The 57,671-nt window shown below is 51.5% G+C and carries 39 protein-coding genes (2 of these 39 only partly in view); 11 read left to right on the top strand and 28 right to left on the bottom strand.

Annotation, left to right across the window (positions count from 1 at the left end):
* From qoxC to MKX50_RS03075, 4 genes are all read right to left on the bottom strand, one after another.
* Positions 1 to 292, bottom strand: partial view of a cytochrome aa3 quinol oxidase subunit III gene (gene qoxC, locus MKX50_RS03090; protein ID WP_213591001.1) — the 5' end (the start) only. Its footprint begins 305 nt before the window's first position; the window shows 292 of its 597 coding nt (coding positions 1-292); the start codon lies at positions 290 to 292; the stop codon falls past the left edge of the window.
* Positions 289 to 2,232, bottom strand: coding sequence for a cytochrome aa3 quinol oxidase subunit I (gene qoxB, locus MKX50_RS03085; protein WP_213591000.1), 1,944 nt, complete (start codon positions 2,230 to 2,232; stop codon positions 289 to 291). Before qoxB ends, qoxC begins: the two co-directional genes overlap by 4 nt.
* Positions 2,233 to 2,290: 58 nt before the next feature.
* Positions 2,291 to 3,238 carry a cytochrome aa3 quinol oxidase subunit II gene (gene qoxA, locus MKX50_RS03080; protein ID WP_339158387.1) on the bottom strand — a complete coding sequence of 316 codons (948 nt, stop codon included), beginning with the start codon at positions 3,236 to 3,238 and terminating at the stop codon, positions 2,291 to 2,293.
* Between the two features lie 1,537 nt (positions 3,239 to 4,775).
* On the bottom strand, positions 4,776 to 5,753 hold the full coding sequence (locus MKX50_RS03075) for a diaminopimelate dehydrogenase (protein WP_339158385.1): 978 nt from the start codon (positions 5,751 to 5,753) through the stop codon (positions 4,776 to 4,778).
* Between the two features lie 264 nt (positions 5,754 to 6,017).
* Between MKX50_RS03075 and MKX50_RS03070 the strand changes: the two genes are divergently transcribed.
* Complete coding sequence (locus MKX50_RS03070) at positions 6,018 to 7,766, top strand: copper resistance protein CopC (RefSeq protein WP_213590997.1); 1,749 nt, start codon at positions 6,018 to 6,020, stop codon at positions 7,764 to 7,766.
* Positions 7,767 to 7,815: 49 nt separating this feature from the next.
* On the top strand, positions 7,816 to 8,595 hold the full coding sequence (locus MKX50_RS03065; protein WP_213590996.1) for a YcnI family protein: 780 nt from the start codon (positions 7,816 to 7,818) through the stop codon (positions 8,593 to 8,595).
* Between the two features lie 81 nt (positions 8,596 to 8,676).
* Here MKX50_RS03065 and MKX50_RS03060 read toward each other — a convergent pair whose 3' ends face one another.
* The 3 genes from MKX50_RS03060 to MKX50_RS03050 all read right to left on the bottom strand — a co-directional run bounded on the left by MKX50_RS03060 (position 8,677) and on the right by MKX50_RS03050 (position 11,482).
* Positions 8,677 to 9,912, bottom strand: coding sequence for an SLC45 family MFS transporter (locus tag MKX50_RS03060; protein ID WP_213590995.1), 1,236 nt, complete (start codon positions 9,910 to 9,912; stop codon positions 8,677 to 8,679).
* Between the two features lie 4 nt (positions 9,913 to 9,916).
* Positions 9,917 to 10,654 carry a glycerophosphodiester phosphodiesterase gene (locus MKX50_RS03055; protein ID WP_213590994.1) on the bottom strand — a complete coding sequence of 246 codons (738 nt, stop codon included), beginning with the start codon at positions 10,652 to 10,654 and terminating at the stop codon, positions 9,917 to 9,919.
* A gap of 276 nt (positions 10,655 to 10,930) precedes the next feature.
* A complete protein-coding gene (locus tag MKX50_RS03050; protein ID WP_213590993.1) occupies positions 10,931 to 11,482 on the bottom strand; it encodes an NAD(P)H-dependent oxidoreductase in 552 nt (183 codons plus the stop codon).
* Positions 11,483 to 11,672: 190 nt separating this feature from the next.
* Between MKX50_RS03050 and MKX50_RS03045 the strand changes: the two genes are divergently transcribed.
* The 3 genes from MKX50_RS03045 (at position 11,673) to MKX50_RS03035 (ending at position 13,722) form a co-directional block, all read left to right on the top strand.
* On the top strand, positions 11,673 to 11,918 hold the full coding sequence (locus tag MKX50_RS03045) for a PspC domain-containing protein (RefSeq protein WP_306422049.1): 246 nt from the start codon (positions 11,673 to 11,675) through the stop codon (positions 11,916 to 11,918).
* A 63-nt stretch (positions 11,919 to 11,981) separates the two neighbouring features.
* On the top strand, positions 11,982 to 12,650 hold the full coding sequence (locus MKX50_RS03040) for a PspA/IM30 family protein (RefSeq protein ID WP_339158384.1): 669 nt from the start codon (positions 11,982 to 11,984) through the stop codon (positions 12,648 to 12,650).
* A gap of 250 nt (positions 12,651 to 12,900) precedes the next feature.
* Positions 12,901 to 13,722 (top strand): nucleotidyltransferase, encoded by an 822-nt coding sequence (locus MKX50_RS03035; RefSeq protein WP_339158383.1) that lies wholly within the window; start codon positions 12,901 to 12,903, stop codon positions 13,720 to 13,722.
* A gap of 473 nt (positions 13,723 to 14,195) precedes the next feature.
* Here the strand turns inward: MKX50_RS03035 and MKX50_RS03030 are convergent, their stop codons facing one another.
* The 7 genes from MKX50_RS03030 to MKX50_RS03000 all read right to left on the bottom strand — a co-directional run bounded on the left by MKX50_RS03030 (position 14,196) and on the right by MKX50_RS03000 (position 23,431).
* Complete coding sequence (locus tag MKX50_RS03030) at positions 14,196 to 15,131, bottom strand: SPFH domain-containing protein (protein ID WP_244996412.1); 936 nt, start codon at positions 15,129 to 15,131, stop codon at positions 14,196 to 14,198.
* Complete coding sequence (locus MKX50_RS03025; RefSeq protein WP_213590989.1) at positions 15,131 to 15,565, bottom strand: NfeD family protein; 435 nt, start codon at positions 15,563 to 15,565, stop codon at positions 15,131 to 15,133. Before MKX50_RS03025 ends, MKX50_RS03030 begins: the two co-directional genes overlap by 1 nt.
* Before the next feature lie 270 nt (positions 15,566 to 15,835).
* On the bottom strand, positions 15,836 to 17,227 hold the full coding sequence (locus MKX50_RS03020) for an L-cystine transporter (protein WP_213590988.1): 1,392 nt from the start codon (positions 17,225 to 17,227) through the stop codon (positions 15,836 to 15,838).
* 425 nt (positions 17,228 to 17,652) lie between these two features.
* The gene (locus tag MKX50_RS03015; protein WP_339158382.1) at positions 17,653 to 19,722 is read right to left on the bottom strand and encodes a methyl-accepting chemotaxis protein; all 2,070 of its coding nucleotides are present in this window, start codon (positions 19,720 to 19,722) and stop codon (positions 17,653 to 17,655) included.
* Between the two features lie 140 nt (positions 19,723 to 19,862).
* Complete coding sequence (locus MKX50_RS03010) at positions 19,863 to 20,708, bottom strand: sugar ABC transporter permease (RefSeq protein ID WP_339158381.1); 846 nt, start codon at positions 20,706 to 20,708, stop codon at positions 19,863 to 19,865.
* Positions 20,705 to 22,006: an ABC transporter permease subunit gene (locus MKX50_RS03005; RefSeq protein WP_339158380.1), complete on the bottom strand. Its 1,302-nt coding sequence runs from the start codon at positions 22,004 to 22,006 to the stop codon at positions 20,705 to 20,707. The genes MKX50_RS03010 and MKX50_RS03005 overlap by 4 nt, the downstream gene beginning before the upstream one ends.
* Before the next feature lie 90 nt (positions 22,007 to 22,096).
* Positions 22,097 to 23,431 carry a maltose ABC transporter substrate-binding protein gene (locus MKX50_RS03000; RefSeq protein WP_213590985.1) on the bottom strand — a complete coding sequence of 445 codons (1,335 nt, stop codon included), beginning with the start codon at positions 23,429 to 23,431 and terminating at the stop codon, positions 22,097 to 22,099.
* A 703-nt stretch (positions 23,432 to 24,134) separates the two neighbouring features.
* Between MKX50_RS03000 and MKX50_RS02995 the strand changes: the two genes are divergently transcribed.
* The gene (locus tag MKX50_RS02995; protein ID WP_339158379.1) at positions 24,135 to 25,877 is read left to right on the top strand and encodes an alpha-glycosidase; all 1,743 of its coding nucleotides are present in this window, start codon (positions 24,135 to 24,137) and stop codon (positions 25,875 to 25,877) included.
* A gap of 933 nt (positions 25,878 to 26,810) precedes the next feature.
* On the opposite strand, the gene pulA (MKX50_RS02990) is transcribed toward MKX50_RS02995, so the two are convergent.
* Positions 26,811 to 35,057, bottom strand: a complete 8,247-nt coding sequence (gene pulA / locus MKX50_RS02990; protein ID WP_339158378.1) for a type I pullulanase — start codon at positions 35,055 to 35,057, stop codon at positions 26,811 to 26,813.
* A 468-nt stretch (positions 35,058 to 35,525) separates the two neighbouring features.
* Between pulA (MKX50_RS02990) and MKX50_RS02985 the strand changes: the two genes are divergently transcribed.
* The 3 genes from MKX50_RS02985 (at position 35,526) to MKX50_RS02975 (ending at position 39,712) form a co-directional block, all read left to right on the top strand.
* Positions 35,526 to 36,557, top strand: a complete 1,032-nt coding sequence (locus MKX50_RS02985) for a LacI family DNA-binding transcriptional regulator (protein WP_155612993.1) — start codon at positions 35,526 to 35,528, stop codon at positions 36,555 to 36,557.
* A gap of 91 nt (positions 36,558 to 36,648) precedes the next feature.
* The gene (gene pgmB, locus MKX50_RS02980) at positions 36,649 to 37,311 is read left to right on the top strand and encodes a beta-phosphoglucomutase (protein WP_213590982.1); all 663 of its coding nucleotides are present in this window, start codon (positions 36,649 to 36,651) and stop codon (positions 37,309 to 37,311) included.
* Between the two features lie 82 nt (positions 37,312 to 37,393).
* Positions 37,394 to 39,712 carry a glycoside hydrolase family 65 protein gene (locus tag MKX50_RS02975; protein ID WP_339158377.1) on the top strand — a complete coding sequence of 773 codons (2,319 nt, stop codon included), beginning with the start codon at positions 37,394 to 37,396 and terminating at the stop codon, positions 39,710 to 39,712.
* A gap of 136 nt (positions 39,713 to 39,848) precedes the next feature.
* On the opposite strand, the gene MKX50_RS02970 is transcribed toward MKX50_RS02975, so the two are convergent.
* The 4 genes from MKX50_RS02970 to MKX50_RS02955 form a co-directional block, all read right to left on the bottom strand.
* Positions 39,849 to 40,427 (bottom strand): TIGR00730 family Rossman fold protein, encoded by a 579-nt coding sequence (locus MKX50_RS02970; RefSeq protein WP_213590980.1) that lies wholly within the window; start codon positions 40,425 to 40,427, stop codon positions 39,849 to 39,851.
* A 719-nt stretch (positions 40,428 to 41,146) separates the two neighbouring features.
* The gene (gene pulA / locus MKX50_RS02965) at positions 41,147 to 43,111 is read right to left on the bottom strand and encodes a type I pullulanase (RefSeq protein ID WP_339158376.1); all 1,965 of its coding nucleotides are present in this window, start codon (positions 43,109 to 43,111) and stop codon (positions 41,147 to 41,149) included.
* 112 nt (positions 43,112 to 43,223) lie between these two features.
* Positions 43,224 to 44,135: a LacI family DNA-binding transcriptional regulator gene (locus tag MKX50_RS02960; RefSeq protein WP_339158375.1), complete on the bottom strand. Its 912-nt coding sequence runs from the start codon at positions 44,133 to 44,135 to the stop codon at positions 43,224 to 43,226.
* Between the two features lie 198 nt (positions 44,136 to 44,333).
* The gene (locus MKX50_RS02955; protein WP_339158374.1) at positions 44,334 to 46,484 is read right to left on the bottom strand and encodes a DUF6359 domain-containing protein; all 2,151 of its coding nucleotides are present in this window, start codon (positions 46,482 to 46,484) and stop codon (positions 44,334 to 44,336) included.
* A 218-nt stretch (positions 46,485 to 46,702) separates the two neighbouring features.
* Between MKX50_RS02955 and MKX50_RS02950 the strand changes: the two genes are divergently transcribed.
* A complete protein-coding gene (locus MKX50_RS02950) occupies positions 46,703 to 48,028 on the top strand; it encodes a hemolysin family protein (RefSeq protein WP_213590976.1) in 1,326 nt (441 codons plus the stop codon).
* A 97-nt stretch (positions 48,029 to 48,125) separates the two neighbouring features.
* On the opposite strand, the gene MKX50_RS02945 is transcribed toward MKX50_RS02950, so the two are convergent.
* Positions 48,126 to 48,704: a nitroreductase gene (locus MKX50_RS02945; RefSeq protein ID WP_213590975.1), complete on the bottom strand. Its 579-nt coding sequence runs from the start codon at positions 48,702 to 48,704 to the stop codon at positions 48,126 to 48,128.
* 201 nt (positions 48,705 to 48,905) lie between these two features.
* Between MKX50_RS02945 and MKX50_RS02940 the strand changes: the two genes are divergently transcribed.
* Positions 48,906 to 49,787 carry a DMT family transporter gene (locus MKX50_RS02940; RefSeq protein ID WP_213590974.1) on the top strand — a complete coding sequence of 294 codons (882 nt, stop codon included), beginning with the start codon at positions 48,906 to 48,908 and terminating at the stop codon, positions 49,785 to 49,787.
* Between the two features lie 128 nt (positions 49,788 to 49,915).
* Here the strand turns inward: MKX50_RS02940 and MKX50_RS02935 are convergent, their stop codons facing one another.
* From MKX50_RS02935 to MKX50_RS02900, 8 genes are all read right to left on the bottom strand, one after another.
* Complete coding sequence (locus tag MKX50_RS02935) at positions 49,916 to 50,266, bottom strand: hypothetical protein (protein WP_339158373.1); 351 nt, start codon at positions 50,264 to 50,266, stop codon at positions 49,916 to 49,918.
* A gap of 13 nt (positions 50,267 to 50,279) precedes the next feature.
* Positions 50,280 to 50,834 carry a hypothetical protein gene (locus tag MKX50_RS02930; RefSeq protein ID WP_339158372.1) on the bottom strand — a complete coding sequence of 185 codons (555 nt, stop codon included), beginning with the start codon at positions 50,832 to 50,834 and terminating at the stop codon, positions 50,280 to 50,282.
* Positions 50,835 to 50,842: 8 nt separating this feature from the next.
* Positions 50,843 to 51,793: a YafY family protein gene (locus tag MKX50_RS02925; protein ID WP_155613005.1), complete on the bottom strand. Its 951-nt coding sequence runs from the start codon at positions 51,791 to 51,793 to the stop codon at positions 50,843 to 50,845.
* Positions 51,794 to 52,781: 988 nt separating this feature from the next.
* The gene (locus MKX50_RS02920) at positions 52,782 to 53,630 is read right to left on the bottom strand and encodes an MBL fold metallo-hydrolase (RefSeq protein ID WP_339158371.1); all 849 of its coding nucleotides are present in this window, start codon (positions 53,628 to 53,630) and stop codon (positions 52,782 to 52,784) included.
* 178 nt (positions 53,631 to 53,808) lie between these two features.
* Positions 53,809 to 54,891, bottom strand: a complete 1,083-nt coding sequence (locus MKX50_RS02915; RefSeq protein ID WP_339158370.1) for an efflux RND transporter periplasmic adaptor subunit — start codon at positions 54,889 to 54,891, stop codon at positions 53,809 to 53,811.
* Between the two features lie 139 nt (positions 54,892 to 55,030).
* Positions 55,031 to 56,392 carry an ABC transporter permease gene (locus MKX50_RS02910; protein WP_213590969.1) on the bottom strand — a complete coding sequence of 454 codons (1,362 nt, stop codon included), beginning with the start codon at positions 56,390 to 56,392 and terminating at the stop codon, positions 55,031 to 55,033.
* Positions 56,389 to 57,102, bottom strand: a complete 714-nt coding sequence (locus MKX50_RS02905; protein ID WP_213590968.1) for an ABC transporter ATP-binding protein — start codon at positions 57,100 to 57,102, stop codon at positions 56,389 to 56,391. Before MKX50_RS02905 ends, MKX50_RS02910 begins: the two co-directional genes overlap by 4 nt.
* A gap of 340 nt (positions 57,103 to 57,442) precedes the next feature.
* On the bottom strand, positions 57,443 to 57,671 hold the final stretch of the coding sequence (locus MKX50_RS02900) for a MerR family transcriptional regulator (RefSeq protein ID WP_213590967.1). The gene runs 512 nt beyond the window's last position; the window shows 229 of its 741 coding nt (coding positions 513-741); its start codon lies beyond the right edge, outside the window; the stop codon is at positions 57,443 to 57,445.

Raw genomic sequence — 57,671 nt, 5'->3', positions numbered from 1 at the left:
CTGCAAAAAATCCTAATGTCGCTTTCATCAAGCCTTGCCGCATACTGTTGATCGCCAGACCGATCGTGAAGCTGCTCGTCAGAAGCAGGAAGGTCTCGATAAGCACCGGTCCGATTTCAAAAATCTCTTTCGCCGTAGGACCGTTGCCGGTCCGGTTCCACAAGGTGAAATATACGGCGAAGAGCGTGGAGAACATGACGATCTCTGCTCCGAGAAATACCCAGAAGCCGAAGATGCGGTTTTTGTTCTCTTCCGTACTATATTCCAGCGGTACTGAATGATCTATTTTCATACCTGTTCACCCCGCAATCGTTGTTCGGTCGCCACAACTTCCTTCGCAGGAATATAATGTCCGTGATCGCGTTCAAAGGATCTGATGATCATCATAACGAAGATGCCTATGGCTCCAATCACAGCCCCTACCCACCAGTTAAAGACCATGAAGAATCCGAAGATCATAAAGATCACACCCAGAATAAACGGCTGGCCACTGTTGTTAGGCATATGAATGTCGCTGTATTCCTCAGTATACAGAGGTTTGCCGGACTTCTTCGCAAACCAGAATGCATCGCGGCCTTCAATGTCAGGCATGCGCGCAAAGTTGTAGTGAGGAATCGGGCTTGGCGTGCTCCACTCCAAGGTCCGTGCATTCCATGGATCGCCGCTCGTCTCTCTAGGCGCATAGCGGAAGCTCCAATAAATGTTGTAGACGAGTACCGCAAAGCCGATGGCCAGACCGATCGAGCCGATCGAAGCGATCAGGTTCAGCGGACCGAATCCGGTCTCTGCGGAGTAAGTGTACATCCGCCGCGTCATCCCATTCAATCCAAGGGCGAAGAGCGGCAGGAACGTTACGTTGAAGCTTATTACAATAATCCAGAAAGCCAGTTTGCCTTGCTTGTCGTTCAGGCGGAAGCCGAACAGTTTCGGGAACCAGTAGTACATTCCCGCCAGAACCCCAAAGACTGTTCCTGGAATCAATACGTAGTGGAAGTGGGCTACTAGGAACATCGTGTTGTGGTACTGGTAATCCGCACTTGCCATGGCCAGCATAACGCCGGTCACGCCGCCAATCGTAAAGATCGGAATAAAGCCAAGAGCATACAGCATTGGCGTCGTAAATTCGATGCGTCCTTTATGCATCGTAAAGAGCCAGTTAAAGATTTTGATCCCGGTCGGAATGGCAATCGCCATCGTGGTCACAGAGAAGACACCGTTAACCATCGCGCCGTGTCCCATCGTATAGAAGTGGTGAGCCCACACGACAAAAGACAGGAGCGAGATGATGACCATACTGAACACCATTGATTTGTAACCGTACAGATTTTTGCGTGAAAATGTTGATATAACTTCACTAAAGATACCGAATGCGGGCAGAATAACGATGTATACCTCTGGATGCCCCCATACCCAGAACAGGTTGGCCCAGAGCATATCCATCCCGCCATTGGCCATGGTGAAGAACTGCGAGCCGAACTGCCGGTCCAGCATCATCAGCAGCAGCGCGATCGTCAATACCGGGAACGCAAATACGATGATGACGGAAGTAACCAGAATCGACCATGTGAACATCGGCATACGCATCAGCGTCATGCCAGGCGCGCGCATTTTGAGAATGGTCACGATGAAGTTCACCCCGGTCATGAGCGTACCCAGTCCGGAAATCTGCAGTGCAATGGAGTAATAGTTATTGCCTACCGTCGGGCTGAACTCAATGCTCGACAGCGGGAAGTAAGCCGTCCATCCGGCATCCGGCGATCCGCCGATGACGAACGAAATGTTGAACAGCATCGCTCCGGCGAAGAACAGCCAGAAGCTGACAGCGTTCAGGCGCGGGAACGCTACGTCCCGTGCCCCGATTTGCAGAGGGACGACGACGTTCATCAAGCCGATAATAAACGGCATTGCCATGAAGAGGATCATGATGACCCCGTGCGTCGTAAATATTTCGTTATAGTGCTGGCTGTCCAATAATCCGTTCTCTGGGACAGCAAGCTGCGCACGCATCAAGAGGCCGTCTACGCCGCCCCGAAATAGCATGATGAGTGCAGAAATGATATACATAATACCGATTTTTTTATGATCAACGGTTGTTAACCATTCACGCCACAGGTAGCCCCATTTTTTAAAATAGGTAAGCCCGACAACAATCGCGATAGACACAATAACAATACTGACCATCGCGCCATAAATCATCGGTTCGCCTGTGACGAAAAATTCGTCCCATTTCATTTAGCTTACTCCTTTCCAGTTCTAGTTGCCTTGCGAGCGTCCTGCTCTTCCAGCCTGATTAATGATTGTGCCCGGAGTGTTCCGTCTCTCCGCCTCCGCTGTTCTCTGCACCGGGTTGATCGATTTGGAACTGATCAAGCTCGGATTTCGCGGCAGAGTCGCCGTGATTATGCCCAGCGTGCTCACCCTCAGGCGGCGGTAAGAACGTCAGGTGCGTGGAGGAGTAGGTTTTTCTGCCGACAAATTTCGTGTCCAGCAGGGTTTGGAATTCGTCCGGTGTCAATTCGGAAGCCGTGCTTTTCACTTCATCCACCCATTTGTCGTATTCCTTCTGGTTCATCGCCAGCACCTCGAATTCCATGTGAGCAAAGCCTTCGCCGGAGAAGTTCGCATTCTTGCCCATAAAAGAACCTTCATGCTCGGCAACGAGGTTCAGCTTCGTAACCATGTCGCTCATCGCATATTTCTGTCCGCCGAGCTGCGGCACCCAGAAGCTTGTAATCGGTCCGTACGCATATAGGCGGAACTCGACAGGACGATGGGTTGGGATATTTACGTAGTTTACCGTTTCGATTCCTTCTTCCGGATAGCTGAAGTGCCATTTCCAGTTGGAGGAAGCCGCGTAAATAATCATCGGTTTTTGATCTTGATAATCCTTAGGTACAGCCTCGACCGCATTCGTACTGCGAATCGTAACCACCGAAAGAATGATAACGATAATTAACGGGAATGCCGTCCAGGTAATTTCTAGCCAGGTCTTTCCTTCGTCATGCGGCGGCTCGTAGTCCGGAGCAGCTTTGGAAGCCCGATATTTGGTCAGCATGTAAACGTAAAGCACATAAACGACGAGCAGTATAAACGCCATCGTGATGATGGAGAAAATAATGACGTCGGATTGAGTCTTGGCCACAGGTCCTTTCGGGTCCAATACCTTCAAAGTATTGCAGCCGGACAGGAAGACAAGCAGCGCTGAAAATGCGATTAACAGCAGCCCTCTTCTTTTCATAGATTCCGTTACCCCTTTCTAAGCAGTAAGTTACACGATGTGAGACAGGTTGATAAATTGTCACGTGAACTTAAGTATTACAACTAAGAACAATGTTAGGATTCGTTAAAAACAAAAACAAACCATAGAGAAAGGCAATTATGTAATATATTTACATTTGGGTGCCTGTACACTGCTCACCTCCCCATCCCAAAAGTCGAAATTCAGCCGTATTCGCTCAAAAAACGCCAAATTCAGCGATTTTGATAATTGTTCACAATGAACGTCCGGAGCACCCGAGTTCGCAGAATTGTCATAATAGATCGTAGACTTTGTAACTAAAATCACATACATTTGAGCCTTCTTAGGCGCCTCCCACTGTGGTAATGCTTGCTAAATTGCTAAGTCTGCGGGGTATTCCGCTGGCAATTTAGGTCGCGCCAAAATGAGCCATCGGAGATTGTGCGAGTGGAAAATGAGGTGGGGATGGGGATGGGGAGGTTGGGAGTTGTGGATGTGTGGATGTGTGGATGTGTGAATGTGTGGATGTGTGAATGTAAGAGGTGGGTGACCAGGTTCGCCGTTTGTAGATGGAAGCTCTGGGTTAGCTCGCCTGGCAAAATGTGTCGCTATGAGGAGCCGTAGATTGTTTATTACAAAGAGTCGGTGTGAGGTTAAAGTTGCTGGAACGGCGCATATAGTCAGCTTCGACGGGGGGGGGTAGCCGGGGTGGCGCACAATGGCACTTCGAGAGGTAGGTAGCTGGAACGGCGAACAATGGCACTTCGAGAGGTAGGTAGCTGGGGCGGCGCGCACTGGTACTTCGAGAGGGAGGTAGTTGGAACGGCGCTCAATGGCACTTCGAGAGGTAGGTAGTTGGAACGGCGCTCAATGGCACTTCGTGGATAGGTAACTGGGGCGGCGCTCAATGGCACTTCGAGAGGTAGGTAGCTGGAACGGCGCACAATGGCACTTCGAGAGGTAGGTAGTTGGAACGGCGCTCAATGGCACTTCGAGAGGTAGGTAGTTGGAACGGCGCACAATGGCACTTCGTGGACAGGTAGCTGGGGCGGCGCGCACTGGTACTTCGAAGGGGAGGTTGCTTACGGACATCAGGTCCGCTATTTCGCGATTTACTCGATCATTCTTATTCTTACGGACACAGAAGGCGTTATTTGCCCCTAAACTCCTCTTTTCAGTCGCTTATTGGGGCAATAGCGGAACTACGGTCCGTTAGCACAACAATTTCGGTGTTTTTGGACAAATAGCGGAACTACGGTCCGTTAACCATTCCACTCTGCCCTACTCTACTCTACTCTACTCTACTCCAATCCACCTACTCCGCTCCACTCTACTCCGCTCTACCCTACTCCACTCCACCCTACTCATCCCTACTCCAATCCGCCCGCCCCCTCCGCTCCCCCTTCCAACCCGAAATCGCCCGCACCTTCACGTTCTACTTACAACCGTAGGGCTGCTGGCACCAATAGCCATAGCCCCAGCAAATAAAAAGCCGCCCGGGAGGTCCACTCTCCCAGGCGGCCACAAAGGCATAGCCTTACAGCAATTCTTTGCGAAGCTGTTCCGGCGATTTAGGCGACAGCAGGCCAAACGGAATGTCAAATACCGTTCTTGCCCCGGACTCGCCAGCTTGGGACAGCTTGTAAGCTGCGCGCGCGTAAGCTACAAGCACGCTTGCCGTAAATTCGGGATTGCTGTCGAGCTTCAACCCGAATTCGATAATTTGCGTGTTGTTCTCTCCCGTGCGGCCGCTTCTCAGCACGTTGCCGCCGTGCGGCATAGCGGAGTGGTTCGCCTTCAGCTCCTCTTCGCTGATGAAATGCACCGTCGTATTATAATCCGCAAAATAGTTCGGCATTTCCTTGATTTCACGTTCGATCCGTGCGAGATCGGCACTCTCTTCAGCAACTACATAGCATTCCCGCGCATGCTTCTCTCTCGTGGACAGCTCCGGGTTTTCCCCTTTGCGCACACGGTCTACAGCGGACTCCACCGGAATCGTATACTGCACGCCGCCCTTCACACCGTCAACGCGGCGAATCGCGTCGGAGTGGCCCTGGCTAACGCCTTTGCCCCAGAAGGTATACTCGTTGCCCTCAGGAAGAATAGCTTGTCCAAGCAAGCGGTTCAAAGAGAACAAGCCTGGATCCCAGCCGGTCGAGATCACGCTCACATTTCCCCCTTGAGAAGCCGATGCGTTAACTTTGTCGAAATACTCAGGAATTTTCGCATGTGTGTCAAAGCTGTCCACCGTATTGAACATAGCGGCCAGCTCAGGCCCTTGCTGTGGAAGATCCGTGGCCGAACCTCCACAAAGAATCAACACGTCGATATCGCCCTTATACTTCTCCAACTCGGAAATATGCACGACGCCGCTGGCTGCCGCTACCTCATCCGGGTTTCTTCTCGAAAAAATTGCGCGGAGCTCTAGATCCGGATTTTGCTTGATTGCCTTTTCCACGCCGCGTCCCAAATTCCCATAACCTACGATACCCACTTTGATGTTCGATGCCACTTTACGTATCCTCCTTCAAAATTAGATCGTAATTATTTTATCTTACTATGGGTCATTTTTAAATCTTTAGCCTCATAAGTTAGGCATTACTTCACCCGTTATAACGGCCCTCGTCCAAAAAATTTCACAAAAATGTCAATTTTTCCGTTTTTAGTCCTCTAATATAGCCCGATAAGGTCATATTCTCCCCAAAAAAATAGCTGTAAAATGAAGTGCATTGTGAAATATGTTATTGCAATTTAGTAAAAAGGAGTGATCCCTGCATTGAAAAAACGGCACGCAGCCAAGGCGCTAATTGCACTCACGCTCTACTGCCTTCTGTTCTCCCTTCCTGCATCCGTATCCGCCCATGCCTATGTTGTAGCATCCTCTCCCGGAGAGAACGAAGTGCTCGAGGAAGCTCCCGCCCAGGTCAGCATTACCTTTAACGAGCCGATCGAACAGGCGTTTCACTCGATTCAAGTCACCGATTCATCCGGCCAGCAAGCCACCGCAGGAGAATCCCGAATGGATGACGCCAATTCGGCCAGATTAATCGCGGATCTGAAGCCTGAGCTGCCGGACGGAATTTATACCGTAAATTACAAAGTGCTGTCCAGCGATGGCCATACGGTTACCGGAACATTCCCTTTTATCATCGGGGATGCCGCAGCAGCCGCCCACAATCCTGCGGATGCGAATCAACCCGGCAGTAGCCAAGGACAGGATTGGCCCAAGCTTAGCCTCCTTCTTCTTCGCTGGCTCCAATATAGCGGCTTAGCCATATATATAGGCGTGCTTCTCTTTCATTTGCTGCTCTTGCCGCAACGCAGCTCCAATGCTGAATCTGCTGCCCGACGACTCCAGAATCATCCTTATGCTTTGGCAAAGTCGCCGGTGTGGCAGCGAAGCAAACAGCTTCTCATTCTATCTCTCCTCCTGGCTGCAGCCGGAATCGGGCTGAGCCTGCCGCAGCAGGCGGCGAGCGATGCCGGAGTTCCGTGGAGCCAAGCTTGGAACCCGGCATGGATCAAGGACACGCTCAGCCTTACTTCATTCGGTAAGGCCTGGACTGCCGAAATGATACTGCTGCTCATGCTGGCCGGACTGACCGCCGCACTTATTATTTTTACGAAAAAACAAAGCCGCTTGGCAGCGGACCTGACCGCGGCGGCCGCACTCTTGACCACTCTTGGCATTCTGCTCGCCAAATCGTTTATCGGCCATGCCGCGGCCGCGAGCGGAAGAAGTATGGCCATTGCCATGAACTTCCTGCACCAGGCTTCCTCCTTCCTATGGCTGGGAGGGCTGCTCTCGCTCGCTTTACTGCTGCCTGCTGCCGCAGAAGCAACGCGAAGCTCATCCGGCTCCAGGAGTCAATTATATTGGGAGGCTATCCGCCGCTTCTCTATTCTCGCTGCAGGCTGCGTTGCTATGCTGCTCTGTTCAGGGGTCTACGCCGGTATGCTCCATATACCTACATGGTATGCGCTGCTGCACAGTAATTACGGGCTCATCCTCCTTGCTAAGAGCGGACTGACGCTGGTTATGCTGGCTCTTGGCCTTTCCGCGTTCATGCGCGGCCGCAGGCGGACCCGGCCCTTGGGCCGTGGGGTGTGGATCGAATTCGTGACCGGATTGATCGTGCTCGTTCTGGCTGCAATTTTATCGAATATGCCGACGGCTCTGTCCAGCCCGGGTCCGATTCAGTTGAAAGCCGTGACCGCGGACGGCTACCACATCTCTGTACAAGTATCGCCGAATACCGTCGGCGAGAACCGTATTGAGGTGACCGCCCTGGATCGCGAGCAGAAACCGCTAAACGGCATCGAGCAAATTACGCTAACACTAACCTCCCTCGACATGGACATGGGAACGATCGAACTTGCAATCCCAGGAAAGAACGGTTCTATCCCGCTAAGCGGAAATACGATCGTGACGATGGGCGGCAGTTGGAGGCTTCACGTTCATATTCTGTTGTCATCGCTGGATACGGTTGATTGCAGCTTCACCTTTCAAGTCGGCAGCAAGTGATTTCTAACTTCACTATAAATAAAAATTTGCAAAGGAGATTTTCAGCGTTATGAAACAAAAAATTCAATCCTTTTCCGCCATGCTTACAAAAGCAATAGCTCTGGCTCCGGCCTTGGCCGCATGCCTGCTGCTGTTTGCCAGCATCGCCAGCGCGCACGTCACCGTCAAACCGGGCACCACAGCTCCCGGAGCCTGGGAGACTTACACGATCAAGGTTCCCGTTGAGAAAGACATTCCTACGGTCAAAGTGTCCCTGAAAATTCCCGAAGGCCTGGATTTCAAGCAATACCGCGCCATTCCGGACTGGAAGGTAGAGCTAACGAAAGACAGCTCGGGTAAAGTTACTGTCGTCACCTGGACGTCAGAGGGCGAGGGCATTAAGCCTGGCGAGTTCCAACAGTTTGATTTCGTCGCCAAAAATCCAGACAGCGATGCCGAATTGGCATGGGATGCTTACCAGTACTATAGCGATGGCAGCATTGTCGAGTGGACAGGGGATGAAGGCAGCGAGAAGCCGCATTCCATCACCACAGTCTCTTCAAGCCCAGATGCCGGTTCCGCCGCAGACAGCGCGAGCCACTCGCACAGCCACGATCACGACCAGGATCAAGCCACCAGCGGCAACGCCGGGCAAGCAGAAAATGCCGCTGAAAATACAGCGGGACACAGCAGCACCGACGCTGCCGAGACTAGCGCTGCAGCTGTGTCGGAAGCTGCAGAAAGCGCAAGCTCTGCCAGCACATGGACTATCGTGCTGGCGTCGGCCGCCCTGTTGATCTCGTTAATTGCCTTAGGCCTTGCGATTAGCGGCAGGAAGAAATCCGCCTAAATCTCTAGGTGCAAGAAACTCAAAAAACTCGGACGCTTACGTCAAATGACGCTGGCGCCGAGTTTTTTCATGTCCTAAAAGCTATTGAATCGCCGGCGGAGCCTGGTCGATGGCTCCCGTACCTGCGGAGCGGTTGTCATTCCTTGCGCCAATCAAGCAGAGCGCGGCCAGCAGCATCCCGAGCGAAGCGCTGGCGAATAGCGCCGGATAACCGAACATATCGATGATCCAGCCGAGCACAGGCGGGGAACTGATGGCTGCCAGCGAGGAAACGAAGTAATAAATCCCGGTTCGCGTCCCGATGCTCTCCTCCCGCCCCGTCGCCACGATCCACGGGTACGAGTTAATGTTGATGCAGGCCCAGAACAACCCGCCGACGACCAGCAGCACTCGAAGGAGGAGCACAGACTTTACGAAGACGATCGAGCCGAAAATGACGAACAAGCCCAGCACGCCAAGCGCAATGATTCTCTTCTTGCCGTATTTGGCGCCAAGCCATCCGCTGGGCAGCGCAAATGCCAGAAATGCCAGGGAGAAGAACGTTAGTGAGAAGGCCGCGTCGTTGTCGCTCATGCCGATATATTTTGTCCCATAGAGCGTAAACAGCGCTTCCACCCCTTGATAAGCAACGAACCAGAAAAAGATCGCTCCTAAAATGAACAATGTCGTGCGGTCGAACTGATCTTTGATTCGTATCGGGCTGCGGGTCTCCCTCTCGGTCTGGAACGGATTACTGCTGCCGTCGCCATAACCTGTCAGAGCTATGGGCTCCTTAATGAAGCTCTTCAGGATGACTAGAGAAAACAGCATAACCAGCCCGGCACACAGAAACGGTAAATACGGAGCCTGCTTGTATAGCGGCGCGCCAAGGCCAAAAGCTAGAATCGAGCCGAGACCGCCCATGAAATTAATAATTCCATTCGCTTGGGTACGGCTGTTCTCCGGCGTAATGTCCGGCATGAGCGCCACCGTAGGTGAACGGAAGATGCTCATGGAAAGGTTCATCAGCACCATAAACAGCACTAAGGCAACAAAACCGGTATGTAGCGGGATCAACGTGGCAAACACGGCGCCAAGCGGCATGCCGATCAGCAAATAAGGCATCCGCCTCCCATATTTGCTGCGCGTCTTATCGCTGCGGTGACCGATCCACGGCTGCAGGAACATGGCAAAATAATTATCGATCGTCATCATGAAGCCGATCATGGCAGCGCTTTTTAAATAGTTGGCCAAGAAAAGCGGCACAAACGCATTATACAGCGCCCACGTCATGCTGATGCTGAGGAAGCCGAGACCGAGCAGCCACGTTTTTCTCATCCCATTAACCCCCTTCAGCCGTCAGAAGCTCGGCCAAACGGTCGGGATAATCCGTAATGATCCCGCCAACGCCTGCACGGATCAACGCTTGCATTTCGGCCCGCTCATTAACCGTGAACGGATGATACGGTATGCCCTGCTCCGAAGCCGCGGCGACAAACTCGGGAATGACGGCGTACTGGAAGGCGTGCAAGGCGTCCGCACCGATGCGCTTCGCATATTCCCATGGCTCGTACAGCCCTTCCATATACAAAATCCCGGTGCGAATTTCTGGAGCGATCCGCTTGCACTCCACAAGCGAATAGTGATTGAAGCTGGAAATAATCACGCGCTCGGACAATCCGAAACGGCGAACCATGTCTATTACTTTGCTCTCAAGTCCTGGATATTGGACAACCCCATTTTTCAGTTCCAAATTAATGATCGTGTCGCGCGGCTCAACAAGCTCGAGCAACTGCTCCAGTGTCGGGATTCTCTCTCCGCAGTAATCTTCGTGAAACCACGACCCCGCCTCCTTCGTTGACAGCTCCGCCAGCGTGACATCCTTGACCCACTCCGGAGAACCTGCCGTGCGATGCAGTGTCTCGTCGTGAATCAGCACCGGATGCCCGTCCTTCGTCATTTGTACATCCGTCTCGATCCCAGTCGCCCCTAGCTCCAAAGCACGTTTGAAAGCGATCATCGTATTTTCGGGACAATGGCCCGCCGCGCCCCGATGCGCAAAATTAATCACTTTGGTCATATTATACCCGTCCTCCCTGCGTTCTCTCTGTTATGCTTGCACTTGCCCCTTGTAAGCTTCTCTTCTGTGTACTTTCACAAAATATAATTAACCATACGCTTATCATAATCCTGCAATGTTAAGTCTGTATAATGCGAGAACGCCACTCGGCCGAATTTCGGAACGCCAAGCACCGCGCGCCGGGAGCCTCGCGCGGTGCTAATACCGCCGGCCCAAGCGCTTCTACCCCGCTGGAGCCCAATTTACAAGAGTTAAACCCTGATCACTTGTTTTCCTTTAACAACCGGCCTTTTTCTTCAACTCGCGGTTTAACCACTGCGCCTCCGCAATCGCCCGTGAATCGCCTTTAATATCGCCAGGCCTGCTGGCTTTGCCGATAACATAACCTTCCAGCGGCATGCCCACGAAATCGAAAGTGTATTTAAGCATCTGAATGAGCGGCAGCGCCTTGATCCGCGGATTGTCTCCCCCCACGACGATAACATAGGCCTCCTTCTTCGCCATGGCTTCTTTGAAATTATACCGGGTGTCGCGAAGGCTCTGCGACCAGCGGTCGATGAAGTTTTTTAATATCCCCGAGGGTCCGTACCAATACACCGGTGTAGTGAACACGAGAATATCGTGCGCCAGCACCTCTTGAACGATACCGTCATAATCGTCGTCGACAGGGTCGAATCCGCCCTCCTCATGCCTTTGGTCATGAATCGGCTTTATCCTTTTCCCCCGCAGATAAATATCCGTCCGCTCCAGCCCATCCAGCACAATCTCCGTCAGCGCCTCCGTATTGCCCTCTTCTCTCGTACTTCCATGCAGAACTGCGATCCGCATGCGGTCCACTCCTTCGCTTATATATTTGTTGCTGCTTGCCCCCCCACCTTCTGGCGAGGAACCAACCCGACTATGGTCGGGGTCAAAAACCGTCCCCAGCCGGTTATGCCCCTCCCGAAAAATCGATAAAATAAAGTCATAAACAACGGATTGCACCATCCCGATGACAATATATGAAAGTGAGTGAAGTATGATGAAGAAATTGTACCGTTCGAGAACAGATAAGCAAATTTCCGGTCTTTGCGGAGGTATTGCCCGCTATTTCAACATAGATTCGACTGTAGTTCGTCTAATTGCCCTGGTCGCAGCGATTTGCAGTTTCGGCACCGTCGTGGCCATCTACCTTATCGCCAGCCTGATCGTTCCTAAGGAACCTGCCGGCCTGCACTACGATTACAACGATTACGGTTATGATGAGCATTACTCGAAATTCTAACATTTTTTAACCCCATTCATGATTTAAGCTGTTAAAAATATACAATAAAAAGGAGTCCTGAACATGAGCATATTGAACAGACTATCCAACTTGACGAAAGCAACGATTCACGAGGTACTGAACAAACTGGAGGATCCGATCCTGATGACAGGACAGTACTTAAGAAACCTGGAAGAGGATATTGCCGCAAAAGAGAATTTGCTTCGCGAGCGCAAAACTGCCGCTAAAGTGAGTGAGCAGAAGAGCCTTGAAGCTGCACGTAATGCCCAGCTGCAAGAACAAAAGGCGCTGGATGCGTTAACTTCCGGTAATGAAGAAGCTGCCCGCCGCGCCGCCGTAGCCAAAATCCATTATCAAGACGAGGCTGAGCAATTCGCGGCTAACGCCAAGCAGGCCGAGAGCCAAGTGTTCGAATTGGAGCTGCGTTTGAAGGAAGCAAAGGAAGAGCTGGCCCGCTTAAAAGAAAAACGCAAAGAGCTGGCAGAACGCGCACGCAAGGTGGAGCAATCCAGCAGCACGGAAAGCCCGAATTTCAGCTACGGCACCTTTAGCGGAGCTGCAGCAAAAGGCTTCGAGCGCATGGAAGAGAAAATTTCCGAATGGGAGGCCACCATGGCAAAATCCGGCTATAGCCCCTTCTCCGCAGATACGGCGAACCCTGACAATGACCCGGCTGTAAACGAGGAGCTGCAGCGTTTGAAGGATCAGCTGTCCTCCGATAAAAACAAATAATCGCCCCATCGCATCTACAAGCAAAATAGTCCCTTTGAGTTAAATAGGCTAAGCTAACAAGAGGATATTATGTTCAATACATGAACATATATCCTCTTTTCTCGCCTAATTGTCGGCATATTCATAAGTTTGATATGATAAAATGGGATGTAAATGAAAGGAGCATTAGATATGTGCTGCTCATGTTGCCCCGTAGTAAATATGCAAAATTCCCTTTAATTATTTAAAAAATTGGGAGGTTATTTTGTATATGCTATTCCAGGAAAAATTAATTAATGTAGTTAAAAAAAAGTGTGAGACTGATCCACGTATTTCTGCATGCATGATGTATGGATCGTTTACAAAAGGTGAAGGGGACATATACTCGGATGTTGAGTTTTATGTCTATTTAAAAAATACGGAGATGGGGCAGTTTGAGTCTTCAGACTGGATGAAAGATATTGCCCCTTATGATTTGCTCTTTTTTAATGAATTTGGAACTGAGGTTGTCGTGTTTTCCAATTTAATTAGAGGGGAGTTTCATTTCCAGCCAGAATCTGAGATTGAAGTTATTAAGACATTTAAAGAGACAGGTGTGTTCCCTGACACAGAATCCATGTTTATTTATGATACAACAGGCAAATTAAAAGCATGTTTAGATGATCTAAAGGGTGACGGGCCAGAAAGAATGACAAATGAAAATGTCAATTTTGCTTTTAATAATTTTGTGAACGCATGGATCATGGGCATCAATGTTTTAAAAAGAGGGGAAATTGCACGTTCGCTGGAATGTCTGACATATGTTCAAAAGTACGTTTTACAATTAATCAGGATTCGTGAAAAGAACGTGGAACGCTGGCTTAACGCTACAAAAAACTTAGAAGCTGATCTTTCCGAAATGGCGTATGGTGAGTATGCTTCAATGACCTCGAGGTTAGATAAAGAAGATTTATATCATGCCTATGCGAATGCACTGCATGTAGTTGAAGGGTTAGTCCTTATCCTTGCTGATGATTATCAATTTGATATTAATCTAATGTTCTTAAAAAAGTTACGAGCTCATTTGCGGAACGACCGGTTGCCCTTAATGTGACCAACACTCTCTACCTATTTACGCCGAGCTGAATCGGCCGAGCATGAATCGCGGATTTTCTCGTTGTAAATGGATTTATGGTAGTTAGATTCTGCGGCAACGAAAGGAAAGTAAATTTAAATGGATATCATGTCGTTAGAAGAAGGGAACTGTCCATCGTAGGCCGGATTTTTGATTTTAAGTGCATAAAATCCATCTAATTCCCTGAAACATTCGTTTAGAGCATAATTAGATACATGAATTCCATTTAGTTTGCGGCAGCTTAGTCTTTGGCAGCTTAATGTTCGGAAGCTTAATGTTCGGAAGCTTAACGTTAGAGTCCGTAAGCTTATATAAGATAAGCTATAGAACGGAATACAGGCAAAGAAGAAATGGATTCCAGTGAAACGCACAGCTCTCTAAAAAAAAGGGGCGCCCCTCCGTCGTCTATGATGACTTCTGGGCAGCCCCTTCTCTTATAATTTAGGCAACGATTATTTCTTGCCTTCTTTGTTTTTGAACATTTCGCCAATCGCGCCAATGCTGCCCAGCGTTTCGATCGCATTCGAAGGAATGAACACTTTGTTCGCAGGTCCTTTGGACACTTCGGTTAATGCCTCGAAGGAACGGTATGCAAGCACCTGCTCATCCAGGCCAGCTTCACGCAGCATCTGGATTCTAGACTTCTCAGCTGCTGCAACCGCTTCAATCGCCTTGGCTTCCCCGAGCGCTTCCAGCTCTTGAGCTTGACGGAAACCTTCCGCTTCACGGATACGCGCTTCTTTGTCACCCTCGGCTTTGAGGATTTTACTCTGCTTATCCCCTTCAGCGCGAAGAATCATGTCTTGCTTCGCCGCTTCCGCCTCGAGAACGATCGCACGCTTGTTCCGCTCGGCCTTCATTTGCTTATCCATCGCATCCTGGATATCCAGCGGAGGCTTAATGTCAATAACCTCTACGCGTTCGATGCGCACGCCCCACTTCTCGGTTGCTTCGTCAAGGGCAATCCGGATATCCGAAGAGATCTTCTCCCGTCCAGACAGCGTCTCGTCGAGCTCCATCTTACCGATGATTTGACGCATCGTTGCCGTCGTGATGTTGCGAACGCCGTATACATAATCAGAAATGCCGTACGTCGCTTGCTCCGGTCCGACGACCTGATAGAAAATGATCGTATCGATTTGAACCTGTACGTTGTCCTTCGTAATCACGGTTTGCGGAGGCACGTTGGCCTGTTGGATCCGCAGGTCGTGATAGATCCGAACATGGTCGATGACAGGGATCAGAATGTTGAGACCCGGCGTCAGCAAGCGGTGGAATCTACCGAGCCGCTCCACGACTCCGACGCGCTGTTGAGGCACGATTTTGACAGTAAGTGAAATAAAGACAAATACGACGACGACAATAACGACAATAATCGCCCATTCCATTAAATGAATTCCTCCCATCGTTCTACTTCAATTATGCTGCTTCCACGTTTCATTACCCGTACCAGCTCATCCTTGCCAATCTGCTGTGTAGATGTGGCGCTCCAAGTATCTCCACCGATTTTTACGATGCCATACTGGCCCGGTTCAATCGCTTCCACCACGACTCCCTGTTTTCCCACAAGTTCCGTACCGGCATCCTCATAACCTTTGGACGCCCGCAGTCTCTTCGCCAGCGGTTTCGTAAATGCCGTCAGCACGAGAGCGATGACGCAGCCTGTGATGACCTGGAGCAGGAAAGCATCCGGGGCAATCCAGGCAACCAAAGCAGCCGCCCCCGCCCCGACACTTATCCAAAGGAGATAAAAGGTCAAGGTCATCATTTCAAGCACTAACAATATTCCGGCGGCAATCAGCCAAATAACCCATGTATGCATCTACCGATACACCACCTTTCCGCAATGATAATATTATATACGGCGTTCCAGGCAAAAAGTATCAAGAATTAAAACCCTATTGTGCAAATACTTAGCAAGCAATAAGATAACGTTCTCTCCATTTACCCTTATTTTCAAGAATACCAAAATCAAGCCGATTTCACAGTTAATTTCTTCCTGTTTCTCTCTGGCTTGTTCATAAAAAAACAGCCTGAGAAGATTATCCCCAGGCTGTCTTATCTAAATTCAATTGTTCTTATCCAGTAAGCCTTATGCCTGGGCAACATCAAGATCGACATTGCGTTTGAAGGCCTCCAGATCGTTCTCGCCAAGCACTTTACCGGTGATGACGCCGGCTGTAATGGAGTCATTCACGTTCAGCGCCGTGCGTCCCATGTCGATCAGCGGCTCGACGGAGATCAGAAGCCCAGCCAGAGCCACCGGCAGGTTCATCGTCGACAGGACGATCAAGGATGCAAAGGTCGCTCCACCGCCAACGCCAGCTACACCGAAGGAACTGATCATAACGACAAGGATCAGCGTCAGAATGAAATCCCAGCTCATAGGATTAATGCCAACCGTTGGTGCGATCATGACGGCCAGCATGGCCGGATAAATGCCGGCGCAGCCGTTCTGGCCAATCGTCGCCCCGAAGGAAGCCGACAGGTTGGCAATGCCGTCAGGCACGCCCAGCCGCTTCGTTTGCGTCTCGACGTTCAAAGGAATCGTCGCCGCGCTCGAACGCGAAGTGAAGGCGAACACGAGCGTTGGCAGTACTTTTCTAACATATTGCACCGGATTGTATCCGAAGATAGCGAGCAGGATAAGATGAATGATGAACATAACGATCAGAGCCACATAGGATGCTCCGACGAATTTGATCAGCTTCAGGATCTCCTGTGGATTCGTCGTAGCTACTGTATTCGTAATAAGTGCAAGGATCCCGTAAGGCGTCAGCCTGAGCACCAGCGTAACAATGCGCATGACGACGGCATACACTGCATCCACCATCTTGCGGAACATTTCCGCTTGCTCCGGTTTCTTCCGGTCCAGCCCCAACACCGCCACGCCGATAAACGCTGAGAAAATAACGACCGCAAGCGTAGAAGTACTGCGTGCTCCCGTCATGTCAGCAAAAGGATTCTTCGGAATGAAATCGAGAATCTGCTGTGGAATCGTCTTGTCCGCCACATCCCCAAGACGCTGCTCCAGCTTCGCGCCTTGTTCGATTTCACGGTCTCCCGCCGGAATCTCCAGCGCCTTCAAATCGAAGCTGAGTGTAGTAACGATACTGACCGATGCGGCGATCGCCGTCGTGATCAGCAATACGGCGATAATCAGTCCGCTGATTTTGCCGAGATTCTGCTTCCCTTTCAGCTTCATAATGGCGGAAATGATCGATACCATGATCAGCGGAATAACGACCATTTGCAGCAGACCAACATATCCGCGGCCAACAATATTGAACCAGTCTGCCGATTTGCCGATGACTGCGGAACCGGATGGAAAGAGCAGCTGCAGCGCAACACCGAACAGAATGCCCAGCCCCAGACCGGTGAACACCCGTTTTGTGAAAGAGATATGTTTCTTCTGCATCCAGAAAAGAAGACCAAGCAGTACGAGCATAACCGCTATATTAAGTATGATTTGCAAAGTTTCCATGGTTAAACTCCCCTTTTCACTTAATATTTGACCACTGGTTGTCAGTATTAAGTTTCATTTACAGACGTAATATTATCACAAACTCGACTAAATGGGTAGGATTAATTTATTATAAAATAACCGTCTATTTTCTCCCATATTCCCTTTGTGGAACAGCCATATAACCCACTTATTTCCTCTGCTGTAAAGCGAATATTTCAGAACCAATTCATGGTTAATATCTCATGGAGGGACTGGTCCGATTCAAGAAATAATTGGGAATGGTATCCATTTCATTGAAGCTATGCCTTTCCAACGTTTTAACCAGTCCGGAAGAGGCTGACACTATCATGATATGCGCAGCCTATTTAAAGCATCAGCCCCGTACTCGCTTATTCCAAGCAGCAAAAAGGCCAGGCAATGAATGGCCTGACCTGAATCGATAATTAGACCGCTCCATCAGAATCAATCTGAAAAGAACTCAGCGATTGCTTCAGCGTTTCCGATAGCCCTTCCAACCGATTGGCCAGCTCGACGAGTTCCTCGCTAATTTTGAACTGCTCCGAAGACATGGAGGCGACCTCCTCCGTAGATGCCGTCGTTTGCTGAACGACAGAGCTTACGCTGGCAATGAATTCGGACAGCACCTGCTGAGATGACCTTAGCTCATGCACGGAGGCTGAAGAGCTCTGGATATCGGTCACGAACCGCTCCATTTCCTGCACAACATTCTGAAAAATCGTCGAGGCTTCTTTCACCGACAGCAGCTGCTCCCCAAACATGGGAGTCACCTGCATCAAGACGTTGACCGTATTCTCAATTGCCGTCTGAATTTCCTCCGTCATAGCCGACACGGTCTGAATGGCTTCATTAGACTCCGCCGACAGCTTGCGGATTTCCTCGGCGATGACCACGAAGCCCTTGCCTGCCGTACCAGCTCTGGAAGCTTCAATGGATGCGTTCAGGGAGAGAATATTTGTCTGCTTCGTCATTTCCACCATCGGCGCAAGTATGCTCCGGATCGAATGGGTGCTCTGGCTCAGCTTCGCAGAATTCTCTTCGATCAGCCCGGTCATTCGGGTGACCGATTCCGTCTTCTCGACGAGATTGTCCATATATTCCCGACCCTTCCGGCTGACTTCACTGACTCTTCCGGCGGATGCATCCATGGACGCGTTCAGGCTCATGACGTAATCCATCTGCTGCCCGATTTCGCCAGCAATATCCACACCCTTCTCGGCCTCCACCGCCAAATTCGCCGCACCGGCAGCGATCTCTCCCGTAGCCGAAGCGATTTCTCCGGCAAATTGGGATGTATCCCTTGAAGCCTTTGCCAAGTGTTCCGCATTGATCAAAAGCTCTTCCGCAGACGTATTCGTCCGTACGACCAGCAGTGAAATTTGCTCCAGCATCCTATTGAAGCTCTGTCCCAGCTGACCGATTTCGTCCCGGCTCTTAAAGTTCGTCCGTACCCGCAGGTTGCCCCGCTCCCCTTCCTCCATTAAACGGCACAGCTTCATGAGCGGCTTGCCGACCATCCGGAACAAATAATACCCGATAGCCAAAGCGACCAGCACGGCGAAGCATAAAACAAACACCGTCACCCAGATCAGCTTGTCCGCTGCACTAAGAAAGTCGCTTTCTGGGGCGTACCCGACAATACGCCAATCCACGGATTGGAGCTGCCTGTACACAACCAGCTGCTTAACTCCGTTAGCATCCTCCATCGTAAAGGAGGCCTCCCCGATCTGCAGCTGCCGTTCATCCAGGCCGACATCGGATGTTGTCTCGATGAGCTCCGGATCTGCTGCATGAACGATAACGTTATCGGCGGTCAGAATGCGGACCTCGCCGGAACGGCCCATTTTTAAATTGGAAAGGGTATGCCTCAATGCCTCATCTTTAATTTCAATCAGCAGTATGTATTCCGCCTCCGGGTGCTTCAAGTTTTGCAGCACCCTCCCCATCGTCACCGACGGCTTCGCGAAAGTCTCGAAGAAGCCTCGTTTCTGTCCAGGAATCCATAGCGGCTTTCCTTGCGCATCCTGTATCGCCTTAATCTTTGTCTGCACCGCATCCTCGTTGCTCGGTGGACTAGCGCCTGAGCTGGCATATGTATTCGAGAAATCACCCGGCGAAATCAGCCTGATGCCTACCAGGCGTTCGTCCGATCCCCGCATGGCGTCCAGCTTATTGCGAATCCGCGTCTCCGCCTCGGTCTTCCTGACGATGTCAACATTCTGGTTGGTGACGGTCTCCAAATCCGTCCGCAGCACTTGGTCGACGGCAAGCTGCCGCGAGATCGCTTCATACTCCGCAAATAAAAAGTCCAGCTTGTCCGCTGCCTGCTCGACCGCTTGCGACGACGCGAGTCCTACTTGCCCCCGAATAATCTGTTTTGACATTAGATAAGAACTGATGCCAAGCACGGCGGATACAGTCACAACTGCAGCAAATACAACGATAAATATTTTCACGCCTACCGACTCAAGCTGAATCCGGCCCCCACGTTTCATGATGTTGTCACCCTTTCATAAAGAACACAATTCGAAATACTCATATCCATTGTCGGATTCTCAAAAAAGGTATAGTCTCCAAATAAACGAGTCTATACCTTCTGTCTGATATATATGCTATTCGAACCCTAACGGCAGCATCAGCCTTTGCTGGCCCCTGAAGTAAGTCCGTCCACAAGCAGCCGCTGCATGAACATGAACAGAATCGTAATCGGCACGGCAATGAGTACCGCTCCGGCAGCGAACATCGTAAAGTTCGAGTTCTGATTGGCCTGAACCATATCCCACATCCCGACGGCGACCGTCCATTTATCCTTGCTCCGCAATATCAGTCTGGCAAAAATAAAGTCCACCCATGGACCGACAAACTGCAGCAAGGCCATATAGGTCAAAATCGGCTTGGAAAGCGGCAGAATAATCGATGTAAATATCCGGAAGTTGCTTGCACCATCAATCCGGGCCGCCTCATCGAGCGAACGCGGAATGGTGTCGAAGAAGCCCTTGGCAATCAGCGTCATCCCTAGCGGAGCCCCTGCCGCATATACCAGGATCAGAGCCAGATGCGTATCGAGCAGCTGCATTTCCTTCAGCAGCAGAAAGATGGCAATCATGCTCATAAAGCCCGGGAACATCCCGAGTACCAAAATAACGGATAACGCATTTTGCCGCCCTTTAAAGCGAAAGCGCGACACGGCATAGCTCGTTAGCAGTGTCAGCGTTACGCCGAGCAGCATGGAGAATACGGACACTTTCAGCGTATTCATGTACCATTGCGGGAACAGAATCGTCCTGGAGTTGAATAACTCAACATAATGCTTAAGAGTAAGGGTCTCTGGCAGCAAGGTCTTGCTGTAGAGCGATGTCCCTGGACGCAGCGAGCCGAACACGATCCAGAGGGCGGGATAAATGGCGCAGATGGCCAGGATCGCCAGCGTGATATAACTAGCCGTCAATCGTATGTAATTACCTATTTTTCGCCTGCTCATTGGATCATGTCCTCCTCTTTAAACGATTTCGTTCTGCGATAGTTATAGATCGAAAATGAGGCGATGATCAGGAATATGATAATGCCGACTGCGGAAGCCATATTGTATCTGTTCTGGTTCAAAGTCAATTTATAGAGCCAGGTAACGAGCAAATCGGTAGCACCCGCATATTGGTAGTCCCCTTTGACCGGATCTCCTCCCGTTAGCAGGAAAATCATATTAAAGTTATTGATGTTTCCGGCAAACTGCGCAATCAGTGTGGGAGCCGTCGTAAACAGGATCATCGGCAAAGTGATGATGCGGAATTTCTGATAACCGCTCGCACCATCCACCTCGGCGGCTTCGTACATATCTCGAGGGATCGTTGTCAGCACGCCCATGATCAAGAGCATCGATACCGGAATACCGACCCACATATTGACAATGATCACCGTTACCTTAGCCCAGAACGGGTCCGTAAGCCACGGCAATCCGGATAGGCCGAAATAACCGAGATACTGATTAATCGGGCCGAACTCGCCATTAAACATGTTTCTCATTACCAACAGTGAAATCAACTGCGGAATCGCGTACGGCAGGATCAGAATCGTTCTCCAGAAGCCTTTGAAACGAATGCCCTTCTGATTAATCAGGAGTGCAACAAGCAGGCCGCCGAAATAAGTCGTCACCGTGGATAAAATCGCCCAGATGATCGTCCAGGTCAGCACGCCGTAAAAGGTATGACTCCAGGTTTTGAGAGCAAGCAGGTTTTTGAACGTTTCGAAGCCTACCCAATCGACCAGCTTCCCTGGCGGTATGTGGTTTGGCGCGGAATAGTTCGTAAAGGCGATCATGACCATGAAGATAATCGGCATGATCGTGAAGAACAGTATACCCATCGCGGGAATACTCAGGAACGCCTGCGCAAATTTATAGTCGAGAACATAACGGACCGATTGCCGGAAGTTATGAACCGGTCTGCCTTCATCGCGCTGCGCGCCTATCTTTCTCGCGTCCCGAATGTTGAAGTAATATACGACGAGGAATACGATGAGATACAGAAGCGTAATCAAGCTTTGAATCAGAATAAAGATGGAGTGATCATATTGCCCGGGCTGCATATTCGCAGCGGTTCGCGGCGTTTCGCCCAGAGTGATGATTCCCCAAAACGCATATCCCAGGTTAAGGATAAAATACATGACGGACGCAGCTTCGAACGCCATCATTAGCGCGCCCTTCATATATTGTTTGTTATAGATTTGGCCAAGGCCCATCAAGAGTGACGACAGTACTGTTGCCCGTGTGCGGTGTCGGCTCATTTCTCCTCCTTCTCCTCTCCCTTGATCATCAAAGGAATTACCCGCCGCAGACCGCGACGGGTGAATTCATTTCCGTTGTAGGCCCTATAATTACTCCGCAGCCAGTCCGTTGTTCAGATCTTTGATTTGCGTGATCGCTTTCTCCATGGCAGCCTTAGGGTCGGTTTTATTGTCCCAAATGTCGGCCATGGCGGCATTTACAGGCGCCCATACGTTGGCCATTTCCGGAATGGAAGGCATCGGCTCCGAGTTTTTAGCCTGCTCGGCGAAACCGGATACGATCGGATCGTTCTTGATTTGGTCGGTCTCCAGCGCTTCCAGATTCGTAGGCACCGAGCCGATCTTCTCATTCAGCAGCAGCTGAGCTTCTTTGGTCGTTGCAAACTGCGCGTACAATTTAGCCGCATTCGGATATTTCGCAAAGGAGCTTACGGTGTAGATTTTAATGCCCGAGAAGGTAATTGCCGGTTTACCATTCACTGTAGGTACCGGAGCAATCGCCAGGTTGTCGCCAAGAGCATCTTTGTAACCGGCAACCTCCCATGGTCCGTTGATATCCATGGCTACATCGCCTGCACCGAACAGGCCGCGTTTGATATCCGGGTTAATGTCTCCGCTCTTGATCGGCAATATTTCGGCCAGGCTTTGATACACCTTCATACTCTCGGCTACGCCTTCATGGGCAAGACCAATATCGTCCTTATTCGTGCCGTTGTCGCCATAGAGGTAACCGCCTCCGCTAGCGATAAACGGATAGTTGAAGTACATATTTCCAGCTTCCCACATCAGGGCATATTTCTTTTTGGATTTATCCGTGAACGTTTTGCCGAATTCAATCAATTCCTCAAAGGATTTTGGCGCTTCAGGAACGAGTGATTTGTTGTAGAAAAGAGCTGTCGTTTCAGCCGCTCTCGGATAACCGTAAAGCGTTCCCTCGAAGGTAGCGCCGATGATCGAAGCTTCGGTGTTGTTCTTCTTCGTCTCCTCTGCAAAGACGTCATTGGCCAGAATCAATCCCGATGCCGCAGCGTTCCCCAGATGGTCATGCGGAATGATGATCACGTCCGCGCCTAATCCCGAAGGTCCGTCCGTCGTTAATTTACCCACTTGATCCGTAGTGGCCACTTCTTCAATTTTCACCTTAACGCCGTACTTCTCCTCGAACTGTCTGGCGATTTCCTCAGTAAAGGGAACCTCTTCTCTGCTCTCCCAAACCAGAAGCTCCGCCCCTTCCTCCGGCACCAGTTCTCCGTCCTGTACCGCGGTATTATTTTCTTTGTTATTTACTGCATTTGACGGCGCCGGAGTATTCGCACCTTCACCCCCGCCAGTACTGCCCTTGGTGCCGCAGGCGGTCATGGAAGCTGTCAGAGTCAGTACAGCGACCAGCAGCAGCGCTTTTCTAAATGACTTTTTGAAATTCATAAAGCTAACCCCTCCTAAAATTTATTACGCTTACAAATGCGGAAGTTGCGCAAACGATTTCAAAAAATGCGACTATTCTGGTTGTTTAGTATGTATACATTTGAAATCCTGACCAAACCCCCACTTAGAAAGCGCTTTATCCTCGCCCACATCATACAACACATCAATTCTCATGTAAAAACGTTTGCACTTGTCATTTATGTCATGTAACCTTCTATTTAATCTAAATAACTTCCAATATCTCACGTTTTCACACTAAATCTTAAAATTATCCAACTTGCCCGGGGCTGCATCCTGGCCTGGTTAGTCTATAAATCTATGTATATTGCGGTTCTACGGGTTTATTACGCGTTATAATCATTAGAATTATCTTCTAATTTTAGGCGGTTTTTTTTCGACTTGTGCAATGGTTTGAACAATGCTATAATCCACCATGAATGCGGTTAACTCTTTGCTGGTGCTGCGTTTTACGCATAGAAACTGAAGGCGCTGTTATCGTTAAGGTACATCCTCGGCTGCTGCTTTTTGGCCTTGATGTGCCTTTTTTAGCTGCTCCGCCTTCCCGCCACTCATCCATAAACCAGCTTGATAGGAGAATCATCCGCCTGCGAGTATAGAATTGCCGTATTTCGATCCATACTTAAGCCAATCATTCCGTGCGATTTCTGTACTCATATCACTCATTGTTTAGGAGGAATCTTGCATGCTGCTCGAAGCTGTCTATCACCGTCCCAAACTGAACTGGTCCTATGCCTACGACCGGGAGACGATCCACCTTCGCCTCCGGGCCAAAAAAGATGACCTTACCCATGTCTATGCCTTTACCGGCGACAAATACATATGGGATCAAAGCAAAGAATTGATTCCGATGTCCAAAATGGCTTCCGACGAGTTGTTCGACTACTGGGCTTGCGTCGTAAAGCCGCCATACCGCCGATTGAAATACGGGTTCCTGCTGCAAAAGGGCGAGGAGCAAATCTGGATGACAGAAAGCGAGTTCTCGCAGGAGCGTCCGGCCGTTCCGGATCGGCTGTTCGATTACCCTTACATCAATCCGGCGGATATATTTACCGTACCGGAATGGGTGAAGGACGCGGTGTTCTATCAAATTTTTCCCGAGCGCTTCGCCAATGGCGATCCCAGCTTGGATCCGGCTAATGTCCTCCCTTGGGGCGGCAAGCCGGAGCGGCACAATTTTTTTGGCGGCGATCTGCAGGGGGTCATCGATCACCTCGATCATTTGAGCGAACTGGGGATTAACGCCATTTATTTCACGCCTATTTTTGAAGCGACCACCAACCATAAATACGATACGGCCGATTACATGAAGGTCGATCCCCATTTCGGGGATGCGGAGACGCTGAAGAAGCTTGTCAAAGCATGCCATGAGCGCGGGATTCGCGTCCTGCTTGACGCGGTCTTCAATCATTCGGGGAAGACGTTTGCCCCTTTCGTCGATGTTCTGGAGAAAGGCGAGCAATCCCGCTACAAGGATTGGTTCGTCGTCCGCGAATTCCCGCTGCAGGTTAAGGATGGGGTGCCGACCTACGATACGTTTTCCTTTGAGCCGCATATGCCGAAGCTGAATACGGAGAACCCTGAGGTGAAGGAATATTTGCTAGGCGTGGCAGAGTACTGGATCAAGGAGGTCGGGATTGACGGCTGGCGCCTGGATGTCGCTAATGAGGTCGATCACCAGTTCTGGCGGGATTTCAGAAAGGTTGTGAAAAAAGCCAATCCGGACGCGTACATTCTCGGCGAAATTTGGCATGAATCGTCCGGATGGCTGCAGGGCGACCAATTCGACGCCGTCATGAACTATCCGTTCACCGAGGCGGTGCTGGACTTCATCGTCCGCCGTTCCTTGGACTCGGCCGGATATGCGAATGCGATCGGCAAGCAGTTGTCCCGCTACCCGCAGCAGGCAAGCGAAGTTGCCTTCAACCTGCTGGACAGCCACGACACGCCGCGCCTTCTCACGCTCTGCGAGGGCAACAAGGATTTGATGAAACTGGCCGCGATTTTACTGTTCACTTACAGCGGTACGCCGTGCATCTACTATGGCGACGAGATCGGCCTCGACGGCGACCAGGATCCCGACTGCCGCAAATGCATGGAATGGGACCCTGCCAAGCAGGATCGCGATCTGTTCGCCTTTTACCAGAAGCTCATTGCCATTCGGAAGGATCTGCCAGCGCTTCGCACCGGCTCCATCCACTTCTGCGTTGCGGAAGCGAAGGGAAGCAAGCTGGCCTATGAGCGCCGCCTAAGCGAGCAATCGGTGCTCGTGCTGCTGAACAACGACAGCGTCGGCCAGACGATCCAGGTCGAAGCCGCTGGCGAGACATGGGTCGACGCCTTTGACGGCCGCGAGTGGCCGGTGCAGCACGGCACGCTCTCCGTCAAGCTGCCAGCCTACGGCTATGCGATCTTGACGAGAGCGTAGCAGGCGCGCATCGCCCTGCGGGGCGCGGCGGCGGAGCCCTGCGGGGCGCAGGGCGCACGGTGCTGGCGGCGGCGGGCGTGCCCGCGGGGGCGCTGGCCGCGGAGACGGCGCTGCTGGCGAGCGTGGCCGCAAGGCACGGCCTGTGGGGGCCGGCCGAGATGCACGCTAGGCGTGGCAGGGCAGGCGGCTCTGCCGCTGCTCGCAGCTGCGGAGCCGAGCGTAAGAACCGTGCGTAGTGCGCAGGCTTGTTAGCGCTCGGCTGGCCGGATGCGGCGCTGCCAGGGCAAATTTTTATGGCTAACGGAAAGAGGAGCCGCTATTCGCAATATATTCGAGTTTTTCTGATGCTAACGGAACCAAAAGCCCTTATTGGGCTTTTTTCCATGCCTTTGGCCGCCATTTCATCACAATAGCGGAACCAGGTTCCGTTAGACCTTCAACTAACCACATTCAGGCGAAATAGCGGCTTCTCGTTCCGTTAGAATCACAACCAAACTTTCCACGGCAACAAACCCACTCTCTGCGGAAATCTGGTGCGATATATCAAGACTCACCCGAGCAGGATGCCAAAGCGCCAACAAGCTTACGCAGCAAACGGGTGCTACCCTGCGTTGAGTAACATTAGATGCGGGAAGTAACTTTGCGTACAGTCGAGTAACACTAGATCCGGGGAAGTGACTTAACGTTCGGGGAGTAACACTAGCTGATAAAGAAGTAACTTTGCGTTCGGGGAGTAACTTTAGATGCGGGAAAGTGACTTACGTACGGGGAGTAACTTTAGATGCAGGGAAGTAACTTTGCGTACGGGGAGTAACACTAGCTGATAGAAAAGTAACTTTGCGTACGGGGAGTAACTTTAAATGCGAGGAAATTACCTCCACAAAATTAAAAAGACCTTTGGGCGGAACAATCCGCGCCCAAAGGTCTTTTGTGTTATTGCTGCAGCAGCTTCCATATCACTTGTGCGCTTTCGGCACGAGTTAATTGTTCCTTCGGTGCAAAAAGGCCATTCTCCTTGCCTTTCAGCAAACCTAGAGCTGCCGCTTCCGACACTGCCTGCTGCGCCCAAGGGGCAACGCTGTTGCCATCCTTGAATACGGCGAGTACTGACCGGGCAGTTTCCCCAGACGTACTGCGCCCCTCTCCAATGCTATTCACATGGTCAGCAGCGTTAAGTTCATCAGCACCGTCAGCGTTTTGACCGCCCATGACACCATTCAACACGCCGTATGCTCTCATGATCATAGCGGCCATTTCCTCGCGGGTAATAGTATCATTGCTGCCAAACGTGCCGTCCGCACGTCCCTTAACGATACCTGCTGCACTAGCCTTCGCAACCGCGTCAGCATACCATGCGGAAGCAGGAATGTCAGGATAGTTCATGTTAGTCGCAGTCCCCTGCCCCTGTTCCCGATCTGGCGGTTGCTTCGCCCAGAGCTGCTGTTCCGATGCCAACGCTCTGATGAGCATTGCGGTAAATTCCGCTCGCGTTACGCTCGTTGAAGGTGCAAACGCATCCTCTGACACACCCATGACAATTTGCCGTGCCGTCAGCTGTTTGATTACATTACTAGCCCAATGCTCCGATGGAACGTCGCTGAATGTTCTGTCATAGCTTACGAGCGCAAGCTTCCCAAGTGCATTAAGCTTAGCCGACAATCCTGACCCCGACCAGCGGGCTCCTGCATACTGGAGCAGACCGTTATCCCCAAAACGGTAAATGCCCAATACTCCGTGCAGTCCTAATATGGAGCCGGCTGACGCATCATCCGTATTAAAGTGGATATGCAGCGGGGCGGTGAACCTATCGAGCGCCAGCATTTTCCCGTCCCCTGTTACAACATATAGAGACAGTTCATACACTTTTCCTTGTACATTTAGTACAACGCTTTCTTGCCCCTGCTGGGCAATTGCCAGCAGTCTCCGCCCTTCCTCATCCGCTAAAGGCTGGAAGGAGAAAACGATTTGGGCACCACTCACAGCACTTACCAAAGAACCATCCGCTGCCCCATTCGCTGCATCATTCTGCGTGTCTGCCGAAATCAAGTCGATCAGCTGCTTCACGACAGAGGCCGGCACATCTAACGTGAACGGTTCAGTCTTAAATCTCAACGCATTGCTGCCATCCAACGCGGAAGCGTTTGCGGGCAGCCGGATTATGCGTTTGCCCGGTTCGGCAACAATCGTGACTACACCCTTCTCCGCAACCGGACCACTTACAAACTGCACGTCCGCAGGCTGGCCCTTACTATCTTGTCTACCCTTGTCGTTATCGGCACCATCTCCCGCTCCACTCCCGCTGCTGCCGCTGCCGCCCGGCGTCGAAGGAGATGGCCCAGAGCCAGGATCCCCGTTTCCAGGCTCTTGCGGCTTTCCTTTGTCTGGAGCGGACAGCACAATGGTTCCGCCCTGATCCTTGCCAGGAATGACCACGGACACTTTGCCGCCATTTGCCACCTTATACTTGGCCTGGCTGTATTCATCCGTGAGTGTCGTTCCTGCGGCAAAAGGAACCTTAAACTCGGCCGCAGCCTCCTCTGCTCTCGTATTCAACCCCACAATCACCGCCTCTTCTCCAAGCGTCCTGGAGAATACAACATACCCGCTTGCATCCGATCCGCCGAGCTTCGTCCGTGTTCCTTTGGAGAACACCTTCGAATGCTTCGCGCGAATTTGCAGCAGCTTCGTGTAGTGAGTGTGGATATCCATCGCCGCGGCATCAAGGCTGTCTATTTTTCCCCAAGGCATGTCATCCCGATTGTCGTTAAACTCGCCAAGATCCATGTCGCCCGCCGTTCCGCCCGATTGCCCCAATTCCTCACCGTAGTAGATTACCGGCTGGCCCTTGCTTGTCATCTGCAGCGCTGCCGCCACCTTCAGCTTGCCGATGTCGCCGTCCACATAATGCGACAGGAACCCGCTCTCATCGTGGCTGCTCAAAAATTGCCCAAACGTCTTGTCGCTCGCCAGCAATCCGTTCCGCAGCTGCAAGTAAGATTCCACGCTGTCGATCTGGCCGTTCACGAAATCTCTAGCCTTGTCTTTAAATTGAAAATCCAATAATGAATCCATCATGCCGTTCCCCAAAAATCCACCGGTATTGCCCGGGGATGCCCCGAAATATTCGCCGATCAGTTTGAAATCGGGCTTAGTCTTCGTCAGCTCATTCTTGAAAGCCATCCATGTCGTCTCATCGACATGCTTCACCGTATCCACGCGAAAATAGTCAATCGTGTCGCCGCGATCAGTGCGCGCCTTGCTGAGCCAACCGACCTGCCATTCGATCAGCTTATTCCTGACCTCGGCTTCCTCCGTCTTAAAGTCCGGCAGGCCGGCGAGTTCCCCGCGAACCGTGTCCGTTCCGCCGTCCCGCAGCATGCCCGCGAAGCGCTCCTGGTCCTCCGCCGCCGGATAACCTGGAACTCCTGCGCCCTGATCGCCTTGCTTCATGCCGTAACCGGCATGGTTCAGCACCACGTCGACCATGATTTTCATGCCGCGGTCATGAGCCTTGTCAATCAACTCCTTGAAATCGTCGATATCGCCAAGATGCTCATCCATCGTCTCGAAGTTTTTGGCCCAATAACCGTGATAGCCGAATTGCGGCCCATCTTTACCGTAGCGGACATCAAAATCGATGTTATCCACGATTGGCGTAATCCAGATCGTATTGATCCCCAGCTTCTCCAGGTAATCGAGCTTTTCAATAATACCCCGGATATCTCCGCCATGATAGGCTTCCGGTTGAGCTGGGTCATAGCTTCCCGGAATATGATTCGGGTTATCATTGCTTGGGTCGCCGTTATAGAAGCGGTCCGTCAGGAGAAAATAAATCCTCGCCTCATCCCAGTCGAAATCCAGCGGCGAGCTCCCCGTTCTCGCTTTCACTGTAATTTCTGCTTGATCCTGATGCTTGTTGCCATATTCATCAATGACCGTAATCCCGATTGTCTTAGTACCAGCTGCTATATGATCGGCCACGGAGATCGTCCGTTCAAGCAGCAGCGGGTCAATGGCTTCTTTCGCCCCGCCTCCAAGCTGCCGCAAATCCGCATAGGCTTCTCGCAGTTTGACGCCTTCATCCCCAGTTACTTTCAGCGTCAATACTGCATTTTCATGGTAAGCGATAGCTCCGTTCAAGCTGGCCGGGAATATCCCTGCCTGAATATCCAGCTCCGGCTTCCGAAACTCGATGACAGAACGGCCGCCTTCACGCTGCGGATTTTTGTCATCCAAAACGATGGTGTCCTGGCCATTGCGCGTGACCATGAAATCGTAATAATATTTGCCCTGCTCCACATTTTTCAGCGTATAGACAAAATATTCATTTTTCGGATCATAGACCATGTCATAGCTCTGGACATCATGCCCCGAAGACACATTCAGCTTCACGGCGGATATCGTATGCATGGCATCCTGCCGATACAGAGCGTCATCCCGGTAATAGAAAATAATGTTCCCTTCGTTCAACGCCGGCCCGCTCACCTCCGGCACAATTTCAATCTCCATGACCATACTCTGCACATTCACCTTCACGAAGGTCTGTCCGGTTCCGAGCGGGATGCTCCGGTCATCGGGAATATCCTGCTTCGCCGTGCTCCAGTCCGTGCCTTTGCGGACAACAAATCCGACAGAGCCGCTGTCTGGCGCGGTCTCGATATTCGCGACTGCAACGCCGTCCCGGACCGTGAAGTTCACCTGACCGTCGCTCACACCGCCGGTTCCCCAAATCCACAGGTTCCAGTCCTCATAATTCTGATCGGGGCGTGTATAACGGAGCTGTACCGTTTTCTTTTCAAAAGGCAGAACTTTGATTTGCTTCTCAGCCTGAAGTCCGCCGATCCGGGCAGTGATCGTAACCGTTCCCGGTTTCAGCCCCTTGACTTCCCCGGTCCCGCTTACGGTTGCGATGGACGTATCCGAGCTGCTCCAGGCTAACGTCTTGCCTTTCAAAATCTGGCCAAATTGATCCAACAGCGTCGCGTTTACAATCGTTGACTGGGTAGCATAAACCTCACCCGCCCCAGTCAATGTCAGCGCTGTAGGCTGTAATTTGCCAACCTGCACCGTAGCGGCAGCCTGAATCTGGCCGATAGCGGCGGTAATCGTTGCCGTCCCCTCCGCCTTGGCGCTGATCAGACCTCTTTCGCTCACGGTGGCTACCTTGTTATCCGAAGTGCTCCAGACGAGGCCTGCTCCGGCCATGGGGTTGCCCTTCTGGTCGCGGACGATGGCCTTCAGCGAGCGGTTCATGCCTGGTTCCAGCCCTAAGGCAGCAGGAGTCAGCTCAATTTTGCTCACCTCCGGCGAGTACAGCGTCTCTTCGTCGTACAGCACCATCATCGACAATCCGGCAACCTGCACACTGCCGCTTACAGGAGCCCCCAGTTTTGCCGTTCCTGCCGCCCGGTCATTGACAACGATATTCCAGGCTGATCCGCCGGGAAGCTGAACGGTCTGAGCCGTCTTGTTGGCATTGTAAATGACGACAATATTCTTCCAGGTGTCACCGTTTGCATAATCCTTCAATTGAAACGACACGATGCTGCCATCGCTTTTCGTCACCTGCAGATGCTTCGCAATGGCTTCCTTCGAATTCATCCGGAAGGCCGGATGGCTCTTGCGCAGCTCGATCAAGCCCTGATAGTAATCAAATACCCGGCTGAAATTATCCTTGTTGACCCAGCGGATCTGATTGACCGCATCCGGACTCCGATAGCTGTTATGGTCGCCGTACTTGGAGCGCAGCAGCTCATCGCCCGCATGCAGGAACGGCACACCCTGCGAGGTAAGTACAATTCCGTTTGCCAGCAGCGAGCGTCTTACCGTCTCGTTGTCGAACACGTCCTCTCCCGTGCCAACATACTTATGCGGCTGCGCCGCGGCTACCGCGTCCTCGACGCTGCCTCCGCCCTCCAGCACACCGTCTTGAATGTTCAGCATGCCCAGGTCGTTGTCCAGCCCCTGTGTTCTGACGATTTTGTCCCACAGATTCAAATTGTCATGGGCGGTAACGTAATTGATCGCTTCCGAAGGCTTAGCCGCAAAAGAATCCGTCGCCCCCTTAACTCCGGTGACAACGGCGGCCTCCTGGCCAGGCTCGCCCGTAGCGAAGCCTTTGCCCGTGCTGTCGCTATCCCCTTTGATCGCGCCGCGGACATCATCGTTAAACACCGCAAAGCCTTGATTTCTCTGCGAGCCCTTAATCGTCTTCAAGCTCTGCGGCAGTGGCGTGGGCCCCATATCCCATGGCTCTCCATACACGATCAGGCTGGGGTCTACCTCCTGATGCAGCTCGCTTGTCACGTCCTTCATCGTATCAATATCGATCAGACCCATAAGATCGAACCGGAAGCCGTCTACGGCGTACTCCTCGGCCCAATATTTCACGGACTCGCGAATATATTTGCTGACCATCGGGCGCTCCGAGGCCAATTCATTGCCGACTCCCGTGGCATTGGAATACGTCCCGGCGTCCGTCGTCCGATAATAATAGCCTGGGACGATTTTGTTGAAAGGACCGTCTTCAATGGAGAAGGTATGGTTGTATACAACGTCCATCACGACCCCGATGCCTTCGTCATGCAGACTCTGCACCATCTCCTTGAACTCTCGAATTCTCGCCGCAGGATCGCTGGGATCGCTAGAATAAGCTCCTTCGGGGACGTTATAGTTTTGCGGATCGTAGCCCCAATTGTATTTCGGAGCATCGGAGGACGGATCGTCCACCGCCAGCTCGTTCACTGTCTTGAAGTCATAAGCCGGCAGCAGATGTACATGCGTGACTCCAAGCGCTTTTAAGTGATCGGTCCCCGTGGGAAGCCCCTGGGAGGTCTTCGCTCCTCTCTCCGTAAAAGCTTTGTATTTCCCCTTATGCGTCATTCCCGAATCCGGACTGATCGAGAAATCGCGAATATGCAGCTCATACAGCACCGCATCGACAGGCTCCACCAGCTGCGGCTTCTTCTCTGGCGTCCATCCCGCAGGGTTCGTATCTTGAAGATCAATGATGGCGCTGCGCTGCCCGTTCGCCGACACGGCCACCGCATACGGATCTACCGCATAATTGACCGTTCCATCCGCAAACTCGATCTTGTACATATAAAATTGCCCTTTCAAATCGCCGGGCACCGAGCCCGACCAGACGCCGTTTGCCGAACGGTTTAGCAAGTGCTCCGACCCGCCCCCATGATCGGTGACAAGGCCGTTCCCGTCATAATCACCAGCGCCGCTGTACAGCGATACGCTGACTCTGGCTGCGGTAGGCGCCCATACCTTGAACGTGCTGCCTGATTGCGTGTAGGTTAACCCGAGATCGTCTCCGTCGTAGTAGAACGAGGGATCGTCCAGAATTTTGCGCATCGTCACCAAAGTTGGCGCCAAGTGTGCCGTCTCTAGTGTATATTGATGCGTCACGTCGAATTCCTGCGGATCGTTCAATGTAATTTTAAGCTTACGGCCGCTAAGCTTAGCGGCGCTTACGGACAGCTTACGGCTGCCACTCGTAATGTCCGTCAGCTGAACCGTACTCAGATCCGCCTCGGCGATTTCGCTGCTGGCTTCTGCTATCAATGTATCCACGGTGTCAGCCATAACTGCACTGAACTTCGGCGAAGTATCCGGCTTTGCAAAATATACCTTCGGATCGTTCTCCACCATGTACACATCAACAGCGGTCTGGCCAGCGGGCATTTCCACCTTGCGGTCCATCTCCTGTGCGCTCCAGTCATTGCCCGGTACGCTCAAACGCGTCAGAACGCCGATTTTAGGTGAGACGGAGGCATACGTTCCGACCGCAAATCCGTCCGCATCCATACCTGTGAACGAATAACCGCTGCCATCCTTCCCCTCCGGCCAAATCCACATATTCCAGTCGTTTTGCTTGCCGTCGTAACGGAAGTAATGCAAGTTGAAGGTGTACAGCCCAGAAGCTACAGTAACCTCCTTCTCGCTGCGGCTTCCCGCATGCTCGGCAACAATCGTAAAACTAGTCCCCGCCGCATCGTCCGCGATGACCAGCCTGCTCCCGGAAATCGAGATCCCGGCCAATCCGCTCTCCTTCAAGGACCATTGCGGGGACACGTGTTCCGTTGTCCCATCGGGCTGGACAAGCGCAGCCTTCAGCTCCAGGGAGCTTCCCTTGGCGACGGTATCCGGTACCCCGATTTGAATGCCGGGAACATGAACAACAGAATTGCCGTCAAGCTGGAGAGGATTTAGCGGATCGGCAAAATTATCCGCCCACTGCAGGCGGCTCGAATTGAATTTATAAGAATACGAGCCTGGCGCCAAGGCCATCGTGGCCGAGAATACCCCTGCCCCATCCAGCGTCATGGCCTCACTCTGCTCCGGGGACCAGCCGTTCATCGATCCGATGACATACAGCTCGTTTCCTGTATAGGTATTGTTATTAAAGGTCACGCTTCCGTCCCCGTTAATGACTGGGCTGGCCACAATCCGATCGACAACCTTCAGGTCAAGTTGAGTTATGATATCCTCATACACGGCCGATATGACCGTGCTCGCTCCAGCAGCCGCGTGATCGGCAACCTGCACTTTGCCGCCGGCAACCGAAATCTCACCCGGCTGGCTGGACGACCAGACAGCATAGTCCGTGAAATCCAGTGGTGTGCCATCCGCGAGAATTCTAACCGCCCGCAGGTCAAGGGATTGCCCTGTGACCACTTCTCTTCCTGGCGGATGCCCTGCATGATCCCGAACGCTTAAGCTATGAATGGCAGAATTTACGCTGATCCTGGAGACGTTGCGAGGATCGGCGTAGGAAGCACTCCAGTCTCCATCTGCAGTTGAAAATTTATATTCGACGACACCTTTATTCGTGATAAAATCCGTTTTCGGGATAGTGTATGAATACACATTCATTCGGGTTCCATTCTCGGTGTAAGAGCTTACTGCCGTCATTTCTATAAAATGAGCCCAACCCGATGCGGCAAAGTTCCCCACCACGTACAGCTTGCCCGCTTCCGTGATTCCGGTTATGGTTACAGCCCCGTCCGGATGGAACATCAGGCTCGGCTCCTGGTTCTGTACTTCTTGCTGTGAGGCCGTCCATAACTGCGAATTAGCTTGACCGGACGCTTGACTCATTCCAAGCAGGTTAACCAACATCAGCACGGCAAGGCTTAATGCAACGATACGAAATGACCTTTTATAATCCATAAGCAATAGACTCCTTTCCCTGACCATAGAAATTTGTGAACCAGATGATTGCCTTGAAGCTTCAGCTGGATGAACGCCCCCTTTCCACGCCATGTCTCACACCGCTATCCAAAATTTCAATGCGCAAACGTTACCATGAACGATCGGAAATTTCCTGTATGGCTCCCGAGTTTTATGTAAGCGCTATATCTGCAATAACAATATAACTTAAGCGTTTAACTTAATTAAAACGTTTGCATAAGTCGTTTTCTACAGCATTTATGTGCTTTTCTTGGTTTTTCTCCGATTTTCTTTAATTTCCCTTCATATTCAAATCCAGCACTTCTTTTATCCGGATTTCTGAAAAACAGAACTTTTTTAATAAATATGCCGCTGAACATGGTATTTTGTCGGGGATTATCTATTTACTTTCACTAGCCTTTAGATTAAGATTACAGTGTAAAGCAAACGGTTCCACAGGAGGTCATTATGGCTGTAACCATTAAAGACGTTGCAAGAAAGGCCGGAGTATCTCCCTCCACCGTGTCCCGGGTGCTGTCCAATCATCCAAGAATCAGCACGGAGACTTCCCAGAAAGTAAGAGCCATTATGGAGCAGCTTGGCTACCATCCCAACATTATGGCGAAGAGTCTGGTATCGAAGACAACGAACAGCATATGCATCATGCTTCCGAAATCGGCTGAAGAATTGTTCTCGAATTATTTCTTTATGGAATTGATCCGCGGCATCGTCACCCAGGCAAGCCGTTTGGGATATGATGTACTCATCAGCTCGGGAGCCAATGAGAAGGAGGAAGTCGAAGGCGTCTCCAGATTGCTTAACGGACGCAGAGTCGATGGGGTCATTCTGCTCTACTCCAGAACGGACGATCCGGTCATCGATTTCCTGGAAGAGCATGGCCATCCCTTCGTCCTCATCGGGCGGAGCGACAAATATCCCGACATTCTGTCCGTAGACACCGACAACGTTCAAGCATCCTATGATGCAACGAAGCACCTGATTTCGCTTGGACATGAACGGATCGGCTTTGTCAGCGGCCCGCCGGAGCTTGTCGTCTCGAAGGATCGGCTGAAAGGCTATATGAAAGCCCTTGCTGACGCTGGACTGGAATCCCGCCCTGAATGGATCGTTGAAGGAGAATTTCTGCAGGAAAGCGGCTACCGGGCCATGTCGTTCTTCATGAATCTTCCGAATCGGCCGACTGCCCTCGTCTTGATCGATGATGTCGTCGCCTTCGGTATTTTGCGCGGCCTGCATGAGCTTAACTATAAAGTGCCCGAAGATTTGTGCCTGGTGAGCTTTAACAATATACCTTTGTCCGAATTATCGACCCCGCCGCTGAGCAGTGTGGATATCGGCATCTACAACTTGGGATATACCGCTTCCCAGATACTGATCCAGTCGATCAAGAATAATCAGGACGCCTCCTACCAGAAGCGTCAGATCATTCCGCATCGATTGATGATCCGTGAATCATCCATCCATTCCGTCCGCCCGTAAGCGGGGAATGATGAAGAAATAATTGAAGCCCTGCTGCTTCATTTATTTTTTAATCTTTTGTTCAAACGTTTGCGCTAAAGGAGGAGAGGTTGTGACCTCAATCAAAGCATGTCTTTTCGACCTGGACGGCGTCCTCGTCGATACTGCCAAGTACCATTATCTGGCCTGGAAACGGCTCGCGGAAGAGCTCGGATTCACGTTCACCGAACAGGATAACGAGAAACTGAAGGGCGTCAGCCGTATGGCATCCCTGGACATTCTGCTCAGCGTTGGCGGCCTGCAGTTCGATAACGCCAAAAAATACGAGCTTGCCGAGCGGAAAAATAACTGGTACTTCGAATCCATTTCCAAAATGGATCATACGGAAATATTGCCAGGGGCGCTGAATTTTCTTAAAGCCTGCCGGGAGAACGGGCTGAAGACGGCGCTCGGGTCGGCCAGCAAGAATGCCATGACCATTCTTGACAATACCGGCCTTACCCCGTATTTCGATGCAATCATCGATGGAACACGCACGACGAATGCCAAACCCGATCCGGAGGTATTCCTGCTTGGAGCGGCAGCCCTCTCCGTCCCGCCGGAGCAATGCATTGTCTTTGAAGATGCCGAAGCCGGGGTGGAAGCAGCGCATCGGGCCGGGATGAGCTGCGTTGGCATCGGCTCGCCCGCAACGCTGGGCCAGGCCGAGCTGGTCGTATCTTCGCTTCAGGAAATGACGATAGAACGCCTTAAGGAGCTGAGCCTCGCCCGTTAGATCAGCCTGCTTCAGCCGCCTTACTCGTCCGTATGTAAGTGTAATTGTTACTTCATCATATGATTAAAGGAGTCTGGTTATCGTGAGACAATATCTTAAAATCAATGAATGGTCGATTATCGAGGAGTCCTTCGATCCATCAACGCATGAAATATCCGAAAGCATATTCAGCATCGGCAACGGATTTATGGGCCAACGCGCCAACTTCGAAGAGAAATACAGCGGCTCATCCCTGCAAGGCAGCTACATGGCCGGGGTCTATTACCCGGACAAGACGCGTGTCGGCTGGTGGAAAAACGGATATCCCGAATATTTCGCCAAAGTGCTGAACAGTACGAACTGGATTGGAATCAACGTATTCCTTGATGGCATCGAACTCGATCTTGCTAAATGCAAAGTCAGCGATTTCGTTCGCGAGTTGAACATGAAGGAAGGCACCTTATCCCGCCGCTTCAAAGCGGAGCTTGAGGATGGCAAGCAAGTTCAGGTAGAGGCGCTGCGTTTTGTCAGCATGGCCCGCCATGAGATCGGAGCGATTCGCTATGCGATTACACCGCTGAACTTTAGCGGTACGATCCGCCTAGTACCTTACCTCGATGGGGATGTGCAGAATAAGGACTCGAACTACGACGAGAAATTCTGGCTGGAAGTAGAAAAAGCGGCGGCAGCGGACATTTCCTACCTGACGCTAAAGACGAAGAAGCTCGATTTCCATGTCACCTCGGTGATGGCATTTGATGTTTTCAAAGACGGAAACAAGCTGGAATTCGCCCCGTCCCTGAAGGAACGCGAGAAATTCGTTTCCAGTGAAGTGGCCGTCGAGGCAGCCGCTGGTGAACAGATCACTTTGTACAAATATGTAGCTAACGTTACTTCCCGCAACCATGGTCTAGGGCAGCTGGTAGAGGCCGGTACGAAATCGCTGACCGCGGCCAAGGAAGCCGGGTTCGACACGCTGCTTCGCGAACAGGTCGATACCTGGGCCGCGAAATGGAGCGAAAGCGACATTATTATCGAAGGCGACGAGTCCGCGCAGCAGGCGATTCGCTTCAATATTTTCCAATTGAATCAGACCTATACCGGCGATGACGACCGTCTGAATATCGGGCCTAAGGGCTTTACAGGTGAAAAATACGGCGGCAGCACCTATTGGGATACGGAAGCCTACTGCCTGCCGTTCTACCTCAGCACGGCGGATTCCAGCATTGCCCGCAACCTGCTCATCTACCGCTACAAGCATCTGGAGAAGGCGAAGGAAAACGCCCGCAAGCTTGGCTTTGCCAAAGGCGCCCTCTATCCGATGGTAACGATGAACGGCGAGGAATGTCATAACGAGTGGGAAATTACGTTCGAGGAAATCCACCGCAACGGAGCAATCGCGTACGCGATTTACAACTATGTCAACTATACCGGGGATAAATCGTATCTCGGCCAATACGGTCTTGAGGTGCTCGTGGAAATTTCCCGCTTCTGGGAAGAGCGCGTCAATTTCTCCAAGGACAAGGGCAAGTATGTCATGCTCGGCGTCACGGGGCCAAACGAATACGAGAACAACGTCAACAACAACTGGTACACGAATCGGATTGCTGTCTGGACGCTGGAATATACCCAGGAAGTTATGAACTATCTGAAGGAGCATGAACAGGCCCGTTATGCAGAGCTTGTCAGCAAGCTGGAGCTGAAGGACGAGGAGATCGCCAAGTGGAACGAAATTATCGATAATATGTACTATCCATACGATGAGAAGCGCGGCGTCTTCCTGCAGCAGGACGGCTTCCTCGACAAGGAGATTATCCCGGTCAAAGACCTGAAGCCAGAGGACCTGCCGCTGAACCAGAACTGGTCCTGGGACCGGATTCTCCGCTCCTGCTTCATCAAACAGGCCGACGTGCTGCAGGGGATTTATTTCCTGGGCGACCAGTTCGACCTGGAAACCAAAAAACGCAATTTCGATTTCTATGAGCCGCTGACCGTGCACGAGTCTTCCCTGTCGCCATGTCTCCATGCGATCATCGCTTGTGAGCTGGGCTACCAGGAGAAGGCTTACGAAATGTACCTGCGCACCGCGCGCCTGGATCTCGATAATTACAATAACGACACCGAGGACGGCCTGCACATCACGAGCATGGCTGGCACATGGATGTCCGTCGTTCAAGGCTTCGGCGGCTTGAAGGTAAAAGACGGAGCGCTGCAGCTGCATCCATTCGTCCCTTCCCATTGGACCGCCTTCTCGTTCAAGGTCATGTTCCGGGGAGCCCGCCTGAACGTCAGCGTAACCGAAGACAGCATCACGGTCACCAACGAAACCGAGACGCCGGCAGCGATCGTCATTTACGACCGGAGCTACACGATCGGCGGCCTGGGCGAAGTCCAGTATGCAAGATCGTCCGTGAGAGTTTAAGCTATCATGAAGCCAAAAAGCGTCCCCTCAGCCATAGCGGCTAGGGACGCTTTTTTCGTGTTTGTGCGCGTGTAGATGCGCAGGATTCAAGACTAGCTATTCCCCGCCGCAGCTCTTTCATTGCCTCCAAAGCGGCTTAAACGAGTTCCTTCCACTTTTTCTCCAGCACCTGCGGCTGGTAGGATTCCATCAACTGCAATAATTCGGCAGGATCCGGGGAGATATTAATCAAACTCAGGTGAGAAGAATTGGAGAAGCCCTCTTGAATGCTGTGCTCGACCATTTGAAGCAGCGGGTCGTAGAAGCCGCGAACATTCAGGAGGCCAACCGGCTTCTTATGGATGCCGATTTGGGACCAGCACAGCACCTCGAACAATTCCTCATAGGTTCCAAAGCCGCCGGGCAGCGCAATGAAGCCGTCGGCCAGCTCCCCCATTTTTGCTTTTCGGGCATGCATGCCGTCCACTTCAATTAGCTCAGTCAGTTCCCGATGCACCATCTCGCCTGCAAACAATCCCGATGGCATGACACCGATCACCTCTCCGCCGGCAGCCATTGCCGCATTGGCCGCTTCTCCCATCAGCCCGATCCTCGATCCGCCATACACCAGACGGTACTGCTGCTCGGCCAAATGGCGCCCCAGTTGTCCAGCAGCCTGCTTATAGTCTTCATGCGCACCTAAATTCGAGCCTGCAAAGACACAGATCGTTTTCATCCCATCATCTCCTAATTTCTGAATGTGCAATTTATATGAATTGCAGTCATCTTTATTACTATATTTTGCACAACAATTATTTTCAATATGATGCCGGGTTGATAACGGACTGTTAATGTTTGTTTCATTCATTTAGCACTTTGATTGCTGGGCCGGTGGTTTGTTAGAAATTGTTTGAGATTGCTATAACATTTATGGATGGCGGCCATCCAGCTCCTGGTTTAGTTTTACTAGGCCATTTAGAAACTAAATGTATTGTATACAGCTAGTTAAGCTTTTTTATCAAAAAATCATGCGCTAAATGTAATACATGCAGTTAGTTGGCCTAAATGGAGCTAATTCGCCGAAATAGCCTAAAACTAAATGTAGGTTTTGCAGTTAGTTCCCTCCAACACGGTTAAAACCGATGAACTAACTGCATGAATTACATCTAGATACCAGCTGATCCTTGCCATCTAGGAACCGCCATAATTCAGCCGTCTAATCTACTTGGAAGGAAAAATTCCAGTTCAACTAAGATGCCGCAAGGAAAGTGCAGTATTTCCTCGTACTTCACCAAAAATAACTGGATACCGGGAATTTCCCCTGCACTTTCGCATTCAATGGACATCAGCATCTATAAAGAGAAGGTATTCCTGCATTATTGCAATCTTTCTTAGCCAAAGAAGCTTTCGACGACGCTTTATTTGCTTTACCTGCTTTACCTGCTTTACCCATCATTACTCCGCAACCGTAAGGACAACCATGCCGAGGCCATGCACCTCTAATCGTTGGCCCTCCAGCGCGGCGATATGCTCGCCTCCGAAGCGGATCGTCCATTTCCCGAGCTCAGGCAAATTCAAAAGAAGGGATTCCTCCATGCCCTTGTACAGCACATAAATATGCTTGGCAGCATCTCCGCCCGCATGATTGCGCAGCGTATAGGCTACGCAATGCTCCGGCGCCGGCTCAAAACGCAGATGCTCGCGAATTTGATCCGCACTACGCAGACGGAACGCCGGATGGCTCTTGCGCAGGGCAATCAGCTCCCTCATATAGGCTACGTCATTTTGCCGTGCGGCGCAGCGTTCCCAATCCAGCCAGTTCACCTCGATCGGGGATTTGTAGCTGTTCTCTTCCCCGTCCTTCGTTCTCATGAATTCCTGTCCTGCATGCAGGAATGGAATGCCTTGGCTCGTCAGGATCATTGCCGAAGCCAGCCGATGCATGCCACGGTGGAGCTCTTCGGGCTCGCCTGCGGCCGAGAGGACGATTTTATCCCATAAGGTATGGTTATCATGACATTCGACGTAATTTACGGATTGGCCCGGCTCATTCGCAAAATTGCGGATATCCCTGTCATAGTCAACGGCACCGACGATTCCCTCCCGAATGAGTCCTTCGTAGCCGGCACCGCCGCTGACAAAACCTTTCTGGTCAGCATAGAAAATGCTTCCCTTGATTGCATCGCGGTAATCATCGTTGAAGTGCCCGATTCCCGGGAGCTTGGCGGCATTGTTCTGATGAGCCCTGTGCTCATCCGGCAGCACCGTGTCCATCACCCAGCCCTCCCCGATCGTGATGATCGCAGGATCGAGCTCATCCAGCCGCCTCCGAATCTCGTTCATCGTCTCGATGTCCATCAAACCCATAAGATCGAACCGGAAGCCGTCCATATGATACTCCTTCGCCCAGTGCAGTACCGAATCAACGATGAACCTCCGCATCATCGGCCGTTCTGAAGCGCATTCGTTGCCGCAGAACGAGCCGTCCGACAGCGTGCCATCCTCCTTGTAGCGCAAATAGTATCCCGGCACAAGCTTGGTGAAATTGATCAAGTACCAATCGTAGACATGATTGTAGACGACATCCATAATGACCCGGAGCCCGCGCTCATGCAGGGCTTGAATGGTCCGCTTCAGCTCAGTGATGCGCAAGCCCGGCACATAGGGATCGGTAGCATAAGATCCCTCGGGCACGTTGTAGTTCTTGGGGTCATATCCCCAATTGTACTGCGGCTGGTCGAGCCTCGTCTCGTCCACACTTTCGGTGGCATAATCATAGACAGGCAGGAGCTGAACATGTGTGACGCCAAGCGCAGCAATATGATCCAAGCCTGTCAAAATGCCATTCGGCCCCCGAGTCCCGCTTTCCGCAAGTCCAAGGAATTTTCCTTTATGTGCAATCCCGCTGTGAGGATGACTGGACAGATCCTTGACATGCAGCTCGTAAATCACCGCATCGACCGCAGCCTCGAAAGGCGGTTTACGGTCATCTTCCCACCGTTCCGGGTCTGTGCGCTGCAAATCCATGACCACCGCCCGGTCCCCGTTTACACCAACGGCCTTGGCATATGGATCAGCCGCTTCGTTCCAATCCTGCCCGACCTTGACGCGGTACGTATAGTAACGCCCCAGATAATCCCCCTGCGCGGCCAGCAGCCAGGTGCCCTGAATATCGCGATTCATAGGGAGGATCTGAGCGGGCTTCTCCTCATTCCATGATTCATAGAAAACGACCTCCGCCTCCGAAGCCGTCGGCGCCCATAACCGGAACCTGGTCTCCCTGGACGTGTACACGGCACCCAGGTCATCCCCGCCGTAATAGAACTTTTCATCAAACCGTTTATCAAAGACGGATATTCCTTCAGTTACCGCAAGATCGCCATAATCGACGACTACGTCATGCTCCCGTTGTACCGCCAATTGATTCACTCCAATCGCGAAATATCGTGTGTAAACTTAAGCGCTTAAGTGACTATTTGAGCGGGATTATATCACCGATCATTCACGAGTGTCAATCCGCTGGTGAAGTCGCTCATTCAGGAGGTACATAACTATAATCTTCAATTTCATCATATTCCTTGCGCAGCAGCTTCTCCATAACAGCAATAGACATTTGGGCTTTAACCCCGTTATCGAACACGATGCGCCGGACTCCGCTTGGCAGCAAATACTCCGCCCCCGCATTGGCAAGCACGATCATATCCTCAGCCCGCATATAGGGCGCTGCCATGACCGCCAATAACTCATTTGCAAAAATCCCCGGCAACCCTGGACGGGCAAGAACGTACTGCTCCAATCCTTCCCGCGTATCCATCTGATATACATGATCCGGGCGAAACGTTTCCGTTAAGGCCTGTTCCATTCCGGCATTATTAAACTTCCCTGTCACGAGGAAAGGCTCCAGGCTTTTGCCTAGCATTTCCCTGGCCAGCCGGATCGCGGATCGATAATCAGGGACTACCTTCCGGAACATCGTATCCTCGATATAGCTGTCGATAACTATGATTGGCACGGTAAATTTGCGTGAAATGTTGAAAAAACGCTCCTCCGGCACATCGATCAGGAATAACGCATCGAGTGTTCTTTTTAGAATGATATCCAGCTCTACCTGAGAGCTATCCGTACCAGCCACGATCACGTCATAGCCCCGCTCATTGAGCAGTTCCTGCAGCCGCATCGTCAAATCGTGATACCTGCTCTTGCGCCACGGCTGATCATCGTTATCTTTAAGCGTGACGATGGCGACGAGCTTGGAAGAAGTATTCCCGACCAGGCTGCGAGCGGCCATGTTGGGAACATATTGAAGCTGCTGAGCAATGCCGAGAATCCGCTGCCGGGTTTCCTCGCTTATTTTTTGCTTCGTATTATTGTTGAGCACATAGGAAACCGTGGCCAAGGAGACCTGGGCTGCCTCGGCGATATCCTTCATCGTTACCTTGTTCATTTCTCGTTCCCCCACCAGATTACTGTTGGCTGTTGTTCATAATTCCATCATATCCGAATGGCGCACCAGGCACAAAGCGGGAGAAACCGCCTCCCGGCAGCAATGGAAAATAAGAGCAGCCCTTAGCAGGGCTGCCCATTGCTTGCCATATTCAGCTTCAAATTCACGTATACTCACGGAAATGTTCACTTATGAACGTTACGCCGCATGCAGTGCAATATGGCCAAGCAAACGATCAAACCATACCGACCGATGCGCGGCAACCACCGGTTCGTTGAGCGGAAGGATGCTCACCTGAGGGAGCGGCTGCGCACTTACGTTAGCGATCGTTACCGTCTTCGTGAGTACGTTGGCGCTATCCTGCTTCAAGCGCAGGTTCGCAGCACCCGCCTGGTTCGGTTTAAGCTGGACGATCAGGTCCTTCGAAGCCTTGCCCTGCGCATTGGCCGTCAGGGAAAAGCTCGGGCTGTACCCGTAAGCGGACCACGAGCCGTCGCTATTTTTGAACCGGGCAATCTGCTCGCCGCCGCTAAGATATATTCCCACCGCAAGACCGGTTACCGTCTGCCCCGGGTTCAAGCCATCGGCGGTCAAGCGGATTGTAAATTCCTGCGCGCTCGGCAGCTGGGATTGGTGGACGAAGGCATACACCGGCTCGGCCGCTGGCGGCTGCGAAGAGCCGTAAGATCCCGGCTTGAAGGTGGATGGATCATACCATTTGTAGCCCGCGGCCGGCGCAGACCAAGGCTCGGGCATCGGTTCCGTCGAAGCCGCTGGCATCTCGTCCGCACGCAGCACTGTCGGCGTATCAAGGACAAGTCCGGATACCTCGCTTAGGGAAGTGTAGTTTTCCTTATGGGCGAGCCATTTCACGGTCTGGATGAGAAACAGCCCGTCATCCACTTCCTTGAAGCCGTCATACGTCGTCTTCTTCGCTCCATTCTCCTCGCGGACGTATTTTGGCGTAGCATCCTCAACGGGCGAGGAATCGCCGATGAACGCCGCTTTGCCAAGTCCGATTTTGGCGATGGCCGCATACGGTCCTTCGGCCCGGCCGCCGCCGTTATAGACGCCGCTGTCCACGGCGCTTCCCCACTTCGGCACACCGGACGGAACATATACGATTCCCTTGGCCTTCGCGGGATCGATAATCGCCAGCGTTGAACCGGCATGCATGGCGACTGCGCTTACGCCCGATGTAATCCCGAATGACTGGGACGGAACGACAATATCAGTTGCATTCACGTCGCCAAGCGCATTATAGCGGAAGCGCACGCCAAAATGATTGGCAAGCCAGTCCGAGCTTGTCACGTTCTGCATCGCCGGGGAGGACGCTTCTTCCGTGCTCATGCCCTTGGCCGGCAGCCCGTAGGCGCCCCGGCGGTAGCCGTTGAATACCTCGGAGGAATCCCAGCGGTTCTTGTTGCGGTCAGCATTGTAGTGGTCTGCGATGAAGAACACGGCGCCTCCATCTTGAACGTACTGAACGATCGCATCCTGCTCCGCGGTCTTGAAAGGGATATTCGCTTCAGGAATGACGAAGACGTCATAATCTTTAAGACGGTTGTACGTAATGGCCGGAGTATCGAATCGGTGAGGAGCCGTGCGCTCCAGCGACTCTACTGCAAACCCTGCCGCACGCAGCCCATCGGCAAAATCGGAAAACGCCCCGTCGATAATCCAATCGGCAGCCCCTGCCGTCTGGGCATGAGCGTTGTCGAAGAGCACTCTTTTGCCCGTGCCGTCCGGCAGCGCCGGATTCGCTCCGCCCCCAGGCTGGCCTGGCTGTGTTTCGCCTGGATTTGGCTGCCCTTCAGCATCTGCCAGCTGAATTGCGGACACGCTCTTAAGTCCAGCAAAGCTGTTATAAGCCGCAAGAGTACCCGTTACATTTACGCGCTGCCCGATCAGTCCCGGATTGCTCTGCAGCCCGAACTGGTCTCTGAGGCCGGCGGGGATTTGCACATCAATCAGCTTGGCGGAACTGCGCTCAGCCGGACTATCGGAAATCAAAAAATTGTAGTCATTCGCGAAAGGACTCTGGAACTTAGCTGTCAGCGAGCCGGTAGCATGTCCAACAATATAGCCGGAGACCTGCACGGATTCCCCGTTATTTCCTTTAGCAATCGCGTCAGCTACAGCAAGAGGCACAGCTGCTGCTTGAATATCAGCGCTAGCAGTGTCTGCCGCATTCCAAGGGCTTGTCTCCTGGCTGGCCTGAAGCAGAATTTCCTGTGCGTTTTCTTGTGCGCTTGCTCCTGCAAACGGAGCTAAGCCCGCCAGCATGGTTGCCGCAATCGCACCTGTAACTATCCGATTCAGCCACTTTCTTGCCCATTTTTTCCTCATCCGTAATCGATTCCTCCTTCGCCTTCATTTCTTGGATTACATTTCCATCTTACATACGAAGGAACTCCTCACAATGGGTTTATTGTAAAGTTTTTGTAAAATATCACCGTTCGCCAACTTGTGGCTAAAATGTGTCATATATTAGCTTTCCAGTTGAGCATGCTATATAATTAATAGTATTTCATATATTTTATTTCATGAAGGAGTAGATGAATCGAATGGATAGTGACAGGCTTTTGGTACTAAACTTGGTGCTGGTCGCCATACTAATCGGGTTTACAGCGTTTTTCGTAGCCGTGGAGTTTGCCATCGTGCGGGTACGGGCAAGTCGGGTGGATCAAATGATATCCGAAGGAAGCAAGAATGCTCTCTCGGTCAAACAAGTGACTAGCAATCTGGATGGTTACTTGTCGGCTTGCCAATTGGGAATTACGATTACAGCGCTCGGACTTGGCTGGTTAGGGGAACCGACAGTGGAGAAAATACTTCACCCGCTGTTCCATAGTTTAAATGTACCTGAAGCAGTAAGCAGCGTTATTTCATTTATCATCGCTTTTGCCGTAATTACTTATCTTCACGTTGTTGTGGGGGAATTGGCTCCAAAGACGATTGCCATCCGCAGAGCAGAGCAGGTTGCTTTGCTTACAGCAAAACCACTGATTATTTTCACCAAGATTATGCACCCTTTCATTTGGGCGCTCAACGGATCTGCGCTTCAGCTCGTACGCCTGTTCGGAATCAAGCCTGCCAGCGAGCATGAAGAAGCTCACTCCGAGGAAGAGCTGCAGATTATCATTAATGAAAGCTTCGAGAGCGGTAAAATCAATCAAAGCGAATACGGGTACGTGAACCGGATTTTTGCTTTTGATAATATGTTAGCCAAAGAAATTATGGTTCCGCGCACCGATATGGTGTGCTTATATACAGACAAGACCCGGGAAGAGAACCTGGGGATCATCAAAGAACAGCAGTATACCCGCTTTCCTGTTGTCGAGGGGCATAAGGATAATATCGTGGGGATCATCAATACGAAGCAATTCTTCCTCGCGTACGAGGATAACCCGAACCTGGAGATTTCCTCGATTCTGCAGCCGGTCATGGCCGTGTCTGAGGTTACCCCGGTCAATGAGCTGTTAAAAAGAATGCAGCATGAAGGTACCCATATCGCGATACTAATCGATGAATACGGAGGCACGGCCGGGCTGATCACCATCGAGGACATTCTCGAGGAAATCGTCGGAGAAATCCGCGATGAGTTCGATAAGGAAGAAGAACAGCCGATCGTTCATCTGGATGAGTATCATGTCGTGGTGGACGGCAAAGTCACGATTAATCAGATTAACGACATTATGCTGACCGAGCTGAATACCGAGGATGTCGATACGATCGGCGGCTGGTTATACGGGATGAATCCAGAAATGAATGAAGACGACACGTTCGAGCACCAGGGGCTGATCTTCAAGCTGCTGGAGAAGGAGCCGCACCGCTTCAGAAAGCTGGAAATCATCAAGCAGGTCCCTGAGCCTCAGGAAATCGAAGAGTAAGAAAAAAAAGAACCTCAATCCCGAGAGAAGCCTTTCGTAGATTGAGGTTCTTTCTGTTTGTAAATGAGCAGAAGGGAGGGCGCCTCTCCTCCCTCACCTACTCTTCATCGCCGATCCAGACGGTTTTGCTGCGGAAGTCCTCTCTTTTCCCTTTCAGCTCGCCCATATCGGAAACGCCGAGATAAATGAAACCCAGCATTTTATCCTGCTCTCGGAGACCAAAGGCTTCGTTCACGATGCGGTGGTAACAAGGTTCGCCGGTTCTCCATACCGCTCCCAGCCCTAAACTGTGCGCCGCGAGCAGCATGTTCTGTATTGCGGCAAATACGGCTCCGTATTCCTCCAGCTCGATCACGCCCGGCTTATCGGTGGGAGTTACAGCTGCGGCAATGATGACAGGGGCGCGAAAGGCCTTGGCCAGAGCTTTATCCAACGCCTCCTGCGACTCAGGCGAATCGGGATTCTCCATGCCCTCCCGCATGATGTCGGCCAGCGCCTGGCCCAGCTGCTCCCGGCCCTTGCCTCTGAGCACGAAAAATTTCCACGGCTCGGTGTGTCTATGATTCGGCGCCCAGACTCCAGCCTCTAAAATTTGCTCGATCGTCTCTACAGGAATTTTATCCTGCTTGACCTTTCCAATACTTCTTCGCGTATGAATAGCCTCTATTACGTCCATTGCTCGTTTCCCTCCTCCTTTTAATTTCCATTCTAACATCCTAGACCGCCAGGGAACATCTTTACGCCTCGCTCCTATATAAAAAATCTATCCATTCTCGCAAATGATCGTATAATAGATTGTTGTGGAACTACGCTCAACGAAGCTAGCGACTCCATCCATACCTGCCACCATGACGCATCTTAGAAGGGAGTTAAATACATGTCTGGCCGTCAACGTACCGGGGGCGCCTATGAAATCTTCTTTATCCTCGGCATCATTGCTATCTCTTTCTCGGCCATCTTTATTCGCTGGTCGAATGCGGAGGCATCCGTTGTTGCGATGTACCGCTTGCTTATTACCAATTTAATCCTGATGCCATTCGCCTGGCGACACAGGCATGAAATGCTGCGGCTGAAGCCGAAACAATGGGGACTGCTTGCCGCTTCGGGCCTACTGCTAGGGCTTCATTTTCTGCTGTGGATGAATTCGCTGCGGTATACCAGCGTGGCAAGCTCTACGGTCATCCTTACGCTGCAGCCCGTGCTCGTCATGCTCGGCTCCATCTGGCTATTCAAGGAGAGAATCAACCGAATGATGCTGCTCGGCATGGGCATAGCAGTGGTCGGCTCCATCCTCATTGGCTCGGGCGACTTTCGTCTGTCGGGATCAGCCCTGTACGGGGATATTCTCTCGCTGCTGGGCACGCTGGCGATCTCCGTTAATATGCTGGTCGGCCAGCACTTGCGCAAGGATCTGGCTGCCCTGCCGTATAATTTCTGGATGTTCTTCATGGCCGCTTGTTCCCTGGGCTGCTACAACCTTGCAATGGGTTATCCATTTACCGGTTATCCTATGAAAGAGTGGGGAATTTTCTTCCTATTATCCGTTGTGTCCACCCTGTTTGGCCACTACCTGTTTAACTGGCTGCTGAAGTATATGAATGCTACCACGGTTTCCATGGCCATTCTGGGCGAACCAATCTGCGCCTCCCTGCTCGCTCTGGTGCTCCTGGGTGAAATGCTGACTGGATTGCAGCTATTTTCCGGATTGATTATCATAGCCGGCGTCTGGGTCTTCATGCGCCATCGGCAAGCGAGGTGACATAACCTCGCTAGCGAGGTGCCGCCAAATTGAACATTCACATCTCATCCGTATCTAAAAACGTCCCGGTTCTAGAACACTCGCTTCTTAGACCGGGACGCATGTTTTGATGTAAAAGACTCTGCTATTCATTTCTTGCGCTTCCTTAATCCAATCAGCCTCGTTCGCAGCATGTAGTAGGCCATCGCTATGAGCAACAAACCGCCCATCTCTAAAACCAGGGTTAATCCGTCCGTGCGAGCTATGGTTCCAAATGCCACCTGCTGCTGTAAATGCTCTACTGATGCATAGTTATTAATAACATCTGGGACGTAATTTCTGGTCAACAGCGCCCCTTGCACGACCTGAAAGCCGACCACACCTGCCAAGATGAGGACGACAAAAATTATAGATTCAATGAGCGCCCGCTTGTTTAGCTTATTTAGGTTGTTTCGCTTGTTTAAGTCCATTTTCTGCTCCTTGTTCCATCCCTTTCTCATAAGATAATACAACTTATTCCGCCTGGATTTTTACTACTTTAGTCCAGCCCAAATCCTGTCCAAATATTCCTTTCTCTTTATGAACATATACCAGGTACATATCTTCAAGAGAATTAAAATTATCATTTGCTTCAAAATACATTTTTAATTTGTGTTTCCCTTGTTCTGGAGGACTCCAAAACCCGATAAAATCCAAGTAACCATTATCATAATTCATCTGAGAAATATTGTGCTTATGCAGCGCATCTGCAACCTTTACCTCGTCGTCCCCTGCACTTCCTATACTGCTCGGTCTAAAAAAGCCCTCATCCTCTTTAGCATCGAAAGACATAGAATGCAATCCTGAAATATATGGGTATATCATATGCTGACTGTACTTTCTTTTGTCGATATAAACCTCAAGCAAATAATCTTTGTAGTCCATGTTCGGGTTAGAATTGGGCTTTAATACAGCCTCGATAAAGATATCTTCCGGAACTGTTTCATTTTTATCCCATTTATTGTAGACGTAGTAAGCTGCAAACAATAGAACGGCACTACTAATGATAATAAAATACCATCTTCTCAACACTTCACCTACCCTCTGTACAGCTCAACCATTGCCTCTGCTTCTAATAATACTCGATCACGCAGCTCCAGTGGCTCCATTACCCTGGCAAGCGATCCATAGCCAAGCAGAATTTCACATGCCGACTCCAGCGTATTGAACTCAGCAGCCGCTTCGATCCATCCTTGTTCTGCGGGCATCATATGGATTAGCTTGAGATATCGCTGCTGGGCTAGGCGCGGTAAAGCTGCTTCCTGAAATCTGAGCCGGGCGGGATAACGCGGAAGATTCGCTTTGAACTCTTCTGTTGAGCGCTCCCAATATAGTGCCAGGTCAAAAGAATCGGGACGCTGAAAAGATTTCTCCAGCACTTGGGCATTCCTGATCCGGGAGATACGGTAAGTGCGCATTTCCCCTTCCACTCTGGCTACAAGATACCAGATACTGCTCTTGGCGACCAGCCCCAGCGGCTCGGCGATGCGCTCCACGGCCGAATCTTCCCGCCGGTAATCGAAGCGGAGCATGCGGTCCTGCCAGACCGCTTCCTGAATCGTCGGCAAATCGGGCAGCCGATCGGCGGACTGATGCCAGCCGGCACCGTCGATATGAATGCGCTGACGCACTCTTTCGGCTTCGCCTCGAAGCCGTTCGGGAAATGCAGCCAGCATTTTCTGAAAAGCATGCTCAAACACGCCTCCAAGTCCCAGGTCTCCTAAGAGTGAAGATGAATGAGCCAGGAGCAGCGCCTGCATCTCTTCGGGCTTCATTCCCGTCAGATCAGTGCGGTAGCCCTCCGACAATACCCAGCCCCCGCTTGTTCCCCGTTCCGCATACACCGGAATTCCCGAGGCGCTTAGGGCCTCCATATCGCGGTGTATTGTCCGCTCGGATACCTCCAGCCTAGCCGCCAGTTCCCGCGTCGTGAGCCGTCCGTGATTTTGCAATAACAGCAATATCGAAATGAGCCGATCCGCCCGCAAGCTGATTCCCTCCTTTGTACGTTTCCCTAGCTGCACTAGGTTCATGGTAGCATGGATATATGACAGGGATTGTCATATATCGCACCGCGCGAAGCTCACAGCGCACGGTAGTCGGCGTCACGTAACGGTGGTCAACCACATGACGCAAGAAGCAACCCCAGATACAGGTATCCGTGTGCTAATTGTCGAGCATGCCAGCGAAAATGGGATTCTAACGGACACACAGGGCGCTATTCCGTTTTTTTGACTAAATTTGATATGCGAACGGACCCTGGTTCCGCTATTCACTCTAAATGAGCATAGCTTGCCCCACTTTTTGCCCAATAGCGGAACTACGGTCCGTTGGCTTAGATATTTACGCGTATTTGGAGAAATAGCGGATCTAGGGTCCGCTAGATTGCCGGAGATATCTCACATCACAAGAAGTAATTCACCGTGCGCTTGAAATCAACAGTTTGCTTAAATCAACAGACGCTTAAATCAACAGGCACTTAAATCAACAGGCGCTTGGATCAACAATGTGCTTGGGTAACAGGTACTTAAATCAATATTTTGCTTGGATCAACATTGTGCTTGAATCAACATTGTGTTTAAATCAACAGTCTGCTTAAATCAACAGTGCGCTTGGATGAATGGGCGAGGACGAATGTGCTTGGACGCGGTGGACTTGCTGGACAATGTACGCTTCACCTGCAGTGTCATGGCCAGACATCACGCTTGACCGACGTCGTACTTAGCCAACAGCGTGCCCCGACCCAACAATATACTTGGCCTAACAATATACTTGACCTGACGGCCTGCTTGAACCTACAGTGCATTTGCTCGACAATGAGCCTGGATTGAACGTCCATGAGTCAACATACCAAATGGATCGGCGATTCACTTGATCAATGTTCTGCTCAATCCCCGCACAAACCTTACTGCCGAAGAAAAGGGCCCCCTTCACGTACACAAAGCTGAGGAAGGCCACTGCCCTACACGTACAACGCTACCGAAGGAAGGCGCTGCCCTTCACATACACATACCGCTCACCGCGAGCCATGACATGGCATTTCTGCTCAGGGAAGTGCTCATAGAGATAGTCCACGAAGTAGCCGGGCTTCTCCGCATTCCCCGCAAACACGTCATAATGCAGCGGAATAACCGTCTCTGCGCCGATTCTTACCGCGAACTCGGCCGCTTCCCTATAGTTCATGTTGCCGACAATTCCCCGTTCCCGGCGGAAAAAATCAGCTCCATTGATCGGAAGCAGGGCGACATCTGGCTGAATTGCGCTCAACCGCTCGACCAATTCAGGGAACAGCACCGTGTCGCCGGCATGATACAGCGTAACTCCATTCAACTCGATGACATATCCCACGTAGCGCGGCTTCCCTTCTGCATCCTTGTCCAGCTCTTCGTGGGCCGCGGGAATAGTCGTTATTTTGATTTTAGAGAATAGCTCGGCTGATCGGCTATCATCTGCCTCTAAAATCTGTGATGCCCCTACGCCCATTTCGATCAAGTCCGGTTTACAGCAAGCTGGAGCCATGACGAGCGCCTCTTTGTTTTGCCGATGAAAAATAGGCAGCGTGCCTGCATCCATATGATCTACATGCTCATGCGTAATCAAGCAAAGGTCAGCCCCGATAATATCCTCAGGGGTGATCGGCGCAGGGTAAGTACGAGGTAAATCCAGGTGATCCGATACATAAGGATCGACATACACCGTTACTCCGTCACCCTTGATAATTACGCTCTCTTGCCCAAGAAACCAAATCGCCAGCGTCCCGAAGGGAACCTCGGTGCGGTTGACCTCTTGAATCAATGTTGCTCCTCGTCTGTGATGCTTAGTCATGATTAATCCTCCTGTCGATTCTGATGATTGTCCGTGAACAAAGGCGAACGCTTCGCTTCTCCGGAATATGTCACACCCTGGCCAATCACTGCTGCTTCTTTAGTTCAGCATATATATAGTATAAACCAGACAGCTGCCTGCCAGATTCGTCTGAAATAAATGGAGCGCTGCCCGGAACTTATTGCAGGGCGACCGTATCGCCTTCCTTCAAGCCTTCCAACACCTCGGTTTTATCCGTTGTCTCCAGGCCTGTCTTGATATCTCTGCGTTCGTATTGACCCGATCCTTTATCCAGCATGACATAGGCGGAGGTCTGATCGCGCATGACGGCGATCGACGGAAGAGCCAACACATTTTCCTTGCGATTAGTTTCGATATCGCCGGTGAGCGATAGCCCGGCAATCAGATACTCGCTTGGTTCAAGAGAGATCGTGACCTCGAATTGAGCCGCTTTATTCAAGCTGTCCTGGTCGGTTCCCGTCTTGGCAAATTTGGAGACATGCTTCACAGTTCCGGTCAGCGGCACATCCTTCATCGCGCTCATTGTCACTTTCACATTCATATCCGGCTTGATCCGGAATACGTCCTGCTCCCCGACAAGGGCCGTAAATTGCAGCTTGTTCAGATCGACAATCTTGCCAATATATTGATTGTCGCTAAGCGCTTGCGGCTTCTTCGCTTCCGAATCGAACAGGAAAATGCCCGCAGCCGGAGCGCGGAATTCAGAATCCTTCAGCTTCAGCTTTTTCTGCTGCAGCTCCTGACGCTGAATCGAAATGCGTACGTCCTCCAGCTCCTTCGTCAGCCGCGCACTCTCCCGGTTGGCGAGCAATTTTTTGCGGTTCTCATCGGTTAATTCGCCTCCTGCCATCTCGGTGTCGAACTCTGCGACAAAAGACTGCAGTTGGGTTTCCAGCTCGGCTTTGCGAAGCTCCGCTTCCTCACGTGTAATCTGGTTCTGCAGCTCGGTCTGATCCAGCCTGAACAGCACCTCGTCTTTTTTGACCTGCTGGCCGTCCTCGATCTTCCATTCCGTTACTTTGGAGCTGAACGGAGCATAGACCGGCGTCTCCTGCTCATACAGCGATTTTCCCTTGACCCGTATCGTGTGAACCAGTGTCTCTTTCGTTGCCTGGAATGTAATGGCTTGGGACTCCATTCCCGGATCGGCGACTTGGGCAGGCTTCGACATGGAATACAGCAAGTAGCTGATTCCGGCAAGAATGATGGCGATAATGATCCATTTTATTTTTTTCTTCACTTTCCCTGCTCTCCTTCTCTCATACCGCTTAGAATTGGCAGCGGCGAGGCCGTGTATGACTCTGTATGCAGCCCCGTGTCCCTCTATTGCACCGTCTTGGCGGAGCATCTTATTGCCATGCGGAACGGATATCGAATCTCTAATCCCGCTTGATCGCGGTTAAAGCATCAGTCCGCGATGCGCTGACCGCCGGATAAATGCCCGATATAATGCCTGTCATGATCGCAAAGGCCAATCCGACCGGAATGGCTGTATACGGGATAAAAATCGATATATCCGACTCCCCGCTATTCAATGACAAAATGAGTGCGTTAATTCCCCATACGATCCAGTAGGAAAACATAATGCCCAGCAGCCCTCCCAGGAAGCCGAGCAAGGCTGCTTCAACAATGAACATATTGCGGATCTGGGACAGGTTGGCCCCCAGCACCTTCATAATGCCGATCTGCCGGCGGCGCTGATAGGTCGACATCGTCATGGCGACAATAATGGAGATCGAGGCGATGATCAAAATAAAGACGCCCGCACCGATCGCAATCGCCTTGAACACGGCGAATTGCTCCTCCAGCTGCTCTTTCTGCAGCAGATTCGACTGTGTCGATACGGTAAGCCGCTGCAGCTGCTCCTCGACCTGCTTTACGTTCTGCTCCGCATCCACCTTCACTTTAACCGAGTTGTATGTAGGAGTACTGCTTTGCACCGAGGAAGGCATCAGCTCTTTTCGCAGCTGCTCGGCCGTTTCGATCGAGATGTAAATCTTGCTGTCCTGAGCGATGGAAATATCGCTGCGGCCCTTGGGCTTCTTCAGTACGCCAACGACCTGCAAGGGAGTGCTCGTTAGCTGTTTGCCATTGTCGTCATACTTCACGAGCTGAATTTGCGTCTGGTACATGGCTGTCGGTATGACCATCATATTGCGGTATTGCTCCTGCGAATTGCGATCATATCCTGAACGTTCCATTGCTTCATACAGTTTGTTTCTAGTCTCCTCATCCATCAAGCCCATCGTGGCCCCGTAACTGAGCACAACTGAATTGATATCAACGCTGTCGGCCTTACCCTGCCCGAAGGTCTCGCCAAAGTCCTTAAGCCGGGTCAGATCCGTGGCAACCACTTCGACGTAGCCCTCCTTGCTGTCCGCTGTCGTCATTCCCAAATGATCGAATGTCTGATATGGCGCGACTGCCGTTACATGCTTCATATTGCGCATAACCTCGAGCTTCTGATCCGTCAGCAGCCCGCGGTTATTCGCCTCTTCGCTAACCTGGTCGGGGTTGTCCTGGCCCGGCATGGCGCCGGAATTGGGCATGACCGTAATCTCATCCATCTTCAGAAAGCTGTTCAGCTCGGATTCGACGATCTGTTGTGTCGATTCGCCGATGCTCATCGCCAATATAATTGCGGCACAGCCTATGGACAAGCCGGCTGCGCACAGCATGGTCACGACTTTGCGCCGCCGCACCTGATCCCAAGACAGCCTTGTCAGATCGCTGATTCTCAAGCCTGTACCTCCTCTGCTTCCGCTTGCGGATCTACAGCCGGCTGTGATGTCTGGAGCTGCCCGTCCCGCAGCGTAATAATCTTCTGCGTTTGCTGCGCCACCTCGCGCTCATGCGTGACAATAATAAAGGTGGTGTCCATCGTCTGGTTAAGCCGCTTGAGGATCGCCAAAATTTCTTCCTCCGTCTTCGTATCCAGATTCCCGGTCGGCTCGTCGGCGAAGATGACCGAAGGCTCGGTAATCAGCGACCGGGCAATGCTGACCCGCTGCTGCTGTCCGCCCGACAGCTGGGACGGGAACAGTTCGGCCTTGTCCGGGATGCCGACCTGCTCGAGCAACTGAAGCGCTTTTTGCTTGCGGACGGAGGGGCGGGTAGATTGAAAGACAAGCGGCATCTCAATATTTTCACGCACCGTCAGGTTCGGCAGCAGCTCATAAGCTTGAAATATAAAACCGATATGCTTACGGCGGAACTCGGCCAGCTTGTTCTCGTTCATCTTCACAATGTTATGATCGGCGATATAAATTTCGCCTTCGGTCGGCTTCATCAGCCCCGCCATCAGATTGAGCAGGGTCGACTTTCCTGAGCCCGAGCTGCCCAGCAGCGCAATCATCTCGCCCTTGCGGACATGAAAATTGATGTTCTGCAGAACAAGCGTGGTCTCGCCGCCATTCTTGAAAGCATGGGACAAGCCCTCTACACGAAGCAAGTTCTCCACTCCTTTTATATGAATCTCTCAAACGTAAACGGCTGACGGCCCATGAACGGCACAACTGCGTTTCGCATAGAAATATAAGCCTTGTATAAGGGTGAAACTTATATATTCTTATATCTCAATAAATAGACGATGCATCCGGTATCTGCCCCTGCGTGTTATACGATATAAACTTCCGCAAGATGCCAATCTAGTTGCCGCACTGTCTATTTTACCAGAAAAAGGCATGCCTCGGATCGACAAATATCACTTTGCCGTATCAGCGAGGGCGATTGATGCTATGACTAACTGGATTTCTTACATTTACAAATGAACGATTATAGGTTTTGAGTCTTCAATGATCTTCACTCTTCTTCAGCGCAAATGATATAGACTGCTCCACAAAATCCAGAACTTCTGGCGACACAGGATACAGCCCGGTTTCCTCAGCAGGCCGTTTGCGCACTTCCCAGAACCGGTCCATCAGCTCGGCGTCTCCCCCAAAGGTTTCGTCCGAAAGCTTGATCAGTTCACACGCCAGCGCGTAAGCCTCCTCTGATTCCGGAGCAATGGCATGCTTCACG

Origin of the sequence: Paenibacillus sp. FSL W8-0186, from assembly GCF_037969765.1 — a bacterium.
In the GTDB taxonomy this organism is placed as follows: Bacteria; Bacillota; Bacilli; order Paenibacillales; family Paenibacillaceae; genus Fontibacillus; species Fontibacillus woosongensis.
The sequence above is the reverse complement of the archived record's forward strand: the minus strand, read 5'-3'. Positions and strand labels throughout refer to the sequence as shown.

Bases quoted from the DNA above. Each gene is read 5' to 3' on its own strand.
- MKX50_RS03040 (WP_339158384.1), top strand. From the start codon at position 11,982: ATGAGCATATTGAACAGACTATCCAACTTGACGAAAGCAACGATTCAC.
- MKX50_RS03050 (WP_213590993.1), bottom strand. From the start codon at position 11,482: ATGCGGATCGCAGTTCTGCATGGAAGTACGAGAGAAGAGGGCAATACG.
- qoxB (WP_213591000.1), bottom strand. From the start codon at position 2,232: ATGAAATGGGACGAATTTTTCGTCACAGGCGAACCGATGATTTATGGC.
- qoxA (WP_339158387.1), bottom strand. From the start codon at position 3,238: ATGAAAAGAAGAGGGCTGCTGTTAATCGCATTTTCAGCGCTGCTTGTC.
- MKX50_RS03025 (WP_213590989.1), bottom strand. From the start codon at position 15,565: ATGCATACATGGGTTATTTGGCTGATTGCCGCCGGAATATTGTTAGTG.
- MKX50_RS02960 (WP_339158375.1), bottom strand. From the start codon at position 44,135: ATGAACAAGGTAACGATGAAGGATATCGCCGAGGCAGCCCAGGTCTCC.
- MKX50_RS03030 (WP_244996412.1), bottom strand. From the start codon at position 15,131: ATGGAATGGGCGATTATTGTCGTTATTGTCGTCGTCGTATTTGTCTTT.
- MKX50_RS02995 (WP_339158379.1), top strand. From the start codon at position 24,135: ATGCTGCTCGAAGCTGTCTATCACCGTCCCAAACTGAACTGGTCCTAT.
- MKX50_RS03005 (WP_339158380.1), bottom strand. From the start codon at position 22,006: ATGAGCCGACACCGCACACGGGCAACAGTACTGTCGTCACTCTTGATG.
- MKX50_RS02950 (WP_213590976.1), top strand. From the start codon at position 46,703: ATGGATAGTGACAGGCTTTTGGTACTAAACTTGGTGCTGGTCGCCATA.
- MKX50_RS02940 (WP_213590974.1), top strand. From the start codon at position 48,906: ATGTCTGGCCGTCAACGTACCGGGGGCGCCTATGAAATCTTCTTTATC.
- MKX50_RS02935 (WP_339158373.1), bottom strand. From the start codon at position 50,266: ATGAGAAAGGGATGGAACAAGGAGCAGAAAATGGACTTAAACAAGCGA.
- pulA (WP_339158378.1), bottom strand. From the start codon at position 35,057: ATGGATTATAAAAGGTCATTTCGTATCGTTGCATTAAGCCTTGCCGTG.
- MKX50_RS03035 (WP_339158383.1), top strand. From the start codon at position 12,901: ATGCTATTCCAGGAAAAATTAATTAATGTAGTTAAAAAAAAGTGTGAG.
- MKX50_RS03060 (WP_213590995.1), bottom strand. From the start codon at position 9,912: ATGAGAAAAACGTGGCTGCTCGGTCTCGGCTTCCTCAGCATCAGCATG.
- MKX50_RS02985 (WP_155612993.1), top strand. From the start codon at position 35,526: ATGGCTGTAACCATTAAAGACGTTGCAAGAAAGGCCGGAGTATCTCCC.
- MKX50_RS02920 (WP_339158371.1), bottom strand. From the start codon at position 53,630: ATGACTAAGCATCACAGACGAGGAGCAACATTGATTCAAGAGGTCAAC.
- MKX50_RS02945 (WP_213590975.1), bottom strand. From the start codon at position 48,704: ATGGACGTAATAGAGGCTATTCATACGCGAAGAAGTATTGGAAAGGTC.
- MKX50_RS03015 (WP_339158382.1), bottom strand. From the start codon at position 19,722: ATGAAACGTGGGGGCCGGATTCAGCTTGAGTCGGTAGGCGTGAAAATA.
- MKX50_RS03000 (WP_213590985.1), bottom strand. From the start codon at position 23,431: ATGAATTTCAAAAAGTCATTTAGAAAAGCGCTGCTGCTGGTCGCTGTA.
- MKX50_RS03045 (WP_306422049.1), top strand. From the start codon at position 11,673: ATGATGAAGAAATTGTACCGTTCGAGAACAGATAAGCAAATTTCCGGT.
- MKX50_RS02970 (WP_213590980.1), bottom strand. From the start codon at position 40,427: ATGAAAACGATCTGTGTCTTTGCAGGCTCGAATTTAGGTGCGCATGAA.
- MKX50_RS03055 (WP_213590994.1), bottom strand. From the start codon at position 10,654: ATGACCAAAGTGATTAATTTTGCGCATCGGGGCGCGGCGGGCCATTGT.
- MKX50_RS02955 (WP_339158374.1), bottom strand. From the start codon at position 46,484: ATGAGGAAAAAATGGGCAAGAAAGTGGCTGAATCGGATAGTTACAGGT.
- MKX50_RS03010 (WP_339158381.1), bottom strand. From the start codon at position 20,708: ATGAGCAGGCGAAAAATAGGTAATTACATACGATTGACGGCTAGTTAT.
- MKX50_RS03065 (WP_213590996.1), top strand. From the start codon at position 7,816: ATGAAACAAAAAATTCAATCCTTTTCCGCCATGCTTACAAAAGCAATA.
- MKX50_RS03020 (WP_213590988.1), bottom strand. From the start codon at position 17,227: ATGGAAACTTTGCAAATCATACTTAATATAGCGGTTATGCTCGTACTG.